Annotated in this window: 49 protein-coding genes (1 of these 49 cut by a window edge); 32 read left to right on the top strand and 17 right to left on the bottom strand. The window is 59.4% G+C overall.

Annotated features, from left to right (window positions below; genetic code table 11):
* The 5 genes in view from ccmE to ccmI are tightly spaced (at most 36 nt apart) and all read left to right on the top strand, a layout consistent with a single transcriptional unit that may run on beyond the window.
* On the top strand, positions 1 to 214 hold the 3' end of the coding sequence (gene ccmE, locus B2589_RS09075) for a cytochrome c maturation protein CcmE (protein ID WP_199455835.1). Its footprint begins 263 nt before the window's first position; only the last 214 of its 477 coding nucleotides appear in the window; the start codon falls outside the window, past its left edge; it ends in the stop codon at positions 212 to 214.
* 33 nt (positions 215 to 247) lie between these two features.
* Positions 248 to 2,248: a heme lyase CcmF/NrfE family subunit gene (locus B2589_RS09070; RefSeq protein ID WP_286816353.1), complete on the top strand. Its 2,001-nt coding sequence runs from the start codon at positions 248 to 250 to the stop codon at positions 2,246 to 2,248.
* Positions 2,245 to 2,781, top strand: coding sequence for a DsbE family thiol:disulfide interchange protein (locus B2589_RS09065; RefSeq protein WP_199455833.1), 537 nt, complete (start codon positions 2,245 to 2,247; stop codon positions 2,779 to 2,781). The genes B2589_RS09070 and B2589_RS09065 overlap by 4 nt, the downstream gene beginning before the upstream one ends.
* The gene (locus tag B2589_RS09060; protein ID WP_199455832.1) at positions 2,781 to 3,260 is read left to right on the top strand and encodes a cytochrome c-type biogenesis protein; all 480 of its coding nucleotides are present in this window, start codon (positions 2,781 to 2,783) and stop codon (positions 3,258 to 3,260) included. The genes B2589_RS09065 and B2589_RS09060 overlap by 1 nt, the downstream gene beginning before the upstream one ends.
* A gap of 36 nt (positions 3,261 to 3,296) precedes the next feature.
* Positions 3,297 to 4,571 (top strand): c-type cytochrome biogenesis protein CcmI, encoded by a 1,275-nt coding sequence (gene ccmI, locus B2589_RS09055; protein WP_286816352.1) that lies wholly within the window; start codon positions 3,297 to 3,299, stop codon positions 4,569 to 4,571.
* On the opposite strand, the gene B2589_RS09050 is transcribed toward ccmI, so the two are convergent.
* Genes B2589_RS09050 through B2589_RS09025 form a run of 6 tightly spaced genes read right to left on the bottom strand, consistent with a single transcriptional unit; the run spans position 4,561 to position 11,511 of the window.
* Positions 4,561 to 6,291, bottom strand: a complete 1,731-nt coding sequence (locus tag B2589_RS09050) for a BatD family protein (RefSeq protein WP_286816351.1) — start codon at positions 6,289 to 6,291, stop codon at positions 4,561 to 4,563. The genes ccmI and B2589_RS09050 overlap by 11 nt on opposite strands.
* Positions 6,285 to 8,129 (bottom strand): VWA domain-containing protein, encoded by a 1,845-nt coding sequence (locus B2589_RS09045; RefSeq protein WP_286816350.1) that lies wholly within the window; start codon positions 8,127 to 8,129, stop codon positions 6,285 to 6,287. The genes B2589_RS09050 and B2589_RS09045 overlap by 7 nt, the downstream gene beginning before the upstream one ends.
* Complete coding sequence (locus B2589_RS09040) at positions 8,122 to 9,147, bottom strand: vWA domain-containing protein (protein WP_286816349.1); 1,026 nt, start codon at positions 9,145 to 9,147, stop codon at positions 8,122 to 8,124. Before B2589_RS09040 ends, B2589_RS09045 begins: the two co-directional genes overlap by 8 nt.
* Positions 9,144 to 9,611: a DUF4381 domain-containing protein gene (locus B2589_RS09035; protein WP_199455827.1), complete on the bottom strand. Its 468-nt coding sequence runs from the start codon at positions 9,609 to 9,611 to the stop codon at positions 9,144 to 9,146. Before B2589_RS09035 ends, B2589_RS09040 begins: the two co-directional genes overlap by 4 nt.
* Positions 9,608 to 10,543: a DUF58 domain-containing protein gene (locus tag B2589_RS09030; protein ID WP_199455826.1), complete on the bottom strand. Its 936-nt coding sequence runs from the start codon at positions 10,541 to 10,543 to the stop codon at positions 9,608 to 9,610. Before B2589_RS09030 ends, B2589_RS09035 begins: the two co-directional genes overlap by 4 nt.
* A gap of 5 nt (positions 10,544 to 10,548) precedes the next feature.
* Entirely contained in the window at positions 10,549 to 11,511 is a 963-nt protein-coding gene (locus tag B2589_RS09025) for an AAA family ATPase (RefSeq protein ID WP_036219357.1), read from the bottom strand.
* A 163-nt stretch (positions 11,512 to 11,674) separates the two neighbouring features.
* On the opposite strand from B2589_RS09025, the gene B2589_RS09020 reads away from it, so the two are divergent.
* The 3 genes from B2589_RS09020 to B2589_RS09010 all read left to right on the top strand — a co-directional run bounded on the left by B2589_RS09020 (position 11,675) and on the right by B2589_RS09010 (position 18,796).
* Positions 11,675 to 16,549: an NAD-glutamate dehydrogenase gene (locus B2589_RS09020; RefSeq protein WP_286816346.1), complete on the top strand. Its 4,875-nt coding sequence runs from the start codon at positions 11,675 to 11,677 to the stop codon at positions 16,547 to 16,549.
* A gap of 65 nt (positions 16,550 to 16,614) precedes the next feature.
* A complete protein-coding gene (locus B2589_RS09015; RefSeq protein WP_286816345.1) occupies positions 16,615 to 17,673 on the top strand; it encodes a class I SAM-dependent methyltransferase in 1,059 nt (352 codons plus the stop codon).
* A complete protein-coding gene (locus B2589_RS09010) occupies positions 17,660 to 18,796 on the top strand; it encodes a class I SAM-dependent methyltransferase (RefSeq protein ID WP_286816344.1) in 1,137 nt (378 codons plus the stop codon). Before B2589_RS09015 ends, B2589_RS09010 begins: the two co-directional genes overlap by 14 nt.
* Positions 18,797 to 18,815: 19 nt before the next feature.
* Here B2589_RS09010 and B2589_RS09005 read toward each other — a convergent pair whose 3' ends face one another.
* The gene (locus B2589_RS09005) at positions 18,816 to 19,436 is read right to left on the bottom strand and encodes a riboflavin synthase subunit alpha (RefSeq protein ID WP_286816343.1); all 621 of its coding nucleotides are present in this window, start codon (positions 19,434 to 19,436) and stop codon (positions 18,816 to 18,818) included.
* A gap of 104 nt (positions 19,437 to 19,540) precedes the next feature.
* On the opposite strand from B2589_RS09005, the gene B2589_RS09000 reads away from it, so the two are divergent.
* The 4 genes from B2589_RS09000 (at position 19,541) to B2589_RS08985 (ending at position 22,783) form a co-directional block, all read left to right on the top strand.
* Positions 19,541 to 20,218, top strand: coding sequence for a TetR/AcrR family transcriptional regulator (locus B2589_RS09000; protein WP_286816342.1), 678 nt, complete (start codon positions 19,541 to 19,543; stop codon positions 20,216 to 20,218).
* A gap of 68 nt (positions 20,219 to 20,286) precedes the next feature.
* Positions 20,287 to 20,775: a L,D-transpeptidase family protein gene (locus B2589_RS08995; RefSeq protein ID WP_414673948.1), complete on the top strand. Its 489-nt coding sequence runs from the start codon at positions 20,287 to 20,289 to the stop codon at positions 20,773 to 20,775.
* A gap of 23 nt (positions 20,776 to 20,798) precedes the next feature.
* Positions 20,799 to 22,010, top strand: coding sequence for a mechanosensitive ion channel family protein (locus B2589_RS08990; protein WP_286816338.1), 1,212 nt, complete (start codon positions 20,799 to 20,801; stop codon positions 22,008 to 22,010).
* The gene (locus B2589_RS08985) at positions 22,007 to 22,783 is read left to right on the top strand and encodes an S-methyl-5'-thioinosine phosphorylase (RefSeq protein WP_286816336.1); all 777 of its coding nucleotides are present in this window, start codon (positions 22,007 to 22,009) and stop codon (positions 22,781 to 22,783) included. Before B2589_RS08990 ends, B2589_RS08985 begins: the two co-directional genes overlap by 4 nt.
* Here B2589_RS08985 and B2589_RS08980 read toward each other — a convergent pair.
* Together B2589_RS08980 and mfd are read right to left on the bottom strand one after the other, a co-directional pair.
* Complete coding sequence (locus B2589_RS08980) at positions 22,764 to 23,348, bottom strand: CsiV family protein (RefSeq protein ID WP_414673947.1); 585 nt, start codon at positions 23,346 to 23,348, stop codon at positions 22,764 to 22,766. The genes B2589_RS08985 and B2589_RS08980 overlap by 20 nt on opposite strands.
* A gap of 74 nt (positions 23,349 to 23,422) precedes the next feature.
* Complete coding sequence (mfd, locus tag B2589_RS08975; RefSeq protein WP_286816334.1) at positions 23,423 to 26,965, bottom strand: transcription-repair coupling factor; 3,543 nt, start codon at positions 26,963 to 26,965, stop codon at positions 23,423 to 23,425.
* Positions 26,966 to 27,146: 181 nt separating this feature from the next.
* Between mfd and B2589_RS08970 the strand changes: the two genes are divergently transcribed.
* From B2589_RS08970 to sthA, 10 genes are all read left to right on the top strand, one after another.
* Positions 27,147 to 28,616: a glyceraldehyde-3-phosphate dehydrogenase gene (locus tag B2589_RS08970; protein ID WP_058340140.1), complete on the top strand. Its 1,470-nt coding sequence runs from the start codon at positions 27,147 to 27,149 to the stop codon at positions 28,614 to 28,616.
* Positions 28,617 to 28,859: 243 nt separating this feature from the next.
* Positions 28,860 to 30,206, top strand: a complete 1,347-nt coding sequence (locus B2589_RS08965) for a Na(+)-translocating NADH-quinone reductase subunit A (protein ID WP_286816333.1) — start codon at positions 28,860 to 28,862, stop codon at positions 30,204 to 30,206.
* A gap of 4 nt (positions 30,207 to 30,210) precedes the next feature.
* On the top strand, positions 30,211 to 31,419 hold the full coding sequence (locus tag B2589_RS08960) for an NADH:ubiquinone reductase (Na(+)-transporting) subunit B (RefSeq protein WP_286816332.1): 1,209 nt from the start codon (positions 30,211 to 30,213) through the stop codon (positions 31,417 to 31,419).
* Positions 31,412 to 32,215 (top strand): Na(+)-translocating NADH-quinone reductase subunit C, encoded by an 804-nt coding sequence (locus B2589_RS08955; protein WP_053112423.1) that lies wholly within the window; start codon positions 31,412 to 31,414, stop codon positions 32,213 to 32,215. Before B2589_RS08960 ends, B2589_RS08955 begins: the two co-directional genes overlap by 8 nt.
* A 2-nt stretch (positions 32,216 to 32,217) precedes the next feature.
* Positions 32,218 to 32,883 carry an NADH:ubiquinone reductase (Na(+)-transporting) subunit D gene (locus B2589_RS08950; protein WP_008175066.1) on the top strand — a complete coding sequence of 222 codons (666 nt, stop codon included), beginning with the start codon at positions 32,218 to 32,220 and terminating at the stop codon, positions 32,881 to 32,883.
* Complete coding sequence (gene nqrE / locus B2589_RS08945) at positions 32,883 to 33,491, top strand: NADH:ubiquinone reductase (Na(+)-transporting) subunit E (RefSeq protein ID WP_286816331.1); 609 nt, start codon at positions 32,883 to 32,885, stop codon at positions 33,489 to 33,491. The genes B2589_RS08950 and nqrE overlap by 1 nt, the downstream gene beginning before the upstream one ends.
* A 37-nt stretch (positions 33,492 to 33,528) precedes the next feature.
* Positions 33,529 to 34,755 (top strand): NADH:ubiquinone reductase (Na(+)-transporting) subunit F, encoded by a 1,227-nt coding sequence (gene nqrF / locus B2589_RS08940; RefSeq protein WP_286816330.1) that lies wholly within the window; start codon positions 33,529 to 33,531, stop codon positions 34,753 to 34,755.
* 9 nt (positions 34,756 to 34,764) lie between these two features.
* Positions 34,765 to 35,814: an FAD:protein FMN transferase gene (locus B2589_RS08935; protein WP_286816329.1), complete on the top strand. Its 1,050-nt coding sequence runs from the start codon at positions 34,765 to 34,767 to the stop codon at positions 35,812 to 35,814.
* 12 nt (positions 35,815 to 35,826) lie between these two features.
* Positions 35,827 to 36,069, top strand: coding sequence for a (Na+)-NQR maturation NqrM (gene nqrM / locus B2589_RS08930; protein ID WP_094625596.1), 243 nt, complete (start codon positions 35,827 to 35,829; stop codon positions 36,067 to 36,069).
* A gap of 73 nt (positions 36,070 to 36,142) precedes the next feature.
* Complete coding sequence (gene sthA, locus B2589_RS08925; protein WP_022988784.1) at positions 36,143 to 37,534, top strand: Si-specific NAD(P)(+) transhydrogenase; 1,392 nt, start codon at positions 36,143 to 36,145, stop codon at positions 37,532 to 37,534.
* A gap of 25 nt (positions 37,535 to 37,559) precedes the next feature.
* Here the strand turns inward: sthA and B2589_RS08920 are convergent, their stop codons facing one another.
* The 5 genes from B2589_RS08920 to B2589_RS08900 form a co-directional block, all read right to left on the bottom strand.
* Positions 37,560 to 38,333, bottom strand: a complete 774-nt coding sequence (locus B2589_RS08920; protein ID WP_022988785.1) for a glycerophosphodiester phosphodiesterase — start codon at positions 38,331 to 38,333, stop codon at positions 37,560 to 37,562.
* On the bottom strand, positions 38,330 to 39,457 hold the full coding sequence (locus tag B2589_RS08915; protein ID WP_286816327.1) for a 3-deoxy-7-phosphoheptulonate synthase: 1,128 nt from the start codon (positions 39,455 to 39,457) through the stop codon (positions 38,330 to 38,332). Before B2589_RS08915 ends, B2589_RS08920 begins: the two co-directional genes overlap by 4 nt.
* Before the next feature lie 21 nt (positions 39,458 to 39,478).
* Positions 39,479 to 40,447, bottom strand: a complete 969-nt coding sequence (gene tal, locus B2589_RS08910; protein WP_199455807.1) for a transaldolase — start codon at positions 40,445 to 40,447, stop codon at positions 39,479 to 39,481.
* 119 nt (positions 40,448 to 40,566) lie between these two features.
* Positions 40,567 to 41,583 (bottom strand): tRNA dihydrouridine(20/20a) synthase DusA, encoded by a 1,017-nt coding sequence (gene dusA, locus B2589_RS08905; protein WP_414673944.1) that lies wholly within the window; start codon positions 41,581 to 41,583, stop codon positions 40,567 to 40,569.
* Between the two features lie 131 nt (positions 41,584 to 41,714).
* On the bottom strand, positions 41,715 to 42,347 hold the full coding sequence (locus B2589_RS08900; protein ID WP_286816325.1) for an HPP family protein: 633 nt from the start codon (positions 42,345 to 42,347) through the stop codon (positions 41,715 to 41,717).
* A 307-nt stretch (positions 42,348 to 42,654) separates the two neighbouring features.
* Here B2589_RS08900 and B2589_RS08895 point away from each other — a divergent pair, with 307 nt between their 5' ends.
* From B2589_RS08895 to B2589_RS08885, 3 genes are read left to right on the top strand one after another with little or no spacing between them, the layout of a single operon-like run.
* Positions 42,655 to 43,797: a YdbH domain-containing protein gene (locus B2589_RS08895; RefSeq protein ID WP_286816324.1), complete on the top strand. Its 1,143-nt coding sequence runs from the start codon at positions 42,655 to 42,657 to the stop codon at positions 43,795 to 43,797.
* A 2-nt stretch (positions 43,798 to 43,799) separates the two neighbouring features.
* Positions 43,800 to 43,982, top strand: a complete 183-nt coding sequence (locus tag B2589_RS08890; protein WP_036219367.1) for a YnbE family lipoprotein — start codon at positions 43,800 to 43,802, stop codon at positions 43,980 to 43,982.
* A 41-nt stretch (positions 43,983 to 44,023) separates the two neighbouring features.
* A complete protein-coding gene (locus B2589_RS08885; protein WP_286816323.1) occupies positions 44,024 to 44,368 on the top strand; it encodes a YdbL family protein in 345 nt (114 codons plus the stop codon).
* Positions 44,369 to 44,571: 203 nt separating this feature from the next.
* Here the strand turns inward: B2589_RS08885 and B2589_RS08880 are convergent, their stop codons facing one another.
* Positions 44,572 to 46,092: a putative bifunctional diguanylate cyclase/phosphodiesterase gene (locus tag B2589_RS08880; protein ID WP_286816322.1), complete on the bottom strand. Its 1,521-nt coding sequence runs from the start codon at positions 46,090 to 46,092 to the stop codon at positions 44,572 to 44,574.
* Between the two features lie 266 nt (positions 46,093 to 46,358).
* On the opposite strand from B2589_RS08880, the gene B2589_RS08875 reads away from it, so the two are divergent.
* From B2589_RS08875 to B2589_RS08845, 7 genes are all read left to right on the top strand, one after another.
* Positions 46,359 to 48,188 (top strand): sensor domain-containing diguanylate cyclase, encoded by a 1,830-nt coding sequence (locus B2589_RS08875; RefSeq protein WP_286816321.1) that lies wholly within the window; start codon positions 46,359 to 46,361, stop codon positions 48,186 to 48,188.
* A 127-nt stretch (positions 48,189 to 48,315) separates the two neighbouring features.
* Positions 48,316 to 51,447: a DUF3427 domain-containing protein gene (locus tag B2589_RS08870; protein ID WP_286816320.1), complete on the top strand. Its 3,132-nt coding sequence runs from the start codon at positions 48,316 to 48,318 to the stop codon at positions 51,445 to 51,447.
* Entirely contained in the window at positions 51,444 to 53,126 is a 1,683-nt protein-coding gene (locus B2589_RS08865; protein WP_286816319.1) for a methyltransferase domain-containing protein, read from the top strand. Before B2589_RS08870 ends, B2589_RS08865 begins: the two co-directional genes overlap by 4 nt.
* Positions 53,127 to 53,213: 87 nt before the next feature.
* Positions 53,214 to 53,408 (top strand): hypothetical protein, encoded by a 195-nt coding sequence (locus tag B2589_RS08860; RefSeq protein ID WP_022988799.1) that lies wholly within the window; start codon positions 53,214 to 53,216, stop codon positions 53,406 to 53,408.
* Positions 53,409 to 53,706: 298 nt separating this feature from the next.
* Positions 53,707 to 54,165, top strand: coding sequence for a fibronectin type III domain-containing protein (locus tag B2589_RS08855; RefSeq protein ID WP_286816318.1), 459 nt, complete (start codon positions 53,707 to 53,709; stop codon positions 54,163 to 54,165).
* Positions 54,166 to 54,238: 73 nt separating this feature from the next.
* A complete protein-coding gene (locus tag B2589_RS08850; protein WP_286816317.1) occupies positions 54,239 to 56,095 on the top strand; it encodes a bifunctional diguanylate cyclase/phosphodiesterase in 1,857 nt (618 codons plus the stop codon).
* A gap of 134 nt (positions 56,096 to 56,229) precedes the next feature.
* Positions 56,230 to 56,361, top strand: a complete 132-nt coding sequence (locus B2589_RS08845) for a hypothetical protein (RefSeq protein WP_286816316.1) — start codon at positions 56,230 to 56,232, stop codon at positions 56,359 to 56,361.
* A gap of 24 nt (positions 56,362 to 56,385) precedes the next feature.
* Here B2589_RS08845 and B2589_RS08840 read toward each other — a convergent pair whose 3' ends face one another.
* On the bottom strand, positions 56,386 to 57,423 hold the full coding sequence (locus B2589_RS08840) for an NAD(P)H-dependent flavin oxidoreductase (protein WP_286816315.1): 1,038 nt from the start codon (positions 57,421 to 57,423) through the stop codon (positions 56,386 to 56,388).
* An 83-nt stretch (positions 57,424 to 57,506) separates the two neighbouring features.
* A complete protein-coding gene (locus B2589_RS08835) occupies positions 57,507 to 57,668 on the bottom strand; it encodes an IS3 family transposase (protein WP_414673946.1) in 162 nt (53 codons plus the stop codon).
* Positions 57,669 to 57,671 lie beyond the last annotated feature (3 nt).

Here is a 57,671-nt window from a genome sequence, read left to right as displayed (position 1 = left end):
GTACGTAGGCATCCTGCCGGACCTGTTCGCAGAAGGGCAGGGCGTGGTGGCCATGGGCCGACTGAACGAAGAAGGCCTGTTTGTGGCAGACCAGGTTCTGGCCAAGCACGATGAAAACTATATGCCGCCGGAAGTAGCCGATGCCCTGGAGAAATCATCCAAGGGCCTGAACAAGGCGAACGCAGAGAAAGCTGCAGAAAGCGCGGCTTACTGAGCCCCGAATCATGACTGACCTTGGAGATTTCTGATGTATCCGGAACTCGGACAGCTTGCACTGATACTCGCACTGTTGCTCTCGGTGCTTCTTGCCGTCGTCCCGTTGGCCGGTGCGCTCACCGGGCGTGACAGTCTGCAGGCGTTTGCCCGGCCCCTGGCGTCGGGCATGTTTGTGTTTACCGGCCTGGCCTTTGCCATCCTGACCCACGCCTTCCTGGTAGACGATTTCTCCGTGGCCTACGTGGCCAACAACAGCAACAGCATGCTGCCCTGGTACTACAAGTTCAGTGCCGTGTGGGGTGGCCATGAAGGCTCACTGCTGTTGTGGATCCTGATGCTCACCGGCTGGACCCTGGCCGTGGCCATCTTCAGCCGCAAGCTGCCGTCGACCATGGTGTCCCAGGTACTAGCGGTTATGGGCATGGTCTGTGTCGGCTTCTTCCTGTTTATCATCGTTACCTCAAACCCCTTTGACCGTTTGCTGCCGAACGTGCCGGCGGATGGTCAGGATCTGAACCCCCTGCTGCAGGATATCGGGCTGATCATGCACCCGCCCATGCTGTACATGGGCTATGTGGGCTTCTCGGTTGCCTTTGCCTTTGCTATTGCCGCCCTGATCAACGGTCGCCTGGATGCGGCCTGGGCCCGCTGGTCCCGGCCCTGGACCACCATTGCCTGGTCGTTCCTGACCATCGGCATCGCCCTGGGCAGCTGGTGGGCTTATTACGAGCTTGGCTGGGGCGGCTGGTGGTTCTGGGACCCGGTTGAAAACGCCTCCTTTCTGCCGTGGCTGTCCGGTACGGCCCTGATGCACTCGCTGGCAGTGACGGAAAAGCGTGGCGTGTTCAAGAGCTGGACGGTACTGCTGGCCATCGTCACCTTCGCACTGAGCCTGCTGGGCACCTTCCTGGTGCGCTCCGGTGTTCTCACCTCGGTACATGCCTTCGCTTCTGACCCCGAGCGGGGCAGCTTCCTGCTCATGCTGCTGGGTATCACTGTAGTAGGCAGCCTGCTGCTCTACGCGTTCAGGGCACCGGTGGTGCACGTGCGTTCCCGTTACGGTTCCCTGTCCCGTGAGATCTTTCTGCTGCTGAACAATGTGCTGCTGGTATCCGCCACGCTACTGGTGGCCATCGGTACCCTGTATCCGCTGGTCCTGGACTACCTGGATGCCGGCAAGCTGTCCATCGGCGCGCCGTTCTTTAATACCACCTTCAGTCCGCTGGCCGTGGCCACCGGCCTGTTGCTGGGTGCCGGTATCTTCTCCCGCTGGAAGAAAACCGACGGCGGAATGCTGGCCCGTAAACTGTTGTGGCCGCTGGCGATCAGCCTGGTGGCGACAGCTGCGGTGATGGTCAACTACGGCAGCTTTGCGCCCTGGGCCTTTGCCGGTGTGTTCACTGCCATCTGGATTGCCGTGGCTACCCTGTGGGACCTGTGGGATAAATCTGCTTCCCGCCAGGGCCGATTGCATGGCCTCAAACGCCAGTCCCGCAGTTACTGGGGCATGGTGCTGGGACATCTTGGTGTGGCCATGGTGATGGCCGGTGCCACTGTGGTGTCCAATTACGGTGTCGAGCGGGATGTCCGCATGACTCCGGGTGATTCCGCCATGGTGGGCGATTACGAAATCGTGTTCACCGAAATCGGTGAGCGGCAGGGCGCCAACTTCACCGCCCAGTACGGCAGCTTCAATGTGTTCCTGGATGGCAAGCTGGTTACCGACCTGCACCCGGAGAAGCGTAACTACCCGGTGGGTATGAGCGTGATGACCGAGGCGGATATCGATGCCGGCCTGTTCCGGGATGTATTTGTGGCCATTGGCGAGCGGATTTCAGACGACGCCTGGGCTATCCGCCTGCAGTACAAGCCGCTGGTACGCTGGTTATGGCTGGGTTCCCTGGTGATGGCCATCGGCGGCTTCCTGGCCATTGCCGACAAGCGTTACCGCATTCGTGTGAAAGCTGAGGAAAGACAGAAAGCCCAGGCAGGCAACATGGCTCCCGGCAAGCCGGCGGAGGCATCGTCATGAGGCGCCTGCTGCTGTTCATTCCGTTGCTGATCACGGTTGGTATCGGGATCTTCCTGTTTGCCGGTATCGGCAAGGATCCCACCAAGCTGGAATCGGCCCGTATCGGCAAACCGGTACCGGAATTCCAGCTGCAGGACCTGCACGATCCGGAACATATGCTGGACACTTCGGTTTTTCAGGGGCAGGTATCGCTGCTGAATGTCTGGGCCGAGTGGTGTCCCTCCTGCTGGGACGAGCATGAATACCTGATGCACCTGGCCAGCAACGAGGGCGTGCGCATTGTCGGCTTGAACTACAAGGATCAGCGGGAAACCGCGTTCAGTTTTCTGGGCCGCCTCGGCAATCCCTACGAAACCATTATCTTCGATCCCCGTGGATCCCTCGGCTTTGACCTGGGTGTGTACGGCGCACCGGAAACCTACGTGATCGACGCCGATGGCGTGGTGCTTTACCGCCACGTGGGTGTGGTGAACGAGCGGGTTTGGCAGGAAGTCCTGCTGCCCGTGTTCAATCAGGCAAAGGGAAATAGCTGATGCGTTTTTATCCGCTACTGTTGGCCATACTGTTTGTGGTTTCACCGCTCCGGGCCGAGGTGATGGAGGTCTACGACTTCGATACCCGGGCTGAAGAGCAGCGTTACCAGAACCTGATTGCCGAGCTGCGCTGCCCCAAGTGCCAAAACCAGAATATCGCCGACTCCAATGCTCCCATATCCAAGGACATGCGGGACGAGGTGTACCGGATGATGCAGGGCGGCGCTTCCAACGATGAAATCGTCGGCGCCCTGGTGGACCGTTTTGGCGAATTTGTGCAGTACAAACCGCCGGTCGACAAGCGCACGATTTTCCTCTGGGCGTTCCCGGCCATTGCCGTGATTGGCGGCTTGCTGATTGTGGCTGGCGTGGTAATGCGCTCGCGTAAACAGGGCCAGCAGGAAACGGCACTCAGCCCCGAAGAAAAAGCCAGGGTCGAACAGATGCTGGCCGATAAGGATCAGCCATCCGAGCGCTGATCCGCGAAACACATCCCCAACTGCGACGAAGACTCCATGACTGAAACATTCTGGATTGCCGCGACGGTATTCATTCTCATCGCCCTGGCATTTGTGTTGTACCCGGTGTTCTTTCACCGCCCCAAGGCGCGGATGGATGCAGACCTCAGAAACCAGAACCTGCTGGCCTACAAGTCCCGCCTGAAAGAGCTGGATCATGAACATGAAGCCGGCATCCTGGATGCGGAAGGCTACCAGCAACTGAAAGAAGAGCTGGCGGGCGCCATGCTTGACGACGTTCCCGAAAACGAACAGCCACGCCAGCGGCTGGCAGGCCGGCGCAGCGCCATGGCGGTTGCCTTGCTGGCCGTGCTCCTGCTGCCCGCCGGTGCCTACCTGGGCTACCAGGAATGGGGCGCCATGGACCGGGTAGAGCAGTTCATCACCATGCAGGAAATGGGTGCTTCCGGTAACGATGACCAGACTGCGCGCATGTCCGCACTGGCAGACCAGCTGCGGGACCGCCTCGAGCAGGATCCGGAGAACGCCGACGGCTGGGCCATGCTGGGCCAGACCTACATGCGTACCGAACGCTACGAGGATGCGGCCGAAGCCTTCCAGCGCCTGGCTGCAATTACCGAGCAGGATCGCAATGCCAGCTCAGTGGCCTGGGGCCTGTCAGCCCAGGCATTGTACTTCCAGAGTGAAGGGCAGATGACGCCGGGTGTGATGGCTGCCATCGAGTCAGCCCGCGCCCTGAATCCGAACGAAGTGAACTCGCTGGGGCTGCTGGGCATTAATGCCTTCAGCCAGCAGAACTACCGTGAAGCTATCGAGTACTGGGAAACCATTGTTGAGGTAACGCCGGACCATCCGCAGATTGCCTCTATTCGCGGTGGCATTGCCGAAGCCTACAACCGCCTGGGCGAAACACCTCCGGCTGCGCAGGCTCCGGAGCCTGCGGCACCGTCTGCCGGTGTGACCCTGAGAATTTCCCTGGATGATGCGTTCAAGGACAGCGTTCCAGGTGACACCACCCTGTTTGTCTTTGCCCGTGCAAAGGGCACATCAGGTGGGGCACCGGTGGCAGTCGCCCGCATGACCGCCGGTGTTCTGCCGGTAGATATCCGCCTGGATGACAGCTACGCCATGTCGCCGGAGGCCACCATTTCCTCCGCAGAAGAGGTCGTGATTGTCGCCCGCCTGAGCCGCAGCGGCAGCATCAACCCGCAAGCCGGTGACTGGCAGGGCCAGGTGGAAGCGGAAGTTCTGCCACCGGAGGCCGATGGCGAACCGGTTGAACTGGTCATCAGCCAGGAACTTATCGACTGATCGGGTTCAGCGGAGGCAGCCCGTAGCGGCTGTCTTCGCTTTGTGCCTTCCGCTTTCTCAACCTCTCCAATGCTTTCCCCAATCCCTGTCGTGCCTCATTCGAAACCGCCTGCTGGTGTTGCGAGAACAGCTGTGCCTGCAGTTGCTCCAGGTGGCCGGCCAGTTCCGGGTCATCACCGAACCTGACCACATCGCTGACCGTCGCAAAGCGCTGTTCCGGGAAACGTAACCTGGCCCAGTGCAGCAGTTGGCCGGTGGTGTCTGCTGAACCGTTTTTAACCGCGCGGATCAACTGCTCGTAGGCGTGTTTTTCGGTGTCGTCTTCCAATGGCTCGGATGATAGCGCGCCGCCGGATGGTTTTCGGGACAACCACCACAGTACCAGGGTAGCCAGCCAGAGCAATCCCAGTACCAGCGAAAGCCAAAGCCAGAAAGAGCCCGTGCTGTCTGCCGGGGGCTGGTCATCTGCGGTGGCCGGAGTAGTGGCGGGCGGAGTCTCCGGGGCGCTGTTATCCGGCACCGGCGCAGCGGCGATCGCGCTGTTGCCGGTGATGGTGTAGCGACGCTCGGGCAAGATCGCCTGCTCCAGTTGGTCGGTCTCTGTGTTCCACCAGGGGATGCGGATGGCGGGCAACACCACATCGCCAGCCTGGACCGGCACCAGCGCCGCTTCCTGCTGCAGGGTGGAGCGAAGGCCGTCGACGGTGGTTTCGGTATTTCTCAGGGGGCTTTCCGGGTAGCTGCGGATGGCCGCTGGAGTTTCCTGCGGCAGCGGTGGCAGGGCTTCTGCCGGCAAGCCATCGGCATGCAGGGTAATCTTCCGGGTCAGGTTGGCCCCGGCGTTCAGTTCTCCTGCTGGCGGCAGGCCGTCTTCAGCCAGTGCCAGGCTGCGGGCCGGCAGCCAGGGTTGGTCTGCCGGGTAGGCATCCGGCACCGGTTTTACCGGGACATCATAAAGCTGCTGTTGATCCCGCAGGAACTTCAGCTGGCCGTTGGCGTCCCGTGCCTGGCCTTCGAAGTGGATCGGGGCCAGGCTCAGCTGGCCCGGCTGCTGGGGAAAGATGGCATAGCGTCGCTCAACCACCCGGTAACGGACGCCATCCCGGTAACGGGTGAATTCCCGCTGCTTGCCCAGGGATTCGATGATGGCATCGGGGTGCTCCGGCTCCGACAATTCGCCCCGTATCAGGTTGCCCGAGAAAAACAGCTGTATGGTCAGTACCAGCTGTTCCTGCACATAGACTTCGGCTTTGTCGGCCGACAGTTCGATAAAACTGTCGCGGGCGCCGGCTTCCTGGCTCGGCGCTGTGCCGGTCACCACGTCAATCTCTACCGGTTCGGAGGTGGCATCCTTGAAGGTCAGCTCCGGAATGGTCAGTTTGCCGGTTCGGGTGGGTGCCAGTTGGTAGGTCCAGGTGATCTCCCCGGTCATATCGCCGTTGACGGTCTGCACACTGTAACGCTGGTTCCGGGCCAGGATTTCGAAATCCGGCTCTACCTTTTCAATGTCGGGGGAAGGCAGGTCAGACAGGTCAAAGTTGAACAGGTTGCTCAGGTTCAGGTCGATTTCCATGGAGCCGCGCACGGTCAGGGTTAATACTTCGCCTTCGTAAAGCTGCGTGCGGTCCGGCTCGACCGACAGCTCACTGGCCTGGGCCGGGTGCAGGGCGGCAAGCTGTATCAGTAACAGAAAAACGGGTAGAAGAATGCGTTTTACCATGATGTATCGCCCTCGTCGGGTTGCGTCTGGCGCTGCTGGTACTGCTGCAGGAACTTGCGCTGCAACAGCCCGCCGGGGTTGTCAGGAATACGCCGGAGCCACTGCTCCTGGCCCTGGTTCAGCGGTTGTTCGGAAATTTCGGCCGGAGCTTCTACAGCCTGCCCGTTGTCGGCCGGCTCCTGGTCTGACGGCTGGCCTTGCCCGGATTGCTGCATGTCTTCGCCAGCCTGTGGCTCGGCGTCTTGGCCGCTCTGTCCGGAATCCTGTGTATCACCGGATTGTTCGGATTCCTGCTGGCTGTCTTGCTGGCCTTGCTGCTGGCTTTCCTGCTTACCCTGACTGCCTTGATCGCCCGGGCTGTCCTGATTGTCCTGGCCGGACTGTGAATCTTCGCCCTGCTGCTGGTTGTTCTCCGACTGCTGGTCACCGGAATCGCCTTGTTGCTGGTCTTGCTCTTGCTGCTGTTGCTGGTCGAGCAGCTGCTGAACCAGGTCACGGTTAAAGCGGGCGTCTTCGAAGTCGGGGTTCTGCGCCAGGGCCTGCTGGTAGGCGTCCAGTGCCTGTTCAAGCTCGCCGGCCCGGGCCAGGGCATTTCCCCGGTTGTAGTGGCCCGTAGCCGTGGGTGTTTCGGCAAAGGCCTTGGCGGCCTCTCGGTATCGGCCACTGCGGTACAGGGCCGAGCCTTTCCAGTCCGGCTGCTGCAGAACCCCTGCCGCGCGCTCCGCGTCCTGCTCGATCAGTTCCCGCCCGCGCTGGTCGTCCCGCTGCCACAGGCCACCCCAGTCCAGTGCCAGGGCCGGGCGGGGTGTCAGGGTCAGAGGTACAAGGCTCAGGGCCAGTACCGCAAAGGCACCCCGGCGCCAGCCCAGCAATAGCAGGGGCAGGGCCAGCCAGAGCAGCCAGTAGCCGTCGTCTTGCCAGCGATTGATGGTCAGTCCGTCATCGGTTTCCGACCAATCCTCTTCCGCTCCCGGTTCCAGCGCAAGGGCACGGATATCCGCGTCGCCAAGGGTCAGTTCGTGGCTGTCACCGCCGTTGTCCCGGGCCAGTCTCTCCATGGCATCGGGGTCGGCCCTTGCGATAACAATCTCGCCGTTACTGCGCAGGAAGCCTCGCTTGGCCAGGGGAATCGGGCCGCCTTCCGGTGTGCCCACAACCAGTGTGCTCAGGGCATAGCCGGTGCCGGCCAGGTGATTGCTGATGGCGATGTGATAGCTTCGGGGCACATCATCGGATATCAGCAATATCCGCCCGCGGCCCGGCGCACCCTGCTGCAGCAGATCCACCGCCTGGCTGATGGCAAGGTCTGCCCGGTTACCCTGTGCCGGCATGATGGCCGGGTCCAGAACCCCGAGCATGGCTTCGATGGTGCGGAAGTCTTCGGTCAATGGCGTAACGGTGTGGGCATCACCGGAGTACACCAGCAGGGCGGTCAGGCCGCCGCGCCGTTGCGCCAGCAGGTCCCGAACCTTGCGCTTGGCCAGGGTCAGCCGGTCCGGTTCGGCATCGGTGGCCAGCATGGACAGCGACAGGTCCAGCACAATCACCAGGCTGTCTTCCGGTTGTTTGAGCGGGGTAGGGGCCTGGCGCCAGCTCGGGCCCGCCAGGCCGATGGCCAGGGTCAGCAGGGCGATGTTCAGTGGCAGCAGCGGCGAACGGCTGGCACCGCCCGGGGCGCCTTGCCCAGGTTTGTTTAACAGCGGTTTCAGCAGGGGCTGGGGAATATAACGGCTCCAGCCGGCATCGGCCTGGCGCAGCTTGTGCCTTGCCAGGTATAACGCCGGCAGTGCCAGCAACAGTAATAGCCAGAGGGGTCTTAGGAAGTGAAAATCAGCCATGGTGCACCTCCCCGGATTCATTGCGGCGGGCCCGGCTGGCCAGTAATCGCAGTGCTGACAACAGCAGCCACAGGGCAACCGCTGTGCCCGCCGGCCACACGTAGAGTTCGGTAACCGGGCGATAGAACTGGCCTTCCTGCTCAATGGGCTCCAGCTGGTCGATGCTGTCGTAGATCATTTCCAGCTCCGGGAGGCTGCGGGCCCGGAAATACCGGCCGCCGGTCTGTTCCGCCATGCGGGTGAGCAGGGCTTCGTCCAGGTCCCGGGACGGGTTCACCCGCCGCGAGCCCAGCAGTCCCCGCTGGATCATGGAATCGGCGCCGATACCGATGGTGTATAGCCGCACACCTGTGGCCGCGGCAATCTCGGTGGCTTTGTCCGGGCTCACTTCACCGGCGGTGTTGGCGCCGTCGGTCAGAAGGATGGCTACCCGCTGCTCCTGGGGGCGATCCCGCAGGCGTTTCACCGCAAGGCCCACGGCATCGCCAATTGCAGTTGCCCGGCCGGCCATGCCCAGGCCGGCTTCCAGCAGCAGGGTTCTTACGGTTTCCCGGTCAAAGGTCAGGGGTGCCTGCACGTAGGGCTGGGTGCCGAACAGGACCAGCCCCAGGCGGTCACCCTCCCGGCGGTCGATAAACTGGTCCAGCACCCGCTTGACCGCCTGCAGGCGGTTGATGCTGCGGCCCTGAATAACCATGTCGCGCTCATCCATACTGGGCGATATATCCACCAGCAGCATCAGGTCACGGCCGCTGACCGGCATCTGCACCTGCTCGCCCACATGCTGGGGCCGGGCGATGGCCAGCACCAGGCACAGCCAGGCCAGAAGCAGCAGCAACTGACGCCAGCGCGGTGTCCGGCGCCCTTGGGTGCTGACGCCGGGCATGCCCGACAACCAGTGGCCAACCGGGATGACCGGTGCATCCACCGGTTCACCCTTGCCATGACGTTTGCCGGCCAGGAACAGCAGCGGCAACAGGGCCAGTAACAGCAGCCAGGGATAGGCCAGGGAAATCATAGCTGGGCCTCCAGCCAGAACCGGGCAAAGTCGAGTGCCTGGCCCGGGTCCAGGTTGGTGTTCGGGCGCCAGGGTGCTTGCACCAGCGCTTCCGCTACCGGCCTTGAGGCAATGCGTTCGGAAGGAGAAGTTTCCAGCAGGAATTCGGCCCAGCCCTGGCCGGTGAGGGTTTCCGGATGCCGGTCCGGATAGGCCTGCCGGGCTACCCGCTTGAGCAGCTGGTTAAGTTCACTGAACCATTCGTTGCACTGGCGCGGGTTGGCAGCGAGTTGTAAAAGTTCCTCGCGGGCCTGGCGTTTCCACAGGTTCTGCTGGCGGCGCCGGCGCAGCAACCAGAACGCGACTGCGGCCAGAACCAGAACGACCACCGCCAGAATCCACCAGCCCGGCGCCGGCGGCCACCAGCCACCGGTTTCCGGCAGGTGAATATCGCGCAATTGGGCTAACGGATCTTGCGGGTTCATCCGATCCGCCCTCCCGGGCCTAAAAGCTGGCGCAGGGCGGCTGCCGGCTCTTCGCTGGTCATGATGGTGGCGGCCTGCACACCGGAGGTGCGAAAACAGTCTTCCAACAGCCGTTCATGGGTGACAACTTTTTCCTGCCAGGCCTTTTTAAACGCGGGGTTGGAGGCATCAAACCAGATCGGCCCTTCCGGCGCTGCCACCGCAAACTGGCCGCTGTCCGGCAGCTGTTTCTCCAGCGGATCCATAATGCGCAGGGCGCTGACGGTGTTATGTCGGCCCAGGGCGCCGAGCAGGCTGGTGGTGTTATCGCTGATGTTCATGAAATCGCTGATGATGAAAATCCGGCTGCCGGTATGGGCCACCCGCCGGGCTTCGGCCAGCGCTGTGTCCAGCCCGTGGTCGGGGGCTGAAGGCCGGGGTGGCACGTCCGGCTTGTGTTGGTGGCTGGCCAGGGTATCCAGTAGGCGCAGTACGGATTTCTTGCGCCGGGCCGGGCGCAGCACCTCCAGCTCCTGGTCATTAAATACCAGGCCACCCACCTGGTCGCCGGCCCACAGGGCCAGCCAGGCCAGCAGCGCGGTAACCTGGGCGCAGCGCACCTGTTTGTAGGCCCCGGTGCTGGCGAAGAACAGGGTCGGGCCCAGGTCGGCAATCAGCAGCACCGGCCGCTCCCGCTCTTCTTCGTAGAGTTTGGTGTGGGGTGACTGGCGCCGCGCCGTTACCCGCCAGTCAATGCTGCGGATATCGTCGCCGGGCTGGTATTGCCGCACTTCGGCAAAGGTCATGCCGCGACCACGCTGGCGAGACTGGCGCAAGCCGGCCTGGCGCGAACGCACCGGGCGGGCAGAAGGCAGCTTCAGGGCCCTGGCGTCGGCTTGCAGCCGAACCAGTTCCGGCAGGGTGATGTGGGTTGCTGCGTTGCTCTGCGCCATGGTGTTCAGGCGGTTACCGGTACGCGGTCGATCAGCCTTTGCAGAACCGTGTCTGCGGTCATGCCTTCGGCCTCGGCCTCGAAGGTCAGCAGGATTCGGTGGCGCAGCACGTCAAAGGCCATGGTGCGGATGTCGTCCGGGGTTACGTAGTCCCGGCCATCGAGCCAGGCCAGGGCCCGGGCGCAGCGATCCAGGGCAATGGTGCCCCGGGGGCTGGCGCCGAAAGCCGTCCAGCGGGCCAGTTCCGGATCCAGGCTGGCGGCATCCCGGGTGGCCAGGATCAGGGCCAGCAAATACTGCTCCACCGGCTCCGCCATGTAGATGTCGGATACCGCCTGCCGGGCCTCCATAACCTGTTGCTCTGTAAGACGAATGTCTACCTGTGGTATTCCCTGACGGTAGTCGCTACGGGCAAGGTGCAGAATCTGACGCTCAGCATCGGCATCCGGGTAATCGATCACCACATGCATCAGGAAACGGTCGAGCTGGGCTTCGGGCAGGGGGTAAGTGCCTTCCTGCTCGATGGGGTTCTGGGTGGCCATCACCATGAACAGCTTTGGCAGCGGGAAGGTTTGCATGCCGACACTGATCTGGCGTTCGCCCATGGCCTCAAGCAGGGCAGACTGCACCTTCGCCGGGGCCCGGTTGATTTCATCGGCCAGCACAAGGTTGTGGAATATCGGGCCGCGCTGGAATTCGAACAGGCCGGTTTCGGCCCGGTAGATCTCGCTGCCGGTAACATCGGACGGCAGAAGGTCCGGGGTGAACTGGATGCGGTGGAAATCCCCTTCCAGGTGATCGGCCAGGGCTTTTACCGCGGTGGTCTTGGCCAGGCCGGGTGCCCCTTCCACCAGAAGGTGGCCATCAGCCAGCAGGGCGATCAGCAGTCTGTCTACCAGCTTGTCCTGACCGATGATGCGTTTTGCCAACTGTGTTCTGAGATTACCGAACGTTTGCTGTAACGACATGGAATTCACTGCTCTCGGTTTTGAAGGTCCGGCGGCGCGGGTGTTTGCGCCCGTAGGTAGTTGCCGCAGTTTTGAGGTCTGGCCGGCAAAAATCAAGAGCTTGACTATGCTTATGTGACGATACCGTGATTACGTTTCTTTCACACAAAACCAGAGGTTGGATATGAATGCGCTGACAATTGCCAGCAAGGATCAGTTTTTCGAGCAACTGGCTGAAGCATTCGCAGACAAGCTTGCGAAAACCGAAGCCAAGAAGGTTGTAGAGTTCGCCAAGCAGCATTACGCCCACAGTCCCCTGGAAGAGCTTGTCAGCCGGCGCTTCTCGGACACCTATGGCGCGGTACTGGCGGCCTGGCAGTTCCTGCAGAAGCGCAGCGCCGAGGAAACCCCGGTTACCGTATTCAATCCGGACCTGGAAAGTGACGGCTGGCAGTCTACCCACTCGGTTATTTTTATCCTGCATCCGAACATTCCGTTTCTGATCGATTCCCTGCGCATGGCCATCAACCGCCGGGAAATCGGTACCCACTCCATCCAGCATTCGATTCTGCAGGTGGAGCGAGACGGTAACGGCAAGCTGAAGAAACTGCATTCGGCCAAGAAGTCGTCTGCGGCCTCCTACGAAGCATTGATCGTTCTGGAAATCGATCGCCACAGCGATCCGGCAGACCTGCGGGGCCTGGAAGAAACCCTGCAATCGGTGCTGCACGAAGTGCGCATTGCCGTGGACGATTTCCCGATTGTGAAAGACAAGGTTAGTGAAATCCTGGGCGAACTGGATGCCACCACCGCCGGTATCAGCGAAGAAGACAAGGAAGAAGCCCGGGCGTTTCTGGGCTGGCTCACCGAAGACCACTTTACCTTCCTGGGCTACGACGAATACGACTTCGTCAAAGACAGGCAGGGCATGGCCGTGCGCCGGGTGGAAAACTCCGAGCTGGGCATCTTCCGGGTAAACAACGAACGCCCGGACAAGGTTCGCCTGAACGAGCTGCCCCAGCGCACCCGCCATGAGATGACCCGCACCGACGACATCTTCATCTTCGCGAAGTCGGCCCAGCGTTCGCGGGTGCACCGCCCGGCCTACCCGGACTACATCGCGGTGAAGAAGTTCAACAGCAAGGGTGAAGTGGTGGGTGAGCGCCGTTTCCTCGGCCTGTACACCGCCCGGGTATACAACGAGCGCCCGGACGAAATCCCGCTGCTGCGCCGCAAGTTCCAGACCGTAATGAAGCGTTCCGGCTTCATGCGTACCGACTACGCCGGCAAGGAACTGGAGCAGATCCTGACCCTGTATCCGCGCGACGAGCTGTTCCAGATTGAAACCGAAGAGCTGCTGCGTGTGGCCAAGAGCATCCTGTACATCCAGGAGCGCCGCCGCATCGAAATGTTCATGCGCGAAGACGTCTACGGCCAGTTTGTTACCTGCCTGGCCTTCTTCCCCCGGGACATCTACAACACCGAGCTGCGCCTGAAGGTCGAGCAGGTGTTGCTGGAGCGCCTGGAAGCGGAAGACATCGAGTTTGTTACCCACTTCTCCGAATCGCCACTGGCCCGGGTGCAGTTCACTATCCGCGTGCCCCAGGTGGAGAACCGGCAGCTGCCGCTGGCGGAGATCCGCGACCGTGTGATCGAGCTGGCCCAGTCCTGGAGTGAAGGCCTGGCCGAGGCCCTGCACGAAGCCTATGGCGAGGAGCGCGGCAACGAGTTCTACCGGGTATGGGCGGCTGGTTTCCCGGCCAGCTACACCGAGATGTTCTCGCCCCGTCGCGCCGCCATCGACCTGGACCACATTACCAAGGCGGCCAGCGCCGATGACCTGGCCATGAGTTTCTACCGGGCGCTGGAAGAAGACGACAGCACGCTGCACTTCAAGCTGTTCTACCCGGACGAGCCGCTGCCGCTGTCGGATGTGATGCCCATCTTCGACAACCTGGGCTTCCGGGTTATTGGTGAGCATCCGTTTGAAGTGATTGACCGCACCGGCAAAACCGTGTGGATTCACGACTTTACCCTGCAGGCCCATTCCGGTGGCGTGGATATCCACCGTATTCGGCCCATTTTCGAAGAGCTGTTCCGCCGCGTCTGGCACACCGAGGCAGAAAACGACGCCTTCAACCGGTTGCTGTTGTCGTCTTACATGAGCTGGCGCCAGATTGCCCTGTTGCGTACCTACGCCCGTTACATGCGGCAGATCCGGTTCTCTAACAGTCAGACCTTTATTTCCAATACCCTGGTCAACCACGAGAACCTGACCCGGATTCTTCTGGAGTACTTTGAAATCCGCTTCAACCCGGATCGCTACAAGAGCCCGGGCAAGAGTGGAGCGGCCCAGAAAAAGCTGGAAATCGAATTTAACGCCGGCCTGGAAGAGGTGGAAAACCTCAGTGAAGACCGGGTGCTGCGGCTGTATCTGGAGCTGATGCAGGCCACCCTGCGTACCAACTACTACCAGCCGGACGCCGAAGGCCAGCCCAAGCCATACATCAGTGTGAAGTTTGACCCCACGCGCATTCCCGACATGCCGCTGCCCATGCCCATGTTCGAGATCTTCGTGTACTCGCCCCGGGTGGAAGGCGTGCACCTGCGTGGTGGCAAGGTGGCCCGTGGTGGCCTGCGCTGGTCTGACCGCTTCGAGGACTACCGCACCGAGATCCTGGGCCTGGTAAAAGCCCAGCAGGTGAAGAACGCGGTGATTGTGCCGGTGGGCGCCAAGGGCGGCTTCGTGGCCAAGCAACTGCCGGATCCGTCTGACCGGGAGGCCTTCCAGGCCGAAGGCATCGCTGCCTACAAAACCTTTATCCGTGGCCTGCTCGACATCACCGACAACCTGGTGGATGCCGGCATACAGCCGCCTGAGCGGGTTATCCGCCACGACGAAGACGACCACTACCTGGTTGTGGCCGCCGACAAGGGCACTGCCACCTTCTCCGACATTGCCAACGGCCTGGCCGCTGAATACGGCTTCTGGATGGGCGATGCCTTCGCCTCCGGTGGCAGCAACGGCTACGACCACAAGAAGATGGGCATCACTGCCCGGGGCGCCTGGGTATCGGTTGAACGCCACTTCCGTGAAATGGGCATCAACCCGGCGGAAGACGAGTTTACCGCTATCGGCATTGGCGACATGGGCGGCGACGTGTTCGGTAACGGCCTGCTGTGTTCCGAGAAAACCCGCCTGGTCGCGGCCTTCAACCACATCCATATCTTTATCGACCCGGAGCCGGATGCGGCGAAGAGCTATAAAGAGCGCAAGCGCCTGTTCGAAATGCCCCGTTCGGCCTGGACCGATTACGACACCAAGCTGATCTCCAAGGGCGGCGGTGTGTTCAGCCGGAACGCCAAGTCGATCCCGGTCAGCCCGGAAATGAAAAAACTGCTGGGCATCAATGCCGACCGCATGCCGCCGAACATGCTGATCAGCCACATCCTGAAGTCCGAGGTGGACCTGCTCTGGGTGGGCGGTATCGGCACCTATGTGAAGGGTGCTGAGGAAACCCATGCCGACGTAGGCGACAAGGCTAACGACGGCCTTCGGGTGAACGGCAAAGACCTGCGCTGCAAAGTGGTGGGCGAGGGCGGTAACCTGGGCTTCACCCAGCTGGGCCGTATTGAATACGCCCTGAAAGGCGGCCGGCTGAACACCGACTTCATCGACAACTCCGGTGGGGTGGATTGTTCAGACCACGAAGTAAACATGAAAATCCTGCTCAACCGTGCCGTGGCCATGGGTGATCTCACCGCCAAGCAGCGCAACGTGATGCTGGAAGAGATGACCGACGATGTCTCGGCCCTGGTGCTGAAGAACAACTACCGGCAAACCCAGGCCATCAGCATTGCCAGTGCCGATACCGCGCCAAGGCTGGAAGAATACCGCCGTTTGATGAACACCCTGGAAAGCGAAGGCAAGTTGAACCGGGGGCTGGAATTCCTGCCCGACGACGAGGCCCTGGCCGAGCGCAAGCTGGCCAAGAAAGGCCTGACCCGGCCGGAGCTGTCGGTACTGATTTCCTACGTGAAGGGTGACCTGAAGCAGACCCTGATCGCCAGCACTCTGCCGGATGATCCGCTGCTGGCCGGCGAAATGTACAAGGTATTCCCGAAGGAACTGAACAAGAAGTTCTCGAAGGAGCTGGGCGAGCACCAGCTGCGGCGGGAAATCATCGCCACCCAGATTGCCAACGACATGGTCAACCACATGGGCATTACCTTTGTGGAGCGCCTGAACCAGTCTACCGGTGCCGATGCTGCATCCATCGCCCTGGCCTGGATCATCGCCCGGGATGTGTTCCGGATCGACAACTGGTGGGACCGCATCGAGGCGCTGGACTACCATGTGCCCGCCAAGCTGCAGATGGAGCTGATGCAAGACCTGATGCGCCTGATGCGCCGTGCCGTTCGCTGGCTGCTGCGTAACCGCAGGGCCGAGCTCAATATCCAGAGCCATATGGAGCGGTTTGCCGACAGCGTATGGGCGATTACCTCCAGCCTGCCGGACTACCTGGGCGACCAGGCTCGCAGCAACTGGGAGCAACGCCACGCATACCTGGAAGAATCCGGCTTGCCGAAAGACCTGGCCTCGGTACTGGCCGGCACCGGTTACCTGTACTCGTCGCTGGGCATTATCGAATCCCAGGAGGCCACCGGCCTGCCGCTGAAAACCGTGGCTAACCTGTACTACGACCTGGGCGATCGCCTCGACCTGACCTGGTTTGCCAACTCCATTGCCGCGCTCACGCCCAATTCCCATTGGCAGGCGCTGGCAAGGGAAAGCTTCCGGGAAGACCTGGACTGGCAGCAGCGCGCCCTGACCACCGGCGTACTGCGCCTGGCGGGCAAGGCCGGCAAGGTGCCCGAGAGCGTGGAAGCCTGGGAACAGAAGCACCAGCATATGATCGAGCGCTGGAGTGCCATGCTGGCGGAGCTGAAGAGCGTGCGGGAGCCGGAATACGCCATGTTCTCCGTTGCCCTGCGTGAGCTGCTGGACCTGGCCCAGAGCACCATGCACCAGAATGCGGACAGCGACGGCAGTATCTGAGGCTTGCGTTATGCTGTTGATTCCCGTTCAATTCCGCGCGGGAATCAACCGCAGAGGCAGGATTTATGGCGCAGCTACAAACCAACACACACGACGTTCTGCTCCGGAATGCCGAACTGCTGACCGGCAAGGTGGCCCTGCTGGGCGTATCCGAGCCGGCGCTGCTGGCCCATTGCCCACAACCCGGGCTGGCCATGAGCGAACACGCCGGTGTGTATGAACAGCTGTGCCAGCATGCGAACTGGCAAGCCTGTTTCGGCTATCAGTGCCACGAGCAGGACGCTGGGAGTTTCGACACCCTGGTCATCTTCCTGCCCAAGGCCCGGGCAGAACTGGAATTACGCCTGGCCATGGCACGCTACCTGGGCCGCGAAGGCGCCAGCCTGGTTCTGGTGGGCGAAAAGAAAGAAGGCATCGCCGGAGCCGTCAAGCAATTCACCGCCGTGGTGGCCGACGCCCTGAAAGTCGACAGTGCCCGCCACTGCCAGGTGTGGACCGGCACCAACCACCAACCCCTTTCCCGTTTTGACTTGACCGACTGGTTGCGCTGGACGCAGGTTTCCTGTGCCGGCGTAAGCCTTGACGTAGCCGGCCTGCCTGGTGTGTTCAGCGAAGGGGAGCTGGATGCCGGCACCCGGATGTTGCTGGAAACCCTGGAACAAACCCCGCTGAAAGCAGACAAGGTGCTGGACTTTGCCTGTGGCGCCGGCGTGATCGGCAGCTGGCTGCAAGGCTACCGTCGCGATCAGGGCCTGCCACTGGGTGTGGTAGACGGTGTGGATGTCCAGGCCCAGGCGGTTGCCTGCGCCCGGGAAACCTACGCCCGGGCCGGCGCGGAAGGCCAGATCTACGCCTCCGATGGCCTGGCCGGCATTCAGGGCCGGTGGCCGGCGGTGGTCACCAATCCGCCGTTTCACAGTGGCGTGAAAACCGACACCTCCATGACTGAACAGTTCCTTCGGGAAGTGGCCGCCCATCTGGCCCCCAGGGGCGAGGTGCGGCTGGTGGCCAACAGCTTCCTGCCCTATGAGTCCGTTATCCAGCGCTTTATCGGGCCGGTCGAGAAGCTGGCCCAGGATCGCCGTTTTACCGTTTACAGGGCTTTCAATCGTGCCATCCGCTGAAGTACTGCCGCTGACTGCCGGTAACCTGAAGCTCAGCCGCCCCGGCGCGGAGCCTGGCTTGCGGGCCTGGGATGCGGCGGACGAGTTGCTGCTGGCAGAAGCCGGTAACCGGCTGGCGGACAGCCCCCGCGTGCTGGTGGTAGACGACCAGTTCGGGGCGCTCACGCTTGGGCTGGCCCAGGCCCACGGGCCGGTCACCAGCGTGGCCGACAGTGCAGTCCTTCCGGATGCACTCGATTACAATGCCCGACATAATCCCGGTATCGCCCGGCCAGCGCTGCTGCACAGCTGGCTGAACCCGCCGGAGGGGCCGTTTGACCTGGTGGTCTTGCGCATTCCCCGCCATGGCGCCTATCTGGGCTGGCTGTTGCGCTGGGTAAACTCTGTGCTGGCAGACAACGGCTGTTTGCTGGCTGGGGGCATGATCAAGCATTTGCCGGACCGCAGCGTGGATGTGTTTGCCGAAGCCGTGGTCACCGAAACGGTACTGCCAGCCCGTAAAAAGGCCCGGGTAGTGGTCTGCCGCAAAGGGCAGGCGCAACTGCAGGGCTGGGCTGAAAGCTGGAAAGGTTACCCGCAGGAGGGTCTGCCGGCGCCGGTAGAGGCATTACCGGCTGTCTTTGCCCGGGACAAGCTGGACATCGGCACCCGGGAGCTGTTGCCGCTTGTGGGCCCTGCCGTGGCCGGGCTGAAGCCTGGCGCGCGTGTGCTGGACCTGGCCTGCGGCAATGGCGTGCTGGGCTTGACGGCACTGGCTTGTGGCTCTGATATCACAGTGGATTTCAGCGATGTGTCCAGCCAGGCCATTGCCAGCGTACAGCATAACCTGGGCGCCTGTGGTTACCGGGCCGGACAGTGCCAGCACAGTGATGGAATTCGTGAAGGAGCCGCGCAGTATGACCTGATTTTGCTGAACCCGCCGTTCCATGAAGGCGGTGTGGTGGGGGATCACATTGCCCTGCGACTGTTCCGGGACGCCGCGAAGCACCTGGTGCCGGGCGGGCGAATGCTGATGGTGGGCAACCGCCACCTGGGGTACCACAAGTCCCTCAAGCGCTTCTTTGGTAAGGTAGAGCAGCGGGCCGCAAGCCCGCGCTTTGTGGTATTCGAAGCGGCGCCCTGAGCGCCGCTGCTAACCGTGGTTAAAGGGCAGGGGCAGGGCGATCGTAACCCAGCCGGGCCAGGGTATCGACGATGGTCTGGGTCTGGCTGTCGATCTCGATGTTCACTGACTGGCCCTGTTCGGCCGTACCGAAAGTCGTGGCCCGCAGGGTTTCCGGAATCAGGTGAACGTTAAAGCGGTTACCGGTGACCTCGCCAATGGTCAGGCTGGCGCCGTTGATGGCGATATAGCCTTTCGGGAACACATACTTCATCCAGCTCTCCGGCACCTCGAACCACAGGGTTACGTTGTTCTCTGTGCGGAGGATCTCAGCCAGAACCGCAGTGGTGTGCACGTGGCCGCTGAGCAGGTGGCCGCCAATCTCGTCACCAATACGGGCTGCCCGCTCAAAGTTGACTGAATCCCCTTCAGACAGGTTGCCCAGTGTGGTCAGCCTCAGGGTTTCCTGCATGGCATCAAAGTACAGCAGGTCGCCGTCTTGCCGGGTTACCGTCAGGCAGGTGCCATTGATCGCGACCGAGGCGCCGATGGTTACACCTTGCACCTTGGCTTCCGGAAAGCGCACCACCAGTGTGTTCAGCCCCGGTGCCGTGATGACTTCCGCAATGGTGGCCACCCCCTGAACGATACCTGTAAACATCACGAATCTCCTGAACGGTTGCAGTCATGCCAAGGTATGCTTGACACGGCAGGGTGTCAAACGTATGTTTCAAACAGACGTTTGTTAGAGGCATGGATAACAAAATGGCGCAGTCAGATACCGTAGACCGCATACTTGATGCTGCTGAGGAGCTTTTTGCCGAGCGTGGTTTCTCGGAAACGTCTCTTCGCATGATTACCAGTAAGGCTAAAGTAAATCTGGCCGCTGTCAATTACCACTTTGGTTCAAAGAACGCGCTGATTCACGCGGTTTTCGCGCGTTTTCTGACGCCTTTCTCTGCAACTCTGGAGACTGCGTTCGACGAACTGGAAGCAAAGTGTGACGGCAAACCGGCTACCCTGAACCAGACCCTCTGGGCGCTCACGGAAAGTGCCGTGCGTATGCCCCAGCGCAACGAAAAAGGTATTTCCATTTTCATGCGCCTGCTCGGGCTGGCCTACACCCAGAGCCAGGGCCACCTGCGCAAGTTCCTGGAGCAGGAATACAGCGAGCCATTCGGTCGTTTCATGCGTCTTCTCAAAGAAGCCACCCCTGAGTTGTCCTCGGTTGACCGCTACTGGCGTATCCAGTTCATGCTGGGTGCCACCGCCTTTACCATGTCCAGCAGCGATGCCCTGATCGACATCCTGGAAAACAAGCTGGGTGTGCACACCACGGTGCAGGAGATTGCCGCGCGCCTGGTGCCGTTCCTGGCGGCCGGTATGACCGCACCAGACAAAATGCTGGTTTCTGCCCCGGCCCGGCCCGCGCCGGTTGCCTGAGTTCCCCCGCCTCGGTTAGGCTTCCCTCTGGTTTCCGGCCGGAGGGAGCTTCCCTTTTGAATACCCCCTTGCCCCCCGGGGCTTATCTGACCATTGATATCGCCAGCCAGGTGTTAACGGTGTGTACTGCTGATGGCAGCGCGCTGGCCAGTTACCCCATATCGACCGCCCTGAACGGACCGGGTGAGCAGGATAGCAGCGGCTGCACTCCCCGGGGCGAGCACTATATCCGCGCTTGCATCGGCGAAGGCCAGCCGCTGAATACAGTCTTTCGGGGCCGCCGGCCCACCGGTGAGATATACTCGCCACAACTGGCAGCTGAACACCCTGATCGGGACTGGATACTGACCCGTATACTCTGGCTTTGTGGCCGGGAGTGGGGGCGCAACCGTGGCCCGGGGGTGGATTCCTTCCGGCGCTTTATCTACATTCACGGCACCCCGGATACCGAACCCATGGGCGAGGCCCTGTCCCATGGCTGTGTACGGATGAGAAACACCGACATCGCAGAACTGTTTGCGCGGGTAAGGGTAGGCACCCGCGTTGTTATTGGATGAACTGACAGACTCAGAGGAACACAATGATTGGTCAAATGCTGGCTTTTATGAATGGCTCGATCGAAAAATTCGGTTTGTTGTCAGACGGGTGGCGTGCAGGCGTCCTGATATTCCTCCTGGTTCTGGGCACGGCCACCGTTGCCTTTATAGTCAGCCGGTTGATTCTGGCCGTCGAGAACAAGTTCAAGTCGACTAAAAACAAATGGGACGATGCCTTCCTGCATGCCGCCCGCCGGCCCGTGGTGGCGTTTGTCTGGCTGCAGGGTGTTTACTGGGCAGCCGAGGTGGCCCATCACTTCAGTGACGCGGAAGTCTTCAAGGCCAACGGCACGGTGCTGCAGATCGGCTTTGTCTGGGTGCTGGTCTGGTTCCTGTTCGGCCTGGTGAAGGAAGTCGAAAAGGTCCTGACATCGCCCATCAAAATGCGTAAGCCGATGGATTACACCACGGTGAACGCTATCAGCAAGCTGTTGCGCGCGGTTATTATCATCACCGCGGTGCTGACCGCCCTGCAGACCCTGGGCTTCAGTATTTCCGGGGTTCTGGCCTTTGGTGGTGTGGGTGGTATCGCGGTCGGCTTTGCCGCCAAGGACCTGCTGGCCAACTTCTTTGGCGGCTTCATCATTCACCTGGACCGTCCGTTCAAGGTCGGTGACTGGATCCGCTCGCCGGACCGTAACATTGAAGGCACCGTGGAGCACATTGGCTGGCGCCTGACCACCATTCGCACTTTCGACAAGCGCCCCCTGTATGTGCCCAACGCGGTATTCACCACCATCGCGGTGGAAAACCCGTCCCGCATGACCAACCGCCGCATCTCCGAAACCATCGGCATTCGCTATGCCGATGTACACTCCATGCAGAAGATCGTGGAAGAAATCCGCGAGATGCTGAAAAACCACGAAGAAATCGACAGCAACCAGACCCTGATTGTGAACTTCCTGGCGTTCAATGCCTCATCGCTGGATATCATGCTGTACACCTTCACCAAGACCACCGAATGGGTGCGCTTCCATGAGATCAAGGAAGATGTACTGCTGAAGGTCAGCGACATTATCGAATCCCATGGCGCCGAGATTGCCTTCCCGACCCGTACCTTGCATTTGCCGGACGGTGTCAGGCTCAGTGGCGAGGCGAGCGAACAAGGTGAAGCCCGCAGTGAGGGTAGCAAAGAAGCCCCGGAATCCCGTGGCGAAAGCGAGCAGGGCGGACAATCTGCAGGAGACAAGGCATGACCGCAAGCACCAACCCGGTCGGGATTATCGGCGGTACTGGCCTGACCAGTCTGAGTGACCTCGAAATTGTTGGCGAAGAAACCGTCCGCACCCGTTGGGGCGAGCCCTCAGACAAGCTGGTACATGGCCGGCTGGGTGACCAGGCCGTGGTGTTCCTGGCCCGCCATGGCAACCCTCACCGCATTCCGCCCCACCAGGTGAACTACCGCGCCAATCTGCAGGCACTCTACGACGCCGGGGTGCGAACCGTGGTGGGAGTGAATGCCGTGGGTGGTATCCACAAGGCCATGGGGCCGGCCCATGTGGTGGTGCCAGACCAGGTGATTGATTACACCTGGGGGCGGGCCAGCACCTTTTTTGAGGGCGAGCTGGAGCATGTTACCCACATTGATTTCACCAACCCGTATGACCAGGAAAGTCGGCAACTGCTGATTGATGCTGCCCGGGGGCTGAAGCTGGATTTCTCGGATTTCGGAGTCTACGCGGCCACCCAGGGGCCAAGGCTGGAAACTGCGGCCGAGATCAGGCGACTCGAGCGGGATGGCTGTGACCTGGTGGGAATGACCGGGATGCCGGAAGCCGTGCTGGCGGCGGAGTTGGGTATGCGTTACGTGTGCCTGGCCCTGGTGGTGAACTGGGCGGCCGGAAAGTCCGACCACATCATTACCATGGAAGAAATCGACCAGGCCATTGACCAGGGCATGGCAGGCGTGAAGACAGTCCTGGAGCGGTCAATGGCCGGCCTGGGCCAGCTTAGCCCTCGATCTTCCTGAAGAACACCAGCACGCCAACAGTGGGGGAATCGATAAAGTGGATTTCCTCACTGCGCATGCGGCGGGTTTCGCGAATCCAGGTAATCAGTTCCTGCTGTTCTTCACCTTCCTGCCAGTGGTTAAGATGCACCTTCACGTGCAGGTAGCGCTGGCGGTCGATTTCGATATGGCCTTCCACGGCGCGCTCGCCGGCTCCGCCAAGCCATTTGCCCGCGGCGACCCGCATGGGGCGGCCGTTATAGTTGGGCGGAAACGTCTGATACCAGCCGGCGGTGGCCAGAACCCTGTAGTTGCCGCTGTTTTCCAGACGGGCGGCAGCCTGGTTCAGGTACAGTTCGTTGCGGGCAGCCAGCCGGACATCAGAAGCCCGGTTGCCGTTGGCGTCTTCTACCCACAGTGAGCGGATACCGCTCAGGGGTGGTTCCACCGGCATGCCGGCCATCTGCTCTTCAAGGGCAGAGGGGTCTACCAGTCGTTCGACAATTACCACTTCTGCGCGGTAAAAATCATCCGGTGTCTGGGCCAGGGCCTTGCCGGCTGGCATCAGTACGAATGCCAGGGCCAGTGCGGCAGTCAAAGCCTGCTTGAAACAGAGATCGCGTGCTTGCAAGTGTGTCACTCCAGCTGATTCGGGTTGGCTCAGGCTTTCTTTGCCGGCGCCGGCTTGCTCTGCTCCGGCCCGAGTTCCATGAGCATGGCTGAGATGGCGTCGAGTTTACCACTGGTTGAATCATCATTCAGCCGGAAGCGGAAGCTGTTGGCCCCTTCCAGCCGGTAGGTGTCCGGTGCGGATTGCACTTTTTTAACCAGTACCAGCGGGTCCACCGGCGTGCTTGCGCCGAACTCCAGGCGCACCCATTCCTTGCCGGCGTCCACTTTTACAATGCCCAGGGCGTCTGCTTTCAGGCGCAGGCGGGTCTGGTTCACCAGGTTCTTTGCCGGTTCCGGTAATAATCCGAACCGGTCAATCATCTCAACCTGAAGTTCTTTTAATTCTTCTTCGTTCTGCACACTGGCGATGCGCTTGTACAGCATCAGCCGGTTGTGTACATCCGGCAAATAGTCGTCCGGAATCAACGCCGGAATGCGCAGGTTCATCTCGGTGCCATGGCTCAGGGGCAGTTCCGCATTGGGTGTGCGGCCCTCTCGGATGGCTTTTACCGCTTCGTCCAGCAGCTGCATGTATAGGGTGAAGCCGATGCTTTCAATCTGCCCGCTCTGTTCCTCGCCCAGCAGCTCGCCCGCGCCCCGGATTTCCAGGTCGTGGGTGGCCAGCATGAAGCCGGCGCCCAGGTCCTGGGCTTCGGAAATGGCATCCAGCCGTTTTTTTGCGTCGGTGGAAATGCTCTTGGGCGGTGGCGTCAGCAGGTAGGCGTAGGCCTGGTGGTGGGAGCGGCCAACCCGGCCCCGAAGCTGGTGCAGCTGAGCCAGGCCGAATTTATCCGCCCGCTCGATAATAATGGTGTTGGCACTGGGGATGTCGATGCCGGTTTCCACAATGGTGGTACACACCAGCACGTTGAAGCGCTTGTGGTAGAAGTCCGACATGATCTGTTCCAGCTGGCGCTCCCGCATCTGCCCGTGGGCCACACCTACCCGGGCTTCGGGAATCAGCCGGCGCAGGTCCTCGGCGGTTTTCTCGATGGTCGAGACATCGTTGTGCAGGAAGTACACCTGACCACCCCGCAAAATTTCCCGCAGAATGGCTTCTTTTACCATCGCCTCGTCACGCTGGCGCACGAAGGTTTTCACCGACAGCCGGCGGGCCGGCGGCGTGGCGATAATGGACAGGTCCCGCAAGTGGCCCATGGCCATGTTCAGGGTCCGGGGGATGGGCGTGGCGGTGAGGGTGAGCATGTCTACCTCCGCCCGCAGGGACTTCAGCTTTTCTTTCTGCTGAACGCCGAACCGGTGTTCCTCGTCGATAATCACCAGCCCCAGGTTCTTGAACTTGATATCGCCCTGCAGCAGCTTGTGGGTGCCGATGACAATATCGGCCTTGCCTTCTTCAATGGCGGCAATGGCCTTGGTGGTCTGGGCGCCGCTGCGGAAACGGCTGAGCAGTTCCACGGTCACCGGGGTGTCAGAGAACCGGTCCCGGAAGGACTCATAATGCTGCTGCGCCAGCAGGGTGGTGGGCACCAGTACCGCCACCTGCTTGCCGGACCAGGTGGCCAGGAAAGCGGCGCGCATGGCCACCTCGGTTTTACCGAAGCCGACATCGCCACACACCAGGCGATCCATGGGGCGTTCGCCGGTCATGTCTTCGAACACGGATTGAATGGCCACCTGCTGGTCTGGTGTTTCCTCGAACGGGAAGCCGGCAGCGAAGGCCCGGTAGGCTTCTTTCGGGTCTTCAAACTGGAAGCCCTTGCGGGCTTCCCGGCGGGCGTATACGTCCAGCAGTTCGGCGGCGGTATCGCGAATCTTCTCCAGGGCCTTCTGCTTGGCGTTGCTCCAGCGGTCGGTGCCCAGCTTGTGCAGGGGCGCATGTTCTTCATCGGTACCGGCGTAGCGGGAAATCAGGTGCAGGCTGGAGACCGGCACGTAAAGTTTCGAGCCGCCGGCGTATTCGAGCATCAGGAATTCATCGGCCTGGCCGCCGGCGGTAATGGTTTCCAGGCCTTTGTAGCGGCCAACCCCGTGGTCGATATGCACCACCGGCGAGCCAATGCGCAGTTCGGACAGGTCCCGGTAACCGTGGTCGTCCACCTCGGTGGGCTTCTCGCGCCGCCGGCGCTGCAATACCCGCTCGCCAAACAGGGCAGTTTCGGTAATCAGCGCCAGGTTTTGCTCCGGCAGCACCATGCCCTGTTCCATGGGGGCAATGGTAATGGCCAGGGTGGCGTCGGATTTCTCCAGAAACTCCTGCCAGCCAGTGACGGTGGCCAGTTTCAGTTTGTGGTCACCCAGGTTTTCGATCAGTGCTTCCCGCCGGCCGGAGGATTCGGCACAGATCAGTACCCGGCCGGGAAACTCCCTGATGAACCGTTTCAGTCGTCCGGCAGGATCCGCCGCCCGTCCGTCCATGGCCACATCCGGCAGGGCTTCGGCATAGCAGTTGGCGCTGCCGGCACCTTCAACCGGTTCCGGAGTACAGGTGACCCTCGGGTAGGGTTTGAGCTGGCCAAACACCTCGTCTTGCTGCAGGAACAGCTCCGAGGGCGGCAGGATAGGCCGCAACCGGTCGTGGCGCCGGTCTTCATGGCGGGCCCGGGTTTCGGCATCAAACGCCGCCACGGCATCGTTCAGCCCGTCGGCCGTGAACACCAGGGTAGAAGCCGGCAGGTAATCGAACAGGGTGGCGGTTTCGTCAAAAAACAGCGGCAGGTAGTACTCGATGCCCGGCGGGGTAATGCCGTTGCTGACATCCTGGTACACCGGAGCCTCTTTATCGGCATTCGGGAAATGCTCGAACCAGCGGTTGCGGAAGCCGGAGCGGGCATCCTTATGCCATGGGAATTCATGGGCCGGCAGCAGTTCGATCTGCTCGATGCGGTCGATAGAACGCTGGGTTTCCGGATCGAAGGTGCGCAGGGTTTCGATTTCATCATCGAACAGGTCAATCCGGTAGGGCAGGTTGGAGCCCATGGGATAGATGTCCAGGATCGCTCCACGTACCGCGTATTCACCATGCTCGTACACGTTTTCGGCGTGGTGATAGCCGGCGGCTTCCAGTTGCATGCGCCAGCTGTCGATATCCAGGTTCTGGCCGACTTTCAGCAGCAGGGTGTTGCCCTGCAGGTAGCTGGGGGGTGCCAGCCGGTGCATCAGGGTGCGGGCCGGGACCACCAATATGCCGTGCCGGGTAGATGGCAGGCGGTGCAGGGTGCGGATTCGTCGGGAGGTGATGTCCTGGTGTGGCGAGAATAAATCGTAGGGCAGGGTTTCCCAGTCTGGCAGTGACAGCAGTTCCAGCCCGTCTTCGGTGATGGCGGCGCCGTCTTCTTCCGGTGGCAGGTTCAGGAAGAACCGGATGGCCTGTTCCAGCCGGATGGCGTCATCGGTGCTGCGGGTGATCACCAGGGTCAGACCTTTATGGTCCCTCGCGCTTTCGCAGATGGCCAGGGCGTCGCTGCAGCCGGCCAGCTGCCCCCACTTTCGGTGGTCTGACGGTTTTTCCGGCGCCACGGGCGCAATAAGGGCGGTGGCAGTAAAGGAGCGGGCGGAACCTTGGGGCATGGGCTGGCAAATCTCCTGGGTTGGCGCATCGGAAGCGAAAGCGGCCGCTATTCTAGCGTTCGGGGGTGACAGTGTCATGGCCGGGCGACGAAGGTCGGGCAGAAACCTATTTGCCGTAGGCGCCGTTAAGTTGGATAATACGCGCCTCAAATTATTCCCTGTGCTAAACGAGGTCCCAACCGTGAGTCACGAGCAGATCAACCAGCACCTGTCCAACTGGACAGAGAGAGAGTCCACCGCGGAAGCCATGATTCCGCTGATCGGCCGCCTGTACCGCAAGAACAACGTTGTTACGTCTGTTTACGGCCGCGCGATCATCAACCAGTCTGTGATCGATATCATCCGTGCCCACCGCTTTGTTCGCCAGGTTGAGCACAGCGAGCTGTCTGTTCACGACACCCTGCCTATCCTGCAGGAAATGGACAAGCTGGAACTGGGCCGTGCCCACGTGGATATCGGCAAGCTGGCCGTTAAATTCAAGGAAGAAGGTGGCGACCTCGCCGAATTCCTGAAGCGCGAAATCGGCCCGGTGGTTGGCCAGTACGCCAGCCAGTCTGAAGAAGACTCCAAAAACGAAACCAAAGACGTTGTCCTTTACGGCTTTGGCCGTATCGGCCGTCTGCTGGCCCGCATCCTGATCGAGAAGGCCGGTGGCGGTAACAACCTGCGCCTGCGTGCCATCGTGGTTCGTCAGGGCGGCGCCGAAAACGACCTGGAAAAGCGTGCCAGCCTGCTGCGCCGTGATTCCGTGCATGGTCCGTTCGACGGCACCATCACCGTAGACGAAGAAAACTCCGCGCTGATCGCCAACGGTAACTTCATCAAGGTGATCTACTCCGATGGCCCGGACAAGGTGGACTACACCGACTACGACATCCACAACGCCATCGTGATCGACAACACCGGTAAGTGGCGCGACGAAGAAGGCCTGGGCCTGCACTTGAAATCCAAGGGTGTCAGCCGCGTCATCCTGACCGCGCCGGGCAAGGGCGACATCAAGAACATCGTTTACGGCATCAACAACGACTGGATCACCGACGAAGACAAGATCCTGTCTGCTGCCTCCTGTACCACCAACGCCATTACCCCGGTACTGAAGGCCATCAACGACGAGTACGGCATTGAAGACGGCCACGTTGAAACCGTTCACTCCTACACCAACGACCAGAACCTGATCGATAACTACCACAAGGGTAGTCGTCGTGGTCGTAGTGCGGCCCTGAACATGGTTATCACCGAAACCGGTGCTGCCAAGGCGGTTGCCAAGGCTCTGCCGGAGCTGAAGGGCAAGCTGAGCGGTAACGCTATCCGCGTGCCGACTCCGAACGTGTCTATGGCGATCCTGAACCTGAACCTGAAGTCAGACGTTGAAGCGGATAAGGTAAACGACTACCTGCGCGACATGGCCCTGCACTCCGAGTTGCAGAAGCAGATCGACTTCGTGAACTCTCCGGAAGTGGTGTCTACCGACTTCGTAGGCTCCCGCCACGCCGGTGTTGTGGATGCCCAGGCCACCATTGCCAACGGCAAGCGCCTGATCCTGTACGTATGGTACGACAACGAGTTCGGTTACAGCGCCCAGGTTATCCGCTGCGTTAACCAGATGGCCGGAGTAACCTACCCGATCTTCCCGAAGCGCACCCGCGACTAAAGTCGTAGGCCGCTTCCTCGAGAAGTGATCGGACCGGCCCCGGTAGCGTAAGTTACCGGGGCTTTCCTGCTTTAAGGGACCGCTAAAACCATTTTGGTTACCGGTGGAAATAGGTTTCCTTAATCTCTATAATTGGCGCGATTTTGGGTATGTCTGGCACCCCGTTTCTCAACCTTTCCTGGGCCGCAGGGGGCCGGGCGTTAATAATCCACAGAAACAGTTTCTGATGATTGGACGAGGCTAATGATCAAGATCAAAAAAGGCCTGGATCTTCCCATCAGCGGCGCTCCCGAACAGACCATTACAGATGGCAAGCCGATTCGCCACGTGGCATTGATCGGTTTTGACTATCACGGCATGAAGCCGACCATGGCTGTGAAAGAGGGAGACCGTGTCAAGCGCGGTACGCTGCTGTTTACGGACAAGAAGACCGAGGGCGTTCGTTATACTTCACCAGCCGCAGGCGTGGTGAAAGAAATCAATCGCGGTGAGCGTCGTGTATTCCAGTCTGTTGTTATCGAAATCGATGGCAACGATGCGGAAACCTATGCCCGTTACAACGATTCGGACCTTGCCGGCCTGGAACGCCAGCAGGTGGTCGACAACCTGGTAGAGTCCGGCCTGTGGACAGCTTTCCGCACGCGGCCCTACAGCAAGGTTCCGGAAATCGATTCCGCACCGAATTCCATTTTCGTGTCTGTGATGGACACCAACCCCCTGGCGGCAGACCCCACCGTTATCATCGGCGAGAACAGCAAGGCTTTTGAAAAAGGCCTGACCATTATTTCCCGCCTGACCAACGGCAAGGTCTTCGTAACCGGCAAGCCCGGCGCCAATGTTTCTGTGCCCAAGGCCGACAATATTGAAGTGCACCAGTTTGACGGTGTGCACCCGGCCGGCAACGTAGGTACCCATATCCATCACCTGGATCCGGTATCTGCCAGCAAAACTGTCTGGTCCATCAACTACCAGGACGTTATCGACATCGCCAAGCTGTTCGAAACCGGTGAAGTGCCGGTAGAGCGCATTGTGGCGATTGCTGGCCCGAAAGCCTCCAAGCCCCGCCTGGTTCGTGCCCGTCTGGGTGCCAGCCTGCAGGAGTTGCTGGACGGCGAAGTGGCGACTGACTGTCAGGTTCGTGCTATTTCCGGTTCTGTGTTTGGTGGCCGTCGCGGCGAAGGCCCCTGCGCCTACCTAGGCCGCTTTGCCAACCAGGTAAGCGTGCTGGAAGAGCAGAGCAAGCGTGAGTTCATGGGTTGGTTGTCTCCGGGCCCCAACAAGTTCTCGGTGCTGAATATCTATCTGTCCAAGCTCAACCCGGGCAAGCTGTTCAACTTCACCACCACGACCAACGGCAGTGAGCGCGCCATGGTGCCAGTAGGCGCCTATGAGCAGATCATGCCGCTGGATATCCTGCCAACGCAGTTGCTGCGTTCGCTGATTGTGGGTGATACCGAAATGGCACAGAAACTGGGTGCCCTGGAGCTGGATGAAGAAGATCTGGCGCTGTGCACCTTCGTGTGCCCCGGCAAATATGAATACGGTCCGATTCTCCGCGAGAACCTGACCCGAATCGAGATCGAGGGCTAATACGATGGCAATCCGACAGTTTCTCGATGGAATCGAGCATCACTTTGAAAAAGGCGGCAAGTACGAGCGCTGGTACGCCCTGTACGAAGCCGTCGATACAATTTTCTATTCGCCTTCGAGCGTAACCAAGACCACATCCCATGTGCGTGACGGCGTAGACCTCAAGCGCATCATGATCACCGTGTGGTTGTGTACTTTCCCGGCCATGTTCTTCGGTATGTGGAACATCGGTTTCCAGGCCAACAGCTTCCTGGCAGAAAATGCCGGCGCCCAGATTGCCGACGGCGGCCTGCGTGAAGCCTTCATTACCGCCCTGGCGGTAACCGGAGCCGGAGCCGGCCTTTGGGATAACTTCGTATATGGCCTGGCGTACTTTGTGCCCATCTACGCGGTTACCTTTATTGTGGGTGGCTTCTGGGAAGTCCTGTTCGCCACCGTGCGCAAGCACGAAGTGAACGAAGGCTTCTTTGTGACCTCCGTACTGTTCGCACTGATCTGCCCGCCCACCATCCCGCTGTGGCAGGTGGCCTTGGGTATCACCTTCGGTGTGGTGATCGGTAAGGAAGTGTTCGGCGGTACCGGCAAGAACTTCCTGAACCCGGCCCTGACCGGTCGTGCCTTCCTGTACTTCGCCTATCCGGCGCAGATTTCCGGCGACACCGTCTGGACTGCGGTTGACGGCTTCAGTGGCGCCACGGCGCTGAGCTGGGCCGCCAGTGGTGGTCTGGAAGCTCTGGAAGCTCAAATTGGCTGGATGAGCGCCTTCATGGGCACCATTCAGGGCTCGATGGGTGAGACCTCGACACTGGCCATTCTGATTGGTGGCCTGATCCTGTTGGGGATGAAGATTGCCTCCTATCGCATCGTCGGAGGTGTGTTGATCGGTATGATCGGCATGTCGCTGCTGCTAAACATCATAGGTTCCGAGACCAATCCGATGTTCGCGGTTCCGGCGCATTGGCATCTGGTCATGGGCGGGTTTGCCTTTGGCATGATGTTCATGGCGACGGATCCGGTGTCCGCCGCGATGACTGACACGGGTCGCTGGTGTTTCGGTATTCTGGTAGGCGTGATGACTGTGCTGATCCGCGTGATCAATCCGGCGTTCCCGGAAGGCATCATGCTTGCCATCCTGTTCGCAAACCTGTTCGCGCCATTGATGGACCATTACGTGGTTCAGGCCAACATCAAACGGAGGCTTGCTCGTGGCTAAAGCTAAAGAAACCGTCTCCCGCACGCTGATCGTTGCGCTGGTGCTGAGTATCGTGTTCTCTGTCGTGGTATCCACCGCGGCGGTCATGCTCAGACCTGCCCAGGTCAAGAATCAGCATCTTGATATGACAACGAACATTCTCTCTGCCGCAGGTATGCTGGATCAAGGCGATACTGCAGAGCAGATTTTGCAGAAATTCGAGAGTTTCGATGTTCGCCTGGTGGATTTGGATACTGGTAAATTTGTAAAGCCTTCCGCCGTTGGTGTTGCTGAGCCCATGAAATATGATATGTACAAGGCTGCCTCGGACCCTCAGTTGTCTACGGATATTCCTTCCTCGGAAGACAAGGCTGGCATCAAGCGCCGGCCGAATGTTGCCAGGGTGTATACGCTGAGCGAGAACGGAGAGCTAGTGCGTGTGGTACTGCCAATTCATGGTTATGGCCTCTGGTCTACATTGTATGGCTTCATTTCGCTGGAAGGTGATTTGAACACCATTGAAGGGCTTGGCTTTTACTCCCACGCCGAAACTCCGGGCCTCGGTGGGGAGGTAGACAATCCACGCTGGAAGTCGCAGTGGGTGGGGAAGAAAGTTTATGATGGTGATCGCACTGAACCGCAGATCAAACTGGTTAAAGGTGGCGTAAACGTTGATGCAAAAAAAAGGCAGCATAAAGTGGATGCTCTGTCCGGGGCAACGTTGACCAGTCGCGGCGTTGAGCAACTGGTTAACTACTGGATGGGCGACCGCGGATACGCGCCGTTCCTGCAAAAACTTCGTGAAGGGGAGGTCTGATCATGGCAGATGCATCAGCCAAACAGGTTCTCTTCGAACCGATCTTCAGCAATAACCCGATTGCCCTGCAGATCCTGGGCATCTGTTCAGCGCTGGCGGTTACCACCAGCATGAACGTTACACTTGTTATGTGCGCGGCGGTTATTGCCGTTACCGCATTTTCCAACCTGGCCGTGTCCCTGGTACGCACCCAGATTCCGGGCAGTATCCGGATCATCGTGCAGATGACCATTATCGCCTCCCTGGTAATCGTGGTTGACCAGGTGCTCAAGGCCTATGCCTACGAGATTTCCAAGCAGCTCTCAGTGTTCGTTGGTCTGATTATCACCAACTGCATCGTTATGGGCCGCGCGGAAGGCTTTGCCATGAAGAACGGCCCCTGGCTGAGCTTCCTGGACGGCGTTGGTAACGGTCTGGGCTACTCGGTACTCCTGATCTTCGTTGCCTTCTTCCGTGAATTGCTGGGCGCCGGCTCACTGTTCGGTGTCTCCCTGATGCCGGTGGTGAACGAAGGTGGCTGGTACATTCCTAACGGCTTGTTGCTGCTGCCGCCGAGTGCGTTCTTTATTATCGGCCTGGCGATCTGGGGTCTGCGGACCTGGAAGCCGGAGCAGGTTGAAGAGCCGGACTATAAAATGTCTCGCCATGTCGCCAAGGAGGCCTTCTGATGGAGCATTATATCAGCTTGATTCTGAAGGCTGTTTTTGTTGAAAACATGGCGCTGGCCTTCTTCCTGGGGATGTGTACCTTCCTGGCCATCTCCAAGAAGATCGAGGCCGCAACCGGTCTTGGCATTGCCGTGGTGGTCGTGCTGACGGTCACCGTTCCGGTGAACAACCTTCTGTACAACAGCGTTCTGCGCGAAGGCGCCCTGGATTGGGCTGGCCTGCCGAACGTAGACCTGAGCTTTCTCGGATTGCTGACGTATATCGGGGTAATCGCGGCGATTGTTCAGATCATGGAAATGGTACTGGACAAGTATATCCCGGCGCTCTATGCCGCTCTGGGTGTGTTCCTGCCACTGATTACAGTGAACTGCGCCATTCTGGGTGCCTCGCTGTTCATGGTGGAGCGTGACTACACCTTTGGCGAGAGTGTGGTGTACGGCTTTGGCGCCGGTGTTGGCTGGGCCCTGGCCATCATCGCCCTGGCGGGTATCCGCGAGAAGCTGAAGTACAGTGACGTTCCGGAAGGCCTGCGCGGCCTGGGTATCACCTTCATTACTGTTGGTCTGATGTCCCTGGGCTTCATGTCCTTCTCCGGCATCTCACTGTAACTCACCCGGTGATTCGGTTTAACGAAAAGGCGAGACCATGAATACAGAAATTATTCTCGGCGTGGTCATGTTCACCGTTATCGTTCTGGCCCTGGTCGCAGTGATTCTTGCGGCCCGGTCCAGGCTGGTAAGCACCGGTGATGTGACCATTGAGATCAACGACGATCCCGAACACACGCTGAAGACCGAAGCCGGCGGCAAGCTGCTCGGTACTCTGGCTAACAGTGGTATTTTTCTGTCCTCTGCTTGTGGTGGCGGCGGTACCTGCGCCCAGTGCAAGTGCAAGGTTCTGGAGGGCGGCGGTGCCATGCTGCCGACGGAAAAGACCCACTTCACCAATCGTGAAGAGAAAGAGGGCTGGCGCCTGTCCTGCCAGGTTCCTGTAAAACAGGACATGAAGGTGGAAGTGCCGGAAGAGTTCTTTGGCGTCAAGAAGTGGGAATGCGAGGTTGTCTCCAACCACAACGTCGCCACCTTCATCAAAGAGCTGGTGCTCAAGCTGCCGGAAGGCGAGGAAGTTGACTTCCGCGCAGGCGGTTATGTACAGCTGGAGTGCCCTCCGTACGAAATCAACTTCAAGGATTTCGATATCGAGGAAGAGTTCCACGAAGACTGGGACAAGCACGACATCTGGCGCTACAAGGGCGTGAACAAGGAAGACACTATCCGGGCCTATTCCATGGCGAACTACCCGGAAGAGAAAGGTCTTCTCAAGTTCAACATCCGTATCGCTACGCCGCCTCCTGGCACTGATCATCCGCCGGGCATCATGTCTACCTTCGTCTTCAACCTGAAGCCGGGTGACAAGGTAACCGTAATGGGACCGTTTGGTGAGTTCTTCGCCAAGGATACCGATGCGGAGATGGTGTTCATCGGTGGTGGTGCGGGTATGGCGCCGATGCGCTCCCACATCTTCGACCAACTGAAGCGCCTGAACTCCAAGCGCAAGATCAGCTTCTGGTACGGTGCCCGTAGTGTGCGCGAAATGTTCTACGTAGAAGATTTCGACATGCTGGCCCGCGAGAACGAGAACTTCGAGTGGCACGTGGCGTTGTCTGACGCGCTGCCGAGCGATAACTGGGAAGGCCCGACCGGCTTTATCCATAACGTGTTGTACGAAAACTATCTGAAGGACCACCCAGCGCCGGAAGACTGTGAGTTCTACATGTGCGGGCCCCCAATCATGAACGCGTCTGTCATCAAGATGTTGAAAGACCTTGGTGTAGAAGACGAAAACATCATGCTGGATGATTTCGGGGGTTAATTCACTCAAATGACATCCGGCAAGATGAAGCCCGCCAGGGTGGTTATAATCAGCGTTTTCTGGGCGCTGGTTATGGCTGCCCTGGCGGGTTGCTCGTTTCAGGACGAGGAAAAAATCTGGGAGATCTCCGGCGGCATTTTTGGCACCACCTATCATATCAACGTGGTATTGCCCGAAGACGAAGCCCGGTTGCAGACCCTGGCTGATGGCATTGAAACCGCACTGAACGATGTAGACGCCAGTATGTCTACCTGGAAGACGGACTCTGAACTGTCTGTCCTGAACCGGAAACAGGACCAGTCCGGGTGGACGCCCTTGTCTCCGGCACTGTTCGAGGTGATCCAGCGGGCGCAGGAAATCTCTGCCCTGACCGATGGCGCGTTCGACATCACCATCGGCCCCGTTGTGAACCTGTGGGGCTTCGGGCCGGAAGCTCGGCTGGAAAAGGCGCCTTCAGAGCAAGAACTGGCAGTACGGATGGCGGCCACCGGCTGGGAAAAGCTGGAGCTGGATGAGCAGCGCCAGGCAATCCGCAGCCAGCAGCCCCAGTACATTGACCTGTCCGGCATTGCCAAGGGCTATGGTGTGGATGTGGTGGCCCGTTACCTCGACAGCGAAGGGGTACAGGCTTACCTGGTGGAGATCGGTGGCGAGGTCCGTACCCTTGGCCGCAAGCCTGGTGGCGACGCCTGGCGGTTAGCCGTAGAAGAGCCCACAGAGGATGCCCGGCAGGTAAACAAGGTTGTCGCGCTCAGCGGGCAGGCCATGGCAACCTCCGGCGACTATCGTAACTATTACGAATCACAAGGGCTGCGCTATTCCCATACAATTGACCCTGATACCGGTAAACCGATAAGTCACAAACTGGCATCGGTAACCGTACTGGCGGATGATTGCATGACAGCCGACGCACTGGCGACTGCATTCAACGTGATGGGTTATGAGAGGGCTGCGAGCCTGGCTACCCGGGAAAACATTCCCGCATACTTTATCGTAAGGGGAGACAACGGTTTTGAAACCCATCAGACACCGGCATTCTCGTCTTACGTTGTCCAGTAAAGGAGGGCAGTAATGGGTACCTTTCTTTTAGTTCTGTTTATTGTGGTACTGCTGGTTGCCGGCATGTCGATCGGCGTTATTTTCGGTCGCAAGCCGATCAGCGGAACCTGTGGTGGTATTGGTGCCCTGGGTATCAGTGCTTCCTGCGATATTTGCGGTGGTAACACCCAGAAGTGTGAAGAGAGCCGGAGTGGCTCCGACGAGCCGGCAAAAATGGAAGACCTGGCCTACGACGCCAGCAAAGCCGACAAGTAACCGCAACGGGTCACCTACAATCACTATAACGACAGCTACGCACTCAAGACGTAGATAAGGAGTCACTGCGCACATGGCAGAGCATCATTACGACGTAGTCGTGATCGGCGCCGGCCCTTCCGGGGAAGGGGCGGCGATGAACGCGGCCAAGCACAACAAGCGCGTCGCCATCATTGAAGACAAGCCCACCGTTGGCGGTAACTGCACCCACTGGGGCACCATCCCGTCGAAGGCGCTGCGGCACTCGGTCAAGCAGATCATCACCTTCAACACCAACCAGATGTTCCGGGACATCGGCGAGCCGCGCTGGTTCTCCTTCCCCCGTGTGCTGCAGAACGCCCAGAAGGTCATTGGCAAGCAGGTAAAGCTGCGCACCCAGTTCTACTCCCGCAACCGGGTAGACCTGATCAACGGCCGTGCTTCGTTTGTTGATACGCACCGGCTGGAAATTCGTGGCAACAAATCGGTGGAAACCATCCACTTCAAACAGGCGATCATTGCTACTGGCTCCCGCCCGTACCTGCCGCCCGATGTAGACTTCCGCCATCACCGGATCTACAACTCGGATTCCATCCTGAACTTGTCCCACACCCCGCGTACCCTGATTATCTACGGTGCCGGCGTTATCGGTTCAGAATACGCGTCCATCTTTGCCGGGCTGGGTGTGAAAGTAGACCTGATCAACCCGGGTGACCGCCTGCTGTCGTTCCTGGATGACGAAATCTCTGATGCGCTGAGCTACCACCTGCGCAACAACGGCGTGCTGGTTCGCCATAACGAGCAGTATGAATCGGTGAAGGGCGACGACCACGGCGTGGTACTGTCGCTGCAATCCGGCAAGAAAATCCGTGCCGATGCCTTCCTGTGGTGTAACGGCCGTAGCGGCAACACCGAGAACCTGGGCCTGGAAAATGTCGGCCTGGTGCCGAACGGCCGCGGCCAGCTGGCAGTGGATGACCATTACCGCACCGAGGTAGAGCATATCTACGCTGCAGGTGATGTAATCGGTTGGCCAAGCCTGGCCAGTGCTGCCTACGACCAGGGCCGTGCGGCCTCTTCCGATATTACCCAGGACGAGTATTTCCGTTTTGTGAACGATGTGCCCACCGGCATCTACACCATTCCGGAAATCAGTTCAGTGGGTAAGACCGAGCGGGAGCTGACCGAAGCCAAGGTGCCCTACGACGTAGGCCAGGCCTTCTTCAAAGACCTCGCCCGAGCACAGATTACCGGTGAAGCGGTCGGTATGCTGAAGATCCTGTTCCACCGTGAAACCCGTGAAATCCTGGGCATTCACTGCTTTGGTGACCAGGCCGCCGAGATCGTACACATCGGCCAGGCCATCATGAACCAGGAAGGGGAAGCGAATTCCCTGAACTACTTCATCAACACCACCTTCAACTACCCGACCATGGCGGAAGCCTACCGGGTAGCTGCACTGAACGGCCTGAACAGAATCTTCTGACCAGGCCGTGGTGCCCGGGCCTGCCTCAGGCAGGTTCCGGGCTGCTTTCCCTTGCCGGCAGGCTCAGTAACGCCTTGGCCCGGTTATCGAAGAACATTTTGGTACTGGTGGGATAGTCAGAAATAATGCTGTCCACGCCCATTTCTTCCAGCTTCAGCATGTCGTGAATACGGTTTACCGTCCAGGTAGACACGTGCATGTTGCGCTTGTGGGCGGTGTCCACCATCTCCTTGTTCAGGATTTTCCAGTTAACGCAGAAATACTCGCAACCCAGCCGGGTGGCCAGGTTCAGGGGCTTGGGAAACTTGCGCTCCGCCACCAGGCCGATGCGGATATTGCGGTTTCTCCGGCGGATTTCCCGCAAGAACCACGGGTCTGTAGAGGTGACCGCGCAGGTCTGGTACAGGTTACGGCGCTGGATAACCTCGGTTAGCCGGTTGCACAGAATATTCAGGCGCGAACGGCTGTCTTTCTTTACCTCCAGCTGCACGTGTTCCAGGTCGTCAAACTGGTCCAGCAGGGTTTCCAGTGCCGGAATCCCGGTTTTTCGGGGCCAGGCGCTGGTGTTGCGCCTGGCGTCCATGTTTTCCAGCTCGGCTGCCGTGTAGTTACCCACGTTGCCTTTCTGGCCGGTGGTGCGGTCTACCGTCAGGTCGTGCACCAACACGGGAATGCCGTCTTTCGACAGCACAAGGTCCAGCTCGAAATGCCGGATGCCCTGCCGGTATGCATGCACAAAGCCGGGCAGGGTATTTTCGGGGGCCTCACCCTTGGCCCCCCGGTGACCATAAACGATCATTCTGCAGTGTTGTCCTTAAGACGTTGATAAATAGCCTGGCGCTTCTTCCAGGTTTCGTGGCACAGGCGGATATCTTCCAGGTACGCCGGCAGCTCGTTCATCAGCAGGGCCTGGGGGCCATCTACCAGGGCTTTCTCCGGTTTCGGGTGGAAGTCCACCAGCACCATGTTGGCACCGGCAATCACGCCCTGGGCGGTGGCGTGCATCACATCCAGGATGCCATCCGGAGCGCGGTCACGGCTGCCCACCGAGTGGGACGGGTCTACACACACCGGCATGCGGGTCAGGCGTTTTACCGCGGGCACGTGGGCGAAGTCCACCATGTTACGGTGCGGCTGGCCGGCCTCGGTTTTCATGCCGCGCAGGCAGAAAATCACATTGGCGTTGCCTTCGCTGGCCAGGTATTCCGCCGCGTTCAGGGATTCGTTCAGGGTAATACCGAAGCCGCGCTTCAACAGCACCGGGTAGGTAGTCTGGCGGCCAATTGCTTTCAACAGCTCGAAGTTCTGGGTATTGCGGGTGCCCACCTGCAGCATCACGCCGGTAGGACGGCCCAGCTTCTCCAGGCAGGTGTCGATTTCTTCGATGTGGCTCTCGTGGGTGATCTCCATGGCGACCACCTTGATGCCATGCTTGCCCGCCTTCTCGAACACCCAGGGCAGGCAGCCCTTACCGTGGCCCTGGAAGGAATAGGGGTTGGTGCGGGGCTTGTAGGCGCCCATGCGGGTGCAAACTTCGCCGGCGTCTTCCAGCGCCTGCATCATCTGCTCAACGTGCTCGGGTACATCCACCGCGCACAGGCCGGCAAAGATATTCAGGTTGTTCTGGCTGAACTCCACGCCGTTGTAGGTGAAACCGCTCTGACGATTGTCATCTTTATGGCGGCCCAGAATCCGGTAGTCATCGGAAATGCGAATGGCCCGCTCAACCGCCGGCAGCGCTTCGATCTCTTCCTTGTCCAGGGTCTTGGTATCGCCCAGCAGGTAGACCTCGGTCAGCCGCTGGCTGGCGCCCTGGATTTCGTGAACGCGAATGCTCACGCCAGGCAGGTTTTCCAGGTAATGCATGGTCTGGCGATAGGCATCGCTGTCCAGCGCCGTATTGGGGTGAAGAATGGCTAGCATGGAACGTCCTCGTCCTTAAAATTACGCCGCCCGGGAAGCCAGCTGGCGCACCCGGTTCTCAAGCTCAATCTGGTCGGCCGCAAAGCGGCGGATGCCGTCGGCCAGTTTCTCGGTGGCCATGGCGTCTTCATTGGATTCCCAGCGGAACAGTTTTTCATCTACCCAGCCCATCTTCTCGGAGACTGACGCGGAATCCGGGCTCAGCTTGCGGCTGAGTTCGCCCTGGTCTTCTTTCAGCTCCTGCAGCAGGGCTGGGCTGATGGTCAGCCGGTCGCAGCCGGCCAGCATTTCAATCTCGCCGGTATTGCGGAAGCTGGCGCCCATCACCACGGTGTTGAAGCCATGGGCCTTGTAGTAATTATAGATGCGGGTAACCGACTGCACGCCGGGGTCTTCCGCCGCCGGATAGCTGTCGCGGCCGGAACTGGCCAGGTGCCAGTCCAGGATGCGGCCCACAAACGGTGAAATCAGGTGCGCGCCGGCCTGGGCACAGGCAACCGCCTGCACAAACGAGAACAGCAAAGTCAGGTTGCAGCGAATGCCTTCTTTTTCCAGCTGCTCGGCCGCGCGGATACCTTCCCAGGTGGAGGCAATCTTGATCAGCACCCGGCTGGTGTCTACCCCTTGCTGGTCGTAAAGCTCAATCAGGCCACGGGCCTTCTGCAGGGTGGCGGCAGTGTCGAACGACAGGCGGGCGTCTACCTCGGTGGATACCACGCCGGGAATCAGGTTCAGGATTTCCTTGCCGGCCAGAACAGCCAGCATATCGGTAGCCACCGAGAGCTGGTCTGCCGAGGAGCCGCCGTGTTTCGCGGCAATGGCCACGGCTTTATCCAGCATGGGGCGATAGGCGTCAGACGCTGCGGCCTTCAACAGCAGGGAAGGGTTGGTGGTGGCATCTTCCGGCCGCCATTGGGCAATGGCGTCGATATCGCCGGTGTCGGCTACCACGGTGGTCATGTTTTTCAGTTGGTCTAGCTTGCTGGTCATTCGTCCTGTCGTCCCGGTTGTTCTGTTTTGGTGCAGCATCCAGCTCCCGAATGCTTTGGCAACCCCTACAATAACGGCAGGTTACAACAGGAACAAGACAACAAAAGGTATGCCTGTTATCAGCTTTCCGCTATCGGTTGCGGCTCGCGTACCTTGGCCAGTGCCTGCTCGATCACTTCCAGCCCGGAACCAGGCTTGTTGGCGTTCTCGCTCAGGTGCCGGCGGAACTGCCGCCCGCCCGGCTGGCCCAGGAACAGGCCCATAATGTGGCGGGTAATGTGGGTAAGGTACACGCCGCGGTCCAGCTCCTGCTGAATGAACGGAAACATCGCCCGCAGCGCCTCGTGGCGGTTGGTAACCGCGGCATGTTCGCCAAAGAATTCAGAATCCACCCCGGCCAGCAACCAGGGATTGTGGTAGGCCTCTCGCCCCAGCATCACGCCGTCGGTATGGGCCAGGTGCTCGTGGCATTCCTCGAAGGTCTTGATGCCGCCATTGATGATGATTTCCAGGTGCGGGTAGGCCTGCTTCAGGCGGTACACCCAGTCGTACTTCAGCGGCGGAATATCGCGGTTTTCCTTCGGGCTCAGGCCTTCAAGAATGGCAATTCGGGCATGCACAATAAAGGTCTTGCAGCCGGCGGCAGCCACCGTCTCGATAAACTCGCACAGCTCGTCCCAGGACTCCCGGCCGTTAATGCCAATGCGGTGCTTCACAGTAACCGGCAAATCCGTGGCCTCGATCATCGCCGCCACGCCTTCCGCCACTTTATCCGGGTGGCCCATCAGGCAGGCGCCAATCATATTGTTCTGCACCCGGTCGCTCGGGCAGCCCACGTTCAGGTTCACCTCATCAAACCCGAACGCCTGCGCCAGCTTCGCACACTGCGCCAGCTCGTTGGCATCACTACCACCCAGCTGCAACGCCAGCGGAAACTCCGACGGATCATGCCGCAGAAACCGCGCCGTATCGCCATGAATCAGCGCCCCCGTAGTCACCATCTCGGTATACAACAAAGCCCTGCGGCTAAGAATACGCGCCAGGTACCGAAAATGCGGCGTAGTCCAATCCATCATCGGCGCAACCGAAAACCGGCGAGACAAAACGGGGGCGGGCTGTTGAGAGGTCATGAACATCCGGAGAACAAAGCAAATGAAGGCGCCAATTCTACCACGTTCCCCCCATTCGGAGTCGATTAGGGGGCTAGGGGTCTGTCCCTACGTGGACTGACCCCTCTAGGCACCAAGTTCAAGGTGGGGGGGGGAGGTCAAACCCCAGCAACCTTAGACCCCTCCGCAGCCGGCGCCACCCCGCCCCCAGCCCAAACCGGATAAGGAATCCCCGCCAGGCGGTTCATCACAAAGGCATGGGCCAGCAGCAGGGCTACGCCGGCCATCAGGATGGGCAACTGGGCCGGGTTGGGCATCAGGCCCAGGGAGACGATCAGGGCGGTGGCGCCGGCGGGAGGATGGGCTACGCGGAATACCACCATCAGACAGCTGGTGAGGCCCAGCGACAGCGCTGCAGCGCCTACCCTGGACAGGTCAACGCCGGTTGCGAAGGCGGAAGGCTGGCCCTGCAGGCCGAAAATGTACAGGCACAGCAACCCCATCAACGCGCCAATCAGGTGCCCGCACAAGGTGTTGCGGGGCGACGCCGGCTGGGCCATGGGCACGTAGAACAGGATAAACGCCGTAGCCCCCAGCGACGGAAAGATGAACGCCTCCTGCGTAACCAGCGCCACAAACGACACCAACGCAATGCTGAAGCTACCATTCACCAGGTTGAACACCGCCATCACCGTGGTGCGGCTGTAACGGCTGGCTAACCGCTCCAGGTGCAGTGCATGAATCAGCCCTTTGGCCAGCTGCCAGCGAAGTTGTTCGTTGCGACGTCCCATAACGCGGTAAAGTGCCTCCACACGGTGCCATAAAAAGGGCGCGATACTAGGCACTGACGGATATCAAGGCAAACAAGGATTTTCGATAATGGTTAAGGGCCCGCTCAATAACCGCTCAAGTCCGGACTTGGTGCCTGGAGGGGTCAGTCCACGTAGGGACAGACCCCTAGTCAGGCGGGGCCAGACCCTCGGTACAAAACTTGTGCCTAGAGGGGTCAGTCCACGTAGGGACAGACCCCTGGTCTGGCAGCTGGTGGTGGTTTTTTGGCTGTTGATGGCCGGGCCGGCGGGTGCGTTGGAGTTTGAGGTGCAGCAGATCCGGTTCGGGCTGGAGGACATCAGTCATCCGGCGTTGAAGCCGCAGGGGTGGTTGTTTACCGGGCGGGTTGGGGGTTCGTTGTCGGATGTGCAGCTGGACGGGCAGATCAGTAATGATGCGGGGTTGGAAGCGGATATCCGCGTTCGGCATGTGGCCGGTGAGTTCCAGAGCATACGGCTGAGCACCACCATGGCCGGCAGCGAGGCCGTCGGCATCTTCAGAAATACCCTCACCAACTGGCCCGAGCAGCTGAACCTGCTGGAACTCGACAGCGGCGAACTCAGCGCCGAGGTGACCATTCACCTGCAACCCAGCGCACCCATGGCCGTGCACAGCCGCGTGGATTTTCGAAGCCTCAGCGGCCTGATGGACCGAACCGCCATCACCAACCTCAGCGGCCACCTGCTGTTCAGCCTTGAAAACAATCAGCTCACCGCCCGCCTTCGGGACACAACCATCGGCCAGATCAACTCAGGCATCGGCATAGGCCCCATCAGCCTGCTGGCGGATTACCGGGCCACTCAGGCGGAGCCGTTCGCCGGCGAGCTCAACATCCAGCAGGCGAATACCGAATTCCTGGATGGACGCCTGCGCATCGCCCCGCGCACCATCAGCCTGGCTGACCAGCCCGTCAGAATCCCCGTCGATGCCCACGAAATCTCCCTTACCCGCCTGCTGCAGGTATACCCCGCCGAGGGCTTCGAAGGCTCCGGCCTGCTCAGCGGCTCCATCCCCCTGGAAATCTCAGGCACTGGTGTCGAAGTACAGCAAGGCAGTATTACCGCCCTCAGCCCCGGCGGCATGCTCAAACTGCCGGCCGACCAGTTGCAGGCCATGCTCGGCAGCGGCGGCACGGTAGAAACCGTAACCCGCGCTTTGCAAAACTTTCATTATTCGGTGCTCAGCAGCGCGATAGACTACGATGAAAAGGGCAAACTCACGCTTGGCCTGCGCCTTGAGGGCAACAACCCGGACATCCGCAACGGCCAGCCAATTGTGCTCAATGTGAACCTTGAAGAAGATATTCCCGCACTGCTCACCAGTTTGCAGTTGAGTGGCAGAGTAAACGAAGCCGTTACCGAACGTGTTCGCGAACGGCTGCAACAATCCGGGCAGGAGGCAACACCATGACCATGCTAAAGCGCCTACTGCTGCCAATACTGCCGTTGGCGCTCATCGCCTGCACGCCAACGGTACAAGTGGCCGCACCCAAAGAACCCATCACCGTAAACCTGAACGTAAAAATCCAGCACGAAATCTACGTAAAGGTGGACAAAGAAGTAGACGAACTGTTCAGCGAACAAGGCCTGTTCTGAACACACCCGGCCACCACCAAACGCTGATCAAGGAGTTGACCATGAAACGAATCATCCAAACCGCCGCCTTCCTCCTCGCCTTGGGCGTGGCATTACCAGCACTGGCCATGGGCCTGGAAGAAGCCAAGCAACAGCTGGAAACCGCAAAACAACAAGGCCTGCTAGGCGAAACTCCCGCCGGCTACCTGGAGGTGGTGCGCGCAGAAGGCAACGCCCGGGAAGTGGCCGAAGCTATCAACAACGCCCGCCGGGAGGAGTACACCCGCATTGCTGAAAAGCACAACATTCCGGTAACCCAGGTGGAAACCGTGGCGGGCAAAAAGGCTATAGAGAAAACGCCGGCGGGGCAGTTTGTGCTTGTTGGGGGCAGGTGGATTAAGAAGTGAAGGGGTCTGTCCCAACGCAGACTAGGGGTCTGTCCCAACTCAGACTAGGGGTCTGTCCCTACGAGGACAGACCCCTCTACGTACCAAGTTGAGTCAGACTAGAACCAGGCTTGGTGCCTAGAGGGGGCTGCTCAGACTAGAACCGGACTTGGTGCCTAGAGGGGTCAGTCCTCGTAGGGACAGACCCCTAGTCAGCCCCCTAATCAGTCCACTTCCCGAGCCCAGCTAACCAGCGCATCCAAAGCCATAGGCCGAGCAAAGTAAAACCCCTGAAAGCGGTGGCAGCCCCAGGCTCTTAGGATATCGAACTGCGCCTCGTCTTCCACGCCTTCGGCAACCACGGTCAGGCCCATTTCGCGGGCCATGGTGATCACGCCTTTGCACACGGCGGCATCTTTGCGGTTGGTCACCACATTCTCCACAAACGACTTGTCGATCTTGATGCTGCTGGCGGGCAGGTCCTTCAGGTAACTGAAGCTGGAAAACCCGGTGCCGAAATCATCAATCGCCGTGGAAATGCCCAGCTCCTGCAAGGAGTCCACCAGGCTGATTGCGCGGCAGCGGTCTTTCATCAGCACGCCTTCCGTCAAGTCCAGTTCCAGTAGGTCCGCCGGCAGGCCGGTTTCCTTCAGGGTAGCCTTCAACTTGTCCAGAAACCCGAGGCGGTGGAATTGCAGCGGCGACAGGTTAATACCCATGCGCCCCGGCAGCAGCCCCAACTCCCTCAGTTGCATAGCATCTTTACAGGCCTGGGCAACAATCCACTTACCCAGCGGCACAATCTGGCCGGTTTCCTCAGCCAAGGGCAGAAAGCGCTCCGGCTCAATCAGCCCGCGGGTAGGGTGCTGCCAGCGCACCAGCGCCTCCACACCACAGAACGTGCCGTTTTGGTCTACCTGGGGCTGATAATGCAGAAACAGCTGGCCACTGCGAAGCGCCTCTTGCAGATCCTGGCGCATGGTCACCCGGCGTGAAAGCTTGGTGTCCAGTTCCGCCGAATACACCTGAAATGTATCCCGGCCCTGGCGCTTGGCCTTGTACATCGCCATATCGGCCTGGCGAATCAGCTTCTCGGGCGCGGTTTCTTCGTTATCCAACAGGCTGATACCAACACTGGCAGACAAATACAGCTCATGGCAGCCCACCTGCTGGGGCTGGCCAATCCTCTGCAAAATGCGCCCGGCTACCTCTTCTGCCTGCCGGGCCGATTCCAGGCCTGGCAGCAGCACCACAAACTCATCACCCCCAAAACGGGCCAGGGTATCGGTAGGGCGAATGCACGCCTCCAGCACCCGCGCTACCGCCACCAGCAGCTGGTCGCCCACCTTGTGGCCCAGCGTATCGTTGATCGGCTTGAACTCATCCAGGTCAATAAACAAAACCGCCATCAGCGTGTTGTTCCGGCGGGCCTGGGCGAAATCCTGCTGCAGCTTGTCTTCGAACATGGCGCGGTTGCCAAGACCGGTCAGCGCATCGTGCGAGGCTTGATAGGCAAGCTTCTTCAGCAACAACGCCCGGCTAGACGAACGGAACAGCCAGGCAGATATAACCATGCCGCCCACCACCAGCGTGAGCGAACCGGCCCAGGAGAAACGCAGCGGTTCCGGCACCGGCAGTTGCGGAAAGGCGGACGCCAGCAACCCGGCAAAACCGGCCAGCAACGTGCAGCCCAGCACGAAAAATGGCCAGGCCTGCAACCGCAGTGCACGAGAAATTTGTGGCATAGACGGAACTCCGCCTTAAAAGTGGAGGAATAAAGCCGGCGCATATTGTTAGGCCAGTTGATTTTTTGCACAACGGCAGATGTGTAAATAACTCGTCAACCACGTAAATTCTTGTAAAATCCGGGGTCAGTAGTTGTCCTGGCCTCCGCCATAGGGCAAATTGGTATTCTACAGCCCGCCACAGTGACAAATTTTTTACCATGCCACGCTGGTTTTCCCGAGATTCCCTCATTTTCCAAAGCTCCATTCTGGTAGCGCTCCTTGTTGTGGTTATTGTTGTCACCCAGTACCCGATCCATCAGAAAGACCGGGAGCTGCTACAGATCGACATCAACCGCAACCTGGCACTGATGCAGCTGATGACAGAAGGCTATATGGAACAGCTGACAAGAGACGCCGAGGTGATAGCCGCCTCGCCGGAGTTGCAGATGTACATAAAAGACCTGTCCTCCGAGCGCCTGGCGGCTTTGCAGAGTGCCTTTCTGAGCCTCTCTGGCCTGAGGGCAGGCTATGACCAGCTGCGTTATATCGACCGCTATGGTGTTGAACAAATCCGGGTAAACAACCGCAGTGGCACGCCGCAACTGGTCGAGCAGGGCTTGCAGATTAAAACGCATCGAGACTACGTAAAGGCGGGCCTGGCAAGAGAAGCCGGGGCCGTGTTTGTGTCCCGCTTCGACCTCAACATTGAAAACGGCCGCGTTGAAGTGCCCTATGTGCCCGTGGTTCGGGTAGTGGCCAGCGTATACGTAGATGGTGAACAAAGTGGCCTTGTGGTGCTCAATGCCAAGGTGAACGACCTGCTGCATCACCTGCGGACAGCACTGCCAGATAATACCGACCTGGTGGTGCTGAACGATTCCGGCGGCTGGATAGCCGGCGGTGGCGACGCCGACTGGGCATTCGCCAGCGATTCGGCCAGCGTTTTTTCTGTTCGTTACCCGGCGCTTTGGCAGCAGGTTCGCAGCCGCCCAGAAGGGCAGTTCGAACTCGAGGGCCAGTGCTACGACTATCGTTGGCACCACTCTTCCAGGCCTGGCATTCAGTCTCCGGAACTGTTGCTGGCGCAGCGGTCGGTGGAGGAACCCTGCTCGGCCTTTCGCACCGATGCCCTTAAAAAAACAGGCATTCGGCTGGGTTCCGGGTTGCTGGTTACCTATCCGTTGTTTTTGCTTTGGCGTCGCGCTAACACCCGCAAACGGCAAGTGCAGCGGGAACTGGCAGAAAACTACCGCCAGTTGCAGGTGGTTACCGAAATGGCCGGGCATGGGTTGCTGATGGTAGACCGAAACTGCCGGGTACAGTGGATTAACCCCGAGGGTGAACGGCTTCTGGGGTGGACAGAAGCAGAGCTGATTGGCCGTGATTTGCACGAAACTTGCCATGTCACCCCGGATGGCTGCAGCCTGCACGAGGGGCCTTGCCCGACCTTGCACACCCTGGCCACTGGCGAAGACAGCCACGCTGATAAAGAACGTATGATCCACAAAAGTGGACGCATCCTGCACCTGAGCATGAGCGCGCGGGCCTTTGGTGACGATGAAAGCCGCGGTGCCATCTTGGCCATTGCGGACGTTAGCAGCCATATAGAAACAGAACGCAACCTGACCCAACTGGCCAGCACCGATGCCTTGACGGGCGTATTAAACCGCGGGGCCTGGTTGTCGTTGGTTAGCGGCTGGCTGGAAGAAAGCAGCGATGATATCTATGTCATCATGCTGGATATCGACCACTTCAAAAAGGTAAACGATACCTACGGCCACAGCGCGGGTGATACAGTGCTGAAAACCTACACCCACACCATCGGCCAGCTACTGAGAAAGGACGATGTGTTTGGCCGCATGGGTGGAGAAGAATTCGCCCTGGCCGTGCGCCATCTGAGCCTGGACCAAGTGTTGGCGCTGGCTGAGCGCATTCGCCGGGCGGTGGCAGATATGCAGTGCACCTTGGACGACGGCCAGGTAATCACCATAACCGTCAGTTGTGGCGTGGCAAAGTACGGTGGCGAGGGCAGCGTGAAACCTTGGCTGGATAAAGCAGATAAAGCCCTGTACCTGGCCAAGCACTCCGGCCGGAACCAGGTTAAGTATTTTTGAGCGGCAGCATGAGTAACGCCGAACAGCTATACCAGGAGCTGTGGAGCGGTTGGTGAGTCGTTAGGGAAAAGGTTAATGTGCATAGCATCCTATCTGCCATAAAAATCGTCAACATGGTCCGTAATTGATGCAGCAAACCGGAATCTACGAGCAGCTAATCACCAAGCTCATCGAAAGCCGACTGGATAGAGACAAGTTCTATGTCGGCGAGCGCCAGCTCAACAGCGCCGAAGCCTCGGTGTGGCTGTCACGATTCCTCTCCAACATTCTGGAATTTGCCATTGAAGCCGTGCCGTCGAGCGACAACCGGGTTCAGGAGCAAATTGAACTCTCCAACCAGCTCCTGATGTGGCTCAAGAGCCAGATTTCCGACGAAGGCTTTCTGGAAGAGAATCTGCTCGATAGCCAAGGTAAAATCCTCACGGCGCTCTACGAGTTGGAAAACCCGGTTGCTGCCAACCTCAAACAGTACGTTGAAGATATCTTCCCTCTTACGGGCTTAACCCAAAGTGAGCTGTTCTCAGGCAGCAATGCTGGCTTGTCGCTGGAGTCGGAACTCAAGCGCGAAATTCTGTCAGCAGACAAAATCTACTGGCTGGTGTCATTCATCAAATGGGCTGGCATCCGCATTTTCCGGAAAGAGCTGGAAGCCTTCACCGCCAGTGGGCGAGAGCTGAAAATTATCACCACCTCCTACATGGGGGCAACGGATGCAAAAGCCGTTGAGTACCTGGCGAGCCTGCCAAACACGGAAGTGAAACTGAGCTACAACACAGAGCGTGAAAGGCTGCACGCCAAAAGCTATTTGTTTCTCCGGAATACAGGCTTTCACACCGGTTACATCGGCTCATCAAACCTGTCCCGATCGGCGCTGACCAACGGCCTTGAGTGGAACCTGAAAATCACCTCTCAGGAAATCCCCCACATCATCAACAAGTCTTTGAGCACTTTTGAAACCTATTGGGCTTCGGAAGACTTTGAGCGGTTCGATGGTCAGGCTGAGAGTACCGAAAAGCTCAATCGAGCCTTGAAGCAGCAAAAAGGCTTGGATGCTCCCGGCGTCTCCCACTATTTCGAACTAACGCCGTTCCCCCACCAGAAGGACATTCTTGAGCAGCTGTCCGTGGAAAGGGACGTTCATCAGCGTTTCCGTAACCTTGTTGTGGCCGCCACCGGTACTGGCAAGACGCTGATTTCGGCTTTTGATTTCCAGCGGTTCCTGAAAGCAAAGCCAAGCGCCCATTTTCTGTTTGTGGCGCACCGGGAAGAAATTCTGCGCCAAGCCCGCGAAGCTTATCGTGGCGTTCTGCGAAACAATGCATTCGGTGAACTCTGGGTGGGTGGCCAGCTGCCGGAACACTACCGCCAGTTGTTCGTATCGATTCAGACCCTGAATAACCAGCTGGACCAGCTGAAACTGACCGAAGACTATTACGACTACATCGTAATTGATGAAGTGCACCACATTGCCGCCTCCAGTTACCGGGCGGTACTGGAGCACTTCTCGCCTGAGATACTTCTGGGCCTGACCGCGACGCCAGAGCGGCACGACGGTGGCGATATTCTCAGTGATTTTGGCGGCGTGATTGCCGCCGAACTCCGGCTGCCGGAGGCCATCAACCGACGCCACCTTTGCCCTTTCCAATACTTCGGCATAGATGACGATACCGACCTGCGCACCATTCCCTGGAATCGTGGCCGTTACGATGTGGTTCAGCTCACCAACCTCTACACCCACAACCAGAGCCGGGTAGATAAGATCCTGCGCAGCCTGCGGGAAATCGTCACCGATATAACCAGCATGAAAGCTCTCGCTTTCTGTGTGAGCCGTGAACACGCGACCTTCATGGTGGAGCAGCTCTTATTACACGGCATCAAGGCCGATGTGCTCACCAGCGACAACAGCCACGAACGCCAACAAAAGCAGCAAGCCATTCGCTCCGGGCAAATCAACGTGCTTTGTGTGGTCGACATCTTCAACGAAGGCGTTGATATTCCGGAAGTGGACACCTTGCTGTTCCTGCGCCCAACCGAGAGTCTGACCATCTTCCTGCAGCAACTCGGCCGTGGACTGCGTTTGGCAGACGACAAAGACTGCTGCACGGTTATGGATTTCGTGGGCAATTCCCGGCCTGAGTATGATTTCGCCAATAAATTCCGGGCACTGGTGGGTAAGTCAGAACGCTCGATTACGGAAGAACTGAAGCAGGGCTTTCCCCATGCGCCACTGGGTTGCCGAATTGAGCTCACCAAGAAAACCCAGGAAATGGTGCTGAGCAACATCCGGCAAGCCACGCTGACCATGAAGCGGCTGGTGACACTTGTTCGGCAGTTCCCACAGCACTCCACTCAGCCACTCACGCTGAAAAACTTCATAATCCATCATCCCCACAACGATCTGAACGAGCTCTACAAACGGGGCAGCTGGGCCGAACTGGTGAGCAAAGCGAAAGACGAAGACGTAGCCGATGACTCGCCGTTCAAACTCGCGAAGAAGGCCATCTATAACCGGATTTTGATTTGCGACGATCATCAGTACCTGCTGTTCCTCAAGAAGCTATGTCAGGCCGGGTTTAGCTGGGGCGACGCCAGCAATCGCCAAGCCCTGATGTGCCATTACGACTTCTGGCAGAAAGCGGGGCCGGAGCTGGAGTTTGATTCGCTGGCACAAAGTCTGGCAGAACTCAGCAAGCTGGGGCTGGAACAGGAGCTGGCGGACGTGCTTGACTGGAAACTGGCGAAAACCAAGCACGAACAGCCGGCCATGCCGGAGTTACAGGAAGTCCCGCTGCGATTGCACGCCCGCTATTCCCGAGAGCAGATTCTGGTTGGTTTTGGTGCCATGACGTTCGAGCACCAGCCGCCATCGAGGGAAGGTGTGTATGTCATTCAGGATCAGAATATCGAGCTGCTGTTTGTCACCCTGGATAAAAACGAAAAGCAGTTCTCACCAACCACCATGTACCACGACTACGCGATCAACGAGCAGCTGTTTCACTGGCAGTCGCAAAACAGCGCGCGGCCTGACCGTGGCAAAGGTAAGGACTATATTCAACACCAAGCCATCAACAAACGTTTGTTCCTGTTTGTAAGAGAGCAAGCGAAAGACGAATATGGCCGCACGATGGGGTTTGTGAATTACGGAGAGGTTAATTACGTGTCTCACACCGGCTCTCAACCCATGAGTATTACCTGGAAACTCCGAACGCCGATGCCGAACTTTATGTGGCAGCAGGCGGCTAAGCTGGCGGTGGCATGAGTTACGGTCCTTACAACAAAAACGCCCAGAAATTCTTCACCCAATACCAGTCCCTGACCTTCGAACAGGTCCACAGCGACTGGCTCCCTCAGCTGGACAATAAAACCGGTCTGGCGCTCGATGTAGGCGCCGGCAGTGGCCGCGATGCGTTGGCATTGGCAGAACGTGGCTGGGACGTTGTGGCCGTGGAGCCGGCGGCGGAACTGCGCCGGCTGGGTGAGGCGGCAACGGTCCATCGCAGTATCCAGTGGGTGGGTGACTCTCTGCCGGATCTGAGTGAGATCCGAAAACTCAGTTACCGGTTTGATCTGGTGCTGGTGTCTGCGGTTTGGATGCATCTGCCCCCTACTTACCGGGAGCGGGCGTTCCGGATTTTGACTGAGCTGCTGGCACCGTCCGGCATGTTGGTCATCACGCTGCGCCATGGGCCGGGGGATGGTGAGCGCCAGTTCTACGAAGTCTCGAAGGCCGAGCTGGACAGCTTTGCCCGCCACCGGGCGGTTATGCCTGTGCCTTTGCCGGATATGCCGCGTGCGGATCAGCTGAAACGCGAGGATGTATGGTGGGAAACCGCCGTATACCGTCTGCCGGATGATGGCACGGGAGCATTGCCCACGCTGCGGCATATCATCATCAACGACAACAAATCTTCCACTTACAAGCTGGGTTTACTGCGAACTCTGGTGCGAATGGCAGACAGCGCGCCGGGGTTGGTACTGAACCGTAGCGATGATTGGGTAGAGCTACCACTTGGGGCAGTGGGGCTGTTCTGGATCATGCTGTACCACCCGCTGGTGCTGAAGCATCATTTACGGCAGGCGCCGGGTTCCCGGGGGCTGGGCTTTGCCGGGGATGATTTTTATGAGTTGGGCAAGCTGTCCCCGCTGGATTTCAGGGTTGGTTTGTCGCTGTCGGCGGAGTTCGCACCTGTGGTGATGCGAGCGATCAAAAAGGCTGCCTCGAACATTCTAAAAAATCCCGCTCACTTCACCACCTGGCCGGGCACCAATCGCCAGGTTTTCGAGGGTGGCACCAGTCGACTGACTATTCGTAACGAGGCGGTTCGCCTGGACAAGGAAACCCTGGCCCGGTTCGGGCGTTTCCGGGTGCCGGCCATGCTCTGGGACACATTCAGCCGTTACGCCTGTTGGGTTGAGCCGGCCATTGTGAATGAATGGATCAACCTGATGGGGAGCTGGGAAGCCCGTTATTCAACGGAAACCTATCATCAGGCCCTGCAGTGGGTAGAAGGACGGCGTGATACGTCTGTGGTGCGCAGGCTGGTGGAGCAACAGCTTACTGCGGGGCCGGTGGAGTGCGTGTGGACGGCCAGAAATCTTTCCCGTACCCGCTACGATATCGACCACTGTTTTCCCTGGTCGCGCTGGAACAATAACGATCTATGGAACCTGTTGCCGGCTTCTCATACCGCCAATGCGGCGAAGTCTGAAAAACTGCCAGCGGACTCGTTGCTGAAACAGGCCCGGCCTCGGGTGATGGAGTGGTGGGAGCACGCCATCATAGGTACTGAGCGGGAGCAACAGTTCTTCTCCGAAGCGGAAGCCGCGTTGCCGTTGCTGGGGGAGAGCCGCACGGTGGGCAGTGTGTTTGAAGGGATGTTGCAGCAGCGGTTGCGGTTGAAGACCAATTTGCAGTTGGCGGAGTGGCTTGGGGTTTAACTGCCCGGGCCTTGCTTTCCCCAAAAACGTATATACAATGTAAATATCTTTCAGCCATGAGCTTCACCCTCACCAGGAGTATCCGCAGTGACTGATGGTCCCAAAAAGGTGAAACCGAAAAAGGTGAAGCCCAACAAGAAAGATAGTCAGCTGCTGATTCGTATCAGCAGTACCGAGCGCGAGCAGTTCATTGAGTTGTGTGAAGAGCTGGATACCAGCGCCGCTCGCGAAATCAGGCAGTTTATTCGTGGGTTTATCAAGAAGAACAAACCCGCAAACTAGCCGCGACAATGCCCAGGAGGCAATTATGTCCAAGAAAGCTGAGAAGAACCTGAAGAAAAAGATCAACGCCCGTAAAGCCAAGATCGAAAAGCACGAAGCCAAGATCAAGTCGCTGAAGAAGAAGCTGAAGAAAGCTTCCTGATGCGATAGCGGGCCGCCTTGTGCGGCCCGTTGCTACGCTAGCTATGTAGTTGTCCAGTTAACCTACCGTCACAAACAAACGCGTTTTTGTCACAGTCTCCCCGCCGCTAACAATTTAAAATTCTGCAAAACTTCTCCCTCTGCGGTGTTGTTTCCTATGCCCAATTTTTTGCAGAAATTCCCCCTGTACCTGATTGTTGTTCTGTTTGGTGTGCTGCTGGCCGGTTGTGGTGGCGGTGGCTCTGGTGATGAAGTGGGCGACTCCCAGGCGGGCGGCTCTTCCGTGCCATCAGGGCAGGAGTCTGCGGTGGGCAGAGAGTCGGCTTCTGAACGCAAGGCGGTGCTCAGCTGGACGGCGCCTGGCACCCGTGAAGATAATTCCAGCCTTTCTATCGGCGAGCTGGACAGCTACGTTATTCGCTATGGTCAGGACAGCGAGAACCTCTCCGAGCAGGTGGTTGTCCCCGGTGCCGCCGAGCTGAACGGCGGTGAAACTCCGTCTTACACCATCACCGGCCTTAAGCCCGGTACCTGGTATTTCACGGTGCAGGCGCAAGACCAGGCCGGTCTGCTCAGCGCGCCTTCCGAGATGGTTAGCAAAGACATTTCTTCCTGATGATAATATGCAGAAATTGTTGTTATTTCGGTTATAGTGGAACACATATGGACTCCGCCCGAACGGATTCACTATGAACTACCGACTCGCCGAGCTGGCAGACCAGCAAAAAATTCAGGACATGATTGCCCACCAGGCTCCGTTCGAGGAAATCCTGGGCGCGATTACCGACATGGTCGCACGCCAGATGCCGGAGTGCGTGGTGTCTTTCATGCTGTACGCCCCCTCCGACAACACCCTTAGCCTGGTTGCAGGGCAGGGCGTGTCTGAAGCCTACCGCCAGGCCATGCAGCGGGTTGTGGTCGGCCCGAACGTGGCCAGCTGCGGCAAAACAGCCTTCACCCGCGAAGTTGTCATTACCCCGAATATAGAGCACGAGCCGGATTGGGCACCCTTCGCACATCTGGCCCGGGCCGAGGGGCTGAAGTCTTGCTGCTCTGTGCCGGTGCTTACCCCGGGCAATGATCTTTTGGGCACCTTTGCGGTGTATGGCCGCTATCCTTCTGAACCGGCTAGTGATGACCTGGTGCTGATGCACCGGGCGTCTGGCCTGTTGGCGCTGGCGACCGCCCGGGAGCGCGACAGAAAAGCGCTTCAGGATCACGAGCAACGTTATCGCACGCTGTTGTCCCAGCATGAAAATACGCTGTCTGAACTGCGTTTTCAGGAAACCCACGATCCGCTAACCCGCTTGCCCAACCGCACCAGTTTTGAGGCGTTGCTGAACGAGCATTGCTGCTCGAATGGCGACCGGCTGGTGGGGTTGCTGGTGAACCTGGACGGCTTTACCACGATTAACGAAGGCCTGGGCCACACGGTGGGCGACCAACTGTTGCAGGCGGTGGCCGGGCGATTGCGGGCGGAGCTGCCGAAAGAAGCCTTTCTGGCGCGCCTTGGTGGCGATGAGTTTGGCATTCTGTTGGGCACTCGCAGTGAGTACACCGATGAATTGCCTCTGAAGACAGCAGATACGGTGCTTGCGTTGTTGTCCCGCCCGTTTGTGGTGGGCGAGCACACGGTGCATATCAGTGCCAGCATCGGGATTGCGTCTGGCTCCGATGACTGCGAGGGCAATTGCGTGCTGATGGCCCACGCCCATACTGCGGTGCGCGAGGCCAAGAACCAGGGGCGAAATACCTGGGAGTGGTACGCTGGCGAGCAAGATAGTTCCATTCGCGAGCATGTGGCGATTCGCCGGGAGCTGCTGGAGGCGATCGAGGGCGATCAGTTTGTGGTGCATTACCAGCCGCTGGTAGATGCCGCCACCACCGAGATTCGCGGGGTAGAGGCACTGGTGCGCTGGCAGCATCCGGAACGCGGCCTGGTGCCGCCGGGGCTGTTTATTCCAGTGGCGGAAGCAACCGGCCAGATTATCGACATCGGCCGGTGCGTGCTGCGCCAGGCCTGCCATGATATGAAGCAGATTGTTGAGCACCTGGGCAGGTCCATTACGTTGGCTGTGAATATTTCACCGGTGCATTTTCGTCGGTCCAGTTTTTTCAGTGAAATCCAGGGTGTGCTGGAAGACAGCGGCCTGAGCCCGTCTTGCCTGGAGCTGGAAGTCACCGAAGGCGTGCTGATGAGCGCGGCGGAAAAGGCCCTGGAGCAGGTTCAGGCACTGCGCAACCTGGGCGTGAAGGTGGCTATAGATGATTTTGGCACCGGCTTCTCCAGCCTGAGTTACCTGCGGGACTTGCCCATCAGCAGGGTGAAGATAGACCGCATTTTTATTAATGATATCGACACCAGCCGCCACAATGCCGCTATTGTGAAAGGCGTGATCACCATGACCCACCACCTGGGCCTGGAAGTGGTTGCCGAGGGTGTGGAAACCGAAGCCCAATACGAATACCTGCGCGCCCACGGCTGCGACTTGCTGCAGGGCTTTTATTTCTCTCGCCCCGTGCCCCTGAAAGAACTCCTCAAATAACACGCAGGCTACAAAGGGGTCCGCAGGCTACAAAGGGGTCGTACTCCCGGCAGGGGTACGACCCCACCCATCTGCCAGCGCCAGGACGGCATTGTGGTGGTGGATAACGATGTCTGCACCCAGCGAGGAAGACATTGTGGCTGGCGGTATTGAGCCGCCCGCTGTGTGTTTACAACGAAGATGTGGGCACCGCCATCGAAAGCCCGGGCGGCAAGGTGCTGGCACTGGCGCTGGTGGGGGATGGCGTGCACGAAGGCGCTATCTGATAAAGCGGGGTCTGCCCCCGTTCATTAGCCTGCCAGTTCTTCGACCAACACTCCCGCCGGTACCTCCCGACAACCGCTGGCATTCTGCCCGGACCACAACGGTGAGAAATCTCCTGTTCCAGCCGCTTCCCCGACTGCCCGCAGAGGTGCAATGGCATTCGTTGCCAGGGGAAACGCCGGTGCTTGATCGCAAACCGGACCCAGTTCCCGCATCACCCGGTTAACAATGCCCCGCGCCGGGCCGCCGGAGAACAGGTTGGTGATGGCCGTATGCCGCGCCGCCGGGCTTTTCAGGGCCTCGCGGTGCAGGGGCTTGGTGGTGGCTTCCGGGCAGAGCATGAATGCGGTGCCGATTTGTGCAGCTACGGCGCCCAGGTCCAGGGCTGCCCGCACACCTTCAGCCGTGGCAATGCCACCGGCGGCGATGACCGGAATCTTCACGGCAGCCACAATCTGCGGCAGCAGGGCGAACGTGCCCATCTGGGTGGTCATGTCCTTGGTGAGGAAAATGCCCCGGTGCCCGCCGGCTTCCAGGCCTTGCGCGATGATGGCATCGGCGCCGTGTTGTTCCAGCCAGAGGGCTTCTTCTACGGTAGTGGCAGTGGACAGCACCCTCGCACCGGCTTTTTTGACGCGCTCCAGCAGCTCCGGCTTCGGCAGGCCAAAGTGAAAACTCACCACGGCGGGGCGGAACGCTTCGACAATCGCTGCGGATTCTTCGTTAAACGGCATACGCCCCGGGCCGGCGGTGATGCTGGCCGGATCGATGTCGAATTCCTTGTAATAGGGCGCCAGCGCCTGCCGCCAGTTGGCTTCTTGCTGCTCGTTGGGCTCGGGTGGCGTGTGCGCAAAAAAGTTCAGGTTGTAGGGCTGCTGGGTGGCTTCATTCAACCCCTTAAGCTCCTCCCGCAACGCCTCCCCTCCCAGCATTGCACAAGGCAAAGACCCGAGCCCGCCGGCATTCGAAACCGCCGCCGCCAGCCGATAATCCTGAACCCCCGCCATCGGCGCCTGGATGATGGGCTTCTCGACGTTAAACAGGGCTGTCAGTGCGTTGCTCATAGTCTCTTCTCCAATTCGGGGTCAGACCCCCAGTACATTTCGTGTGGCTAAATGTATTGAAGTGACCCCTAAAACTTGGANNATCAGGCTGCAGCGGCAGCCTGCTCTCTGTACTCCACCGGAGTCAGGCCATTGAGTGTCAGCCGGATCCGGTGGTGGTTATAGTAGTCAATGTACTGCTCAATACCGTGTCGTAATTGCTCAACGCTATCGAACCGGTTCAAGTAATAGAACTCGGATTTCAATGT

The sequence above is a fragment of the Marinobacter sp. UBA3607 genome, from assembly GCF_002375525.1.
GTDB lineage: Bacteria > Pseudomonadota > Gammaproteobacteria > Pseudomonadales > Oleiphilaceae > Marinobacter > Marinobacter vinifirmus.
This window is presented reverse-complemented; position numbering and strand designations above follow the sequence as displayed.

Excerpts from the sequence above, each read along its gene's own strand:
- B2589_RS09070 (WP_286816353.1), top strand. The coding sequence starts at position 248 with ATGTATCCGGAACTCGGACAGCTTGCACTGATACTCGCACTGTTGCTC.
- B2589_RS09065 (WP_199455833.1), top strand. The coding sequence starts at position 2,245 with ATGAGGCGCCTGCTGCTGTTCATTCCGTTGCTGATCACGGTTGGTATC.
- B2589_RS09060 (WP_199455832.1), top strand. The coding sequence starts at position 2,781 with ATGCGTTTTTATCCGCTACTGTTGGCCATACTGTTTGTGGTTTCACCG.
- ccmI (WP_286816352.1), top strand. The coding sequence starts at position 3,297 with ATGACTGAAACATTCTGGATTGCCGCGACGGTATTCATTCTCATCGCC.
- B2589_RS09050 (WP_286816351.1), bottom strand. The coding sequence starts at position 6,291 with ATGGTAAAACGCATTCTTCTACCCGTTTTTCTGTTACTGATACAGCTT.
- B2589_RS09045 (WP_286816350.1), bottom strand. The coding sequence starts at position 8,129 with ATGGCTGATTTTCACTTCCTAAGACCCCTCTGGCTATTACTGTTGCTG.
- B2589_RS09040 (WP_286816349.1), bottom strand. The coding sequence starts at position 9,147 with ATGATTTCCCTGGCCTATCCCTGGCTGCTGTTACTGGCCCTGTTGCCG.
- B2589_RS09035 (WP_199455827.1), bottom strand. The coding sequence starts at position 9,611 with ATGAACCCGCAAGATCCGTTAGCCCAATTGCGCGATATTCACCTGCCG.
- B2589_RS09030 (WP_199455826.1), bottom strand. The coding sequence starts at position 10,543 with ATGGCGCAGAGCAACGCAGCAACCCACATCACCCTGCCGGAACTGGTT.
- B2589_RS09025 (WP_036219357.1), bottom strand. The coding sequence starts at position 11,511 with ATGTCGTTACAGCAAACGTTCGGTAATCTCAGAACACAGTTGGCAAAA.
- B2589_RS09020 (WP_286816346.1), top strand. The coding sequence starts at position 11,675 with ATGAATGCGCTGACAATTGCCAGCAAGGATCAGTTTTTCGAGCAACTG.
- B2589_RS09015 (WP_286816345.1), top strand. The coding sequence starts at position 16,615 with ATGGCGCAGCTACAAACCAACACACACGACGTTCTGCTCCGGAATGCC.
- B2589_RS09005 (WP_286816343.1), bottom strand. The coding sequence starts at position 19,436 with ATGTTTACAGGTATCGTTCAGGGGGTGGCCACCATTGCGGAAGTCATC.
- B2589_RS09000 (WP_286816342.1), top strand. The coding sequence starts at position 19,541 with ATGGCGCAGTCAGATACCGTAGACCGCATACTTGATGCTGCTGAGGAG.
- B2589_RS08990 (WP_286816338.1), top strand. The coding sequence starts at position 20,799 with ATGATTGGTCAAATGCTGGCTTTTATGAATGGCTCGATCGAAAAATTC.
- B2589_RS08985 (WP_286816336.1), top strand. The coding sequence starts at position 22,007 with ATGACCGCAAGCACCAACCCGGTCGGGATTATCGGCGGTACTGGCCTG.
- mfd (WP_286816334.1), bottom strand. The coding sequence starts at position 26,965 with ATGCCCCAAGGTTCCGCCCGCTCCTTTACTGCCACCGCCCTTATTGCG.
- B2589_RS08965 (WP_286816333.1), top strand. The coding sequence starts at position 28,860 with ATGATCAAGATCAAAAAAGGCCTGGATCTTCCCATCAGCGGCGCTCCC.
- B2589_RS08960 (WP_286816332.1), top strand. The coding sequence starts at position 30,211 with ATGGCAATCCGACAGTTTCTCGATGGAATCGAGCATCACTTTGAAAAA.
- B2589_RS08950 (WP_008175066.1), top strand. The coding sequence starts at position 32,218 with ATGGCAGATGCATCAGCCAAACAGGTTCTCTTCGAACCGATCTTCAGC.
- nqrE (WP_286816331.1), top strand. The coding sequence starts at position 32,883 with ATGGAGCATTATATCAGCTTGATTCTGAAGGCTGTTTTTGTTGAAAAC.
- nqrF (WP_286816330.1), top strand. The coding sequence starts at position 33,529 with ATGAATACAGAAATTATTCTCGGCGTGGTCATGTTCACCGTTATCGTT.
- B2589_RS08935 (WP_286816329.1), top strand. The coding sequence starts at position 34,765 with ATGACATCCGGCAAGATGAAGCCCGCCAGGGTGGTTATAATCAGCGTT.
- nqrM (WP_094625596.1), top strand. The coding sequence starts at position 35,827 with ATGGGTACCTTTCTTTTAGTTCTGTTTATTGTGGTACTGCTGGTTGCC.
- sthA (WP_022988784.1), top strand. The coding sequence starts at position 36,143 with ATGGCAGAGCATCATTACGACGTAGTCGTGATCGGCGCCGGCCCTTCC.
- B2589_RS08920 (WP_022988785.1), bottom strand. The coding sequence starts at position 38,333 with ATGATCGTTTATGGTCACCGGGGGGCCAAGGGTGAGGCCCCCGAAAAT.
- B2589_RS08915 (WP_286816327.1), bottom strand. The coding sequence starts at position 39,457 with ATGCTAGCCATTCTTCACCCCAATACGGCGCTGGACAGCGATGCCTAT.
- tal (WP_199455807.1), bottom strand. The coding sequence starts at position 40,447 with ATGACCAGCAAGCTAGACCAACTGAAAAACATGACCACCGTGGTAGCC.
- dusA (WP_414673944.1), bottom strand. The coding sequence starts at position 41,583 with ATGTTCATGACCTCTCAACAGCCCGCCCCCGTTTTGTCTCGCCGGTTT.
- B2589_RS08900 (WP_286816325.1), bottom strand. The coding sequence starts at position 42,347 with ATGGGACGTCGCAACGAACAACTTCGCTGGCAGCTGGCCAAAGGGCTG.
- B2589_RS08890 (WP_036219367.1), top strand. The coding sequence starts at position 43,800 with ATGCTAAAGCGCCTACTGCTGCCAATACTGCCGTTGGCGCTCATCGCC.
- B2589_RS08885 (WP_286816323.1), top strand. The coding sequence starts at position 44,024 with ATGAAACGAATCATCCAAACCGCCGCCTTCCTCCTCGCCTTGGGCGTG.
- B2589_RS08880 (WP_286816322.1), bottom strand. The coding sequence starts at position 46,092 with ATGCCACAAATTTCTCGTGCACTGCGGTTGCAGGCCTGGCCATTTTTC.
- B2589_RS08870 (WP_286816320.1), top strand. The coding sequence starts at position 48,316 with ATGCAGCAAACCGGAATCTACGAGCAGCTAATCACCAAGCTCATCGAA.
- B2589_RS08865 (WP_286816319.1), top strand. The coding sequence starts at position 51,444 with ATGAGTTACGGTCCTTACAACAAAAACGCCCAGAAATTCTTCACCCAA.
- B2589_RS08855 (WP_286816318.1), top strand. The coding sequence starts at position 53,707 with ATGCCCAATTTTTTGCAGAAATTCCCCCTGTACCTGATTGTTGTTCTG.
- B2589_RS08850 (WP_286816317.1), top strand. The coding sequence starts at position 54,239 with ATGAACTACCGACTCGCCGAGCTGGCAGACCAGCAAAAAATTCAGGAC.
- B2589_RS08840 (WP_286816315.1), bottom strand. The coding sequence starts at position 57,423 with ATGAGCAACGCACTGACAGCCCTGTTTAACGTCGAGAAGCCCATCATC.